Source organism: Kitasatospora sp. SolWspMP-SS2h (assembly GCF_003259315.1).
GTDB classification, from domain to species: domain Bacteria; phylum Actinomycetota; class Actinomycetes; order Streptomycetales; family Streptomycetaceae; genus Kitasatospora; species Kitasatospora fiedleri.
Window position 1 is genome coordinate 456,492 of sequence record NZ_QLLT01000001.1, and the last position, 55,139, is coordinate 511,630.

Annotated in this window: 57 protein-coding genes and 1 riboswitch (2 of these 58 cut by a window edge); of the genes, 27 read left to right on the forward strand and 30 right to left on the reverse strand. The window is 75.8% G+C overall.

All coding sequences use genetic code 11. The features are described 5' to 3' along the window. The 4 genes from K353_RS37105 to K353_RS01975 all read left to right on the forward strand — a co-directional run. Positions 1-1,064 carry the 3' portion of a hypothetical protein gene (locus K353_RS37105; RefSeq protein WP_146616365.1) on the forward strand. Its footprint begins 7 nt before the window's first position, so the window shows 1,064 of its 1,071 coding nt (coding positions 8-1,071); its start codon lies beyond the left edge, outside the window; it ends in the stop codon at positions 1,062-1,064. 89 nt (positions 1,065-1,153) lie between these two features. After that, on the forward strand, positions 1,154-1,669 hold the full coding sequence (locus tag K353_RS01965; protein ID WP_100839121.1) for a flavin reductase family protein: 516 nt from the start codon (positions 1,154-1,156) through the stop codon (positions 1,667-1,669). Further along, the gene (locus K353_RS01970; RefSeq protein ID WP_111551766.1) at positions 1,660-2,760 is read left to right on the forward strand and encodes an LLM class flavin-dependent oxidoreductase; all 1,101 of its coding nucleotides are present in this window, start codon (positions 1,660-1,662) and stop codon (positions 2,758-2,760) included. The genes K353_RS01965 and K353_RS01970 overlap by 10 nt, the downstream gene beginning before the upstream one ends. A gap of 183 nt (positions 2,761-2,943) precedes the next feature. Beyond that, positions 2,944-3,597, forward strand: coding sequence for a 1-acyl-sn-glycerol-3-phosphate acyltransferase (locus K353_RS01975; RefSeq protein WP_111551767.1), 654 nt, complete (start codon positions 2,944-2,946; stop codon positions 3,595-3,597). 108 nt (positions 3,598-3,705) lie between these two features. Here the strand turns inward: K353_RS01975 and K353_RS01980 are convergent, their stop codons facing one another. From K353_RS01980 to K353_RS02015, 8 genes are all read right to left on the reverse strand, one after another. Then, positions 3,706-4,698, reverse strand: coding sequence for a hypothetical protein (locus tag K353_RS01980; RefSeq protein ID WP_111551768.1), 993 nt, complete (start codon positions 4,696-4,698; stop codon positions 3,706-3,708). 151 nt (positions 4,699-4,849) lie between these two features. Beyond that, complete coding sequence (locus K353_RS01985) at positions 4,850-5,575, reverse strand: aspartate/glutamate racemase family protein (RefSeq protein ID WP_111551769.1); 726 nt, start codon at positions 5,573-5,575, stop codon at positions 4,850-4,852. 88 nt (positions 5,576-5,663) lie between these two features. Further along, complete coding sequence (locus K353_RS01990) at positions 5,664-6,329, reverse strand: DUF4232 domain-containing protein (protein WP_111551770.1); 666 nt, start codon at positions 6,327-6,329, stop codon at positions 5,664-5,666. 341 nt (positions 6,330-6,670) lie between these two features. Then, entirely contained in the window at positions 6,671-7,102 is a 432-nt protein-coding gene (locus K353_RS01995; RefSeq protein WP_111551867.1) for an ATP-binding protein, read from the reverse strand. 260 nt (positions 7,103-7,362) lie between these two features. Then, positions 7,363-7,533 carry a hydrophobic protein gene (locus tag K353_RS02000; RefSeq protein WP_111551771.1) on the reverse strand — a complete coding sequence of 57 codons (171 nt, stop codon included), beginning with the start codon at positions 7,531-7,533 and terminating at the stop codon, positions 7,363-7,365. 91 nt (positions 7,534-7,624) lie between these two features. After that, the gene (locus K353_RS02005; RefSeq protein ID WP_111551772.1) at positions 7,625-8,395 is read right to left on the reverse strand and encodes a polysaccharide deacetylase family protein; all 771 of its coding nucleotides are present in this window, start codon (positions 8,393-8,395) and stop codon (positions 7,625-7,627) included. Between the two features lie 136 nt (positions 8,396-8,531). Beyond that, positions 8,532-9,113, reverse strand: a complete 582-nt coding sequence (locus K353_RS02010; protein WP_146616366.1) for a hypothetical protein — start codon at positions 9,111-9,113, stop codon at positions 8,532-8,534. A gap of 228 nt (positions 9,114-9,341) precedes the next feature. After that, positions 9,342-10,304, reverse strand: coding sequence for an alpha/beta hydrolase (locus tag K353_RS02015; protein WP_199527951.1), 963 nt, complete (start codon positions 10,302-10,304; stop codon positions 9,342-9,344). Between the two features lie 102 nt (positions 10,305-10,406). On the opposite strand from K353_RS02015, the gene K353_RS02020 reads away from it, so the two are divergent. From K353_RS02020 to K353_RS02035, 4 genes are all read left to right on the forward strand, one after another. Beyond that, positions 10,407-11,435, forward strand: coding sequence for an Lrp/AsnC family transcriptional regulator (locus K353_RS02020; protein ID WP_111551774.1), 1,029 nt, complete (start codon positions 10,407-10,409; stop codon positions 11,433-11,435). Positions 11,436-11,587: 152 nt separating this feature from the next. Further along, positions 11,588-12,007: a phage holin family protein gene (locus tag K353_RS02025; protein ID WP_111551775.1), complete on the forward strand. Its 420-nt coding sequence runs from the start codon at positions 11,588-11,590 to the stop codon at positions 12,005-12,007. Continuing rightward, positions 12,004-12,465 carry a DUF3618 domain-containing protein gene (locus K353_RS02030; RefSeq protein WP_111551776.1) on the forward strand — a complete coding sequence of 154 codons (462 nt, stop codon included), beginning with the start codon at positions 12,004-12,006 and terminating at the stop codon, positions 12,463-12,465. Before K353_RS02025 ends, K353_RS02030 begins: the two co-directional genes overlap by 4 nt. Beyond that, the gene (locus tag K353_RS02035) at positions 12,462-12,728 is read left to right on the forward strand and encodes a DUF4235 domain-containing protein (RefSeq protein ID WP_100839135.1); all 267 of its coding nucleotides are present in this window, start codon (positions 12,462-12,464) and stop codon (positions 12,726-12,728) included. Before K353_RS02030 ends, K353_RS02035 begins: the two co-directional genes overlap by 4 nt. A gap of 78 nt (positions 12,729-12,806) precedes the next feature. Here the strand turns inward: K353_RS02035 and K353_RS36450 are convergent, their stop codons facing one another. Beyond that, on the reverse strand, positions 12,807-13,892 hold the full coding sequence (locus tag K353_RS36450; RefSeq protein ID WP_111551777.1) for a Fic family protein: 1,086 nt from the start codon (positions 13,890-13,892) through the stop codon (positions 12,807-12,809). A 16-nt stretch (positions 13,893-13,908) separates the two neighbouring features. Further along, positions 13,909-14,694 carry a DUF6426 family protein gene (locus K353_RS02045; RefSeq protein ID WP_146616367.1) on the reverse strand — a complete coding sequence of 262 codons (786 nt, stop codon included), beginning with the start codon at positions 14,692-14,694 and terminating at the stop codon, positions 13,909-13,911. A 254-nt stretch (positions 14,695-14,948) separates the two neighbouring features. Here K353_RS02045 and K353_RS35105 point away from each other — a divergent pair, with 254 nt between their 5' ends. Continuing rightward, positions 14,949-18,194, forward strand: coding sequence for a LuxR family transcriptional regulator (locus K353_RS35105; protein ID WP_111551779.1), 3,246 nt, complete (start codon positions 14,949-14,951; stop codon positions 18,192-18,194). 57 nt (positions 18,195-18,251) lie between these two features. Here the strand turns inward: K353_RS35105 and K353_RS02055 are convergent, their stop codons facing one another. Then, on the reverse strand, positions 18,252-18,506 hold the full coding sequence (locus K353_RS02055; protein WP_111551869.1) for a lipopolysaccharide assembly protein LapA domain-containing protein: 255 nt from the start codon (positions 18,504-18,506) through the stop codon (positions 18,252-18,254). Between the two features lie 144 nt (positions 18,507-18,650). Between K353_RS02055 and K353_RS02060 the strand changes: the two genes are divergently transcribed. Next, the gene (locus tag K353_RS02060) at positions 18,651-19,838 is read left to right on the forward strand and encodes an MFS transporter (RefSeq protein ID WP_370447540.1); all 1,188 of its coding nucleotides are present in this window, start codon (positions 18,651-18,653) and stop codon (positions 19,836-19,838) included. Positions 19,839-19,900: 62 nt separating this feature from the next. On the opposite strand, the gene K353_RS02065 is transcribed toward K353_RS02060, so the two are convergent. Continuing rightward, positions 19,901-21,460: an FAD-binding oxidoreductase gene (locus tag K353_RS02065; RefSeq protein ID WP_233533310.1), complete on the reverse strand. Its 1,560-nt coding sequence runs from the start codon at positions 21,458-21,460 to the stop codon at positions 19,901-19,903. Positions 21,461-21,686: 226 nt separating this feature from the next. Here K353_RS02065 and cobF point away from each other — a divergent pair, with 226 nt between their 5' ends. Both cobF and metE read left to right on the forward strand, forming a co-directional pair. Continuing rightward, positions 21,687-22,448 carry a precorrin-6A synthase (deacetylating) gene (gene cobF, locus K353_RS02070; RefSeq protein WP_111551782.1) on the forward strand — a complete coding sequence of 254 codons (762 nt, stop codon included), beginning with the start codon at positions 21,687-21,689 and terminating at the stop codon, positions 22,446-22,448. 135 nt (positions 22,449-22,583) lie between these two features. Continuing rightward, a riboswitch (cobalamin riboswitch) is annotated at positions 22,584-22,810 on the forward strand. A 148-nt stretch (positions 22,811-22,958) separates the two neighbouring features. Beyond that, the gene (gene metE / locus K353_RS02075) at positions 22,959-25,265 is read left to right on the forward strand and encodes a 5-methyltetrahydropteroyltriglutamate--homocysteine S-methyltransferase (protein ID WP_111551783.1); all 2,307 of its coding nucleotides are present in this window, start codon (positions 22,959-22,961) and stop codon (positions 25,263-25,265) included. A gap of 82 nt (positions 25,266-25,347) precedes the next feature. On the opposite strand, the gene K353_RS02080 is transcribed toward metE, so the two are convergent. Beyond that, a complete protein-coding gene (locus tag K353_RS02080; RefSeq protein WP_111551784.1) occupies positions 25,348-26,106 on the reverse strand; it encodes a CbtA family protein in 759 nt (252 codons plus the stop codon). Between the two features lie 33 nt (positions 26,107-26,139). Further along, the gene (locus K353_RS02085) at positions 26,140-26,352 is read right to left on the reverse strand and encodes a CbtB-domain containing protein (RefSeq protein ID WP_111551785.1); all 213 of its coding nucleotides are present in this window, start codon (positions 26,350-26,352) and stop codon (positions 26,140-26,142) included. A gap of 392 nt (positions 26,353-26,744) precedes the next feature. Between K353_RS02085 and K353_RS02090 the strand changes: the two genes are divergently transcribed. The 3 genes from K353_RS02090 to K353_RS02100 all read left to right on the forward strand — a co-directional run bounded on the left by K353_RS02090 (position 26,745) and on the right by K353_RS02100 (position 31,365). Then, the gene (locus tag K353_RS02090; protein ID WP_111551786.1) at positions 26,745-27,332 is read left to right on the forward strand and encodes a histidine phosphatase family protein; all 588 of its coding nucleotides are present in this window, start codon (positions 26,745-26,747) and stop codon (positions 27,330-27,332) included. Positions 27,333-27,759: 427 nt separating this feature from the next. Beyond that, positions 27,760-28,854: a two-component system response regulator gene (locus K353_RS02095; protein ID WP_146616368.1), complete on the forward strand. Its 1,095-nt coding sequence runs from the start codon at positions 27,760-27,762 to the stop codon at positions 28,852-28,854. 186 nt (positions 28,855-29,040) lie between these two features. Beyond that, positions 29,041-31,365, forward strand: coding sequence for an excinuclease ABC subunit UvrA (locus tag K353_RS02100; RefSeq protein ID WP_111551870.1), 2,325 nt, complete (start codon positions 29,041-29,043; stop codon positions 31,363-31,365). A 256-nt stretch (positions 31,366-31,621) separates the two neighbouring features. Here K353_RS02100 and K353_RS02105 read toward each other — a convergent pair whose 3' ends face one another. After that, on the reverse strand, positions 31,622-31,924 hold the full coding sequence (locus tag K353_RS02105) for a DUF2316 family protein (RefSeq protein WP_158585310.1): 303 nt from the start codon (positions 31,922-31,924) through the stop codon (positions 31,622-31,624). A gap of 144 nt (positions 31,925-32,068) precedes the next feature. Continuing rightward, a complete protein-coding gene (locus K353_RS02110; protein ID WP_111551789.1) occupies positions 32,069-32,437 on the reverse strand; it encodes a helix-turn-helix domain-containing protein in 369 nt (122 codons plus the stop codon). Positions 32,438-32,540: 103 nt separating this feature from the next. On the opposite strand from K353_RS02110, the gene K353_RS02115 reads away from it, so the two are divergent. Beyond that, the gene (locus K353_RS02115) at positions 32,541-33,200 is read left to right on the forward strand and encodes an NADPH-dependent F420 reductase (RefSeq protein ID WP_111551790.1); all 660 of its coding nucleotides are present in this window, start codon (positions 32,541-32,543) and stop codon (positions 33,198-33,200) included. A gap of 103 nt (positions 33,201-33,303) precedes the next feature. Here the strand turns inward: K353_RS02115 and K353_RS02120 are convergent, their stop codons facing one another. From K353_RS02120 to K353_RS02130, 3 genes are all read right to left on the reverse strand, one after another. Beyond that, entirely contained in the window at positions 33,304-33,537 is a 234-nt protein-coding gene (locus tag K353_RS02120; RefSeq protein WP_146616369.1) for a hypothetical protein, read from the reverse strand. A gap of 445 nt (positions 33,538-33,982) precedes the next feature. Then, positions 33,983-34,423, reverse strand: a complete 441-nt coding sequence (locus K353_RS02125; protein WP_111551792.1) for a hypothetical protein — start codon at positions 34,421-34,423, stop codon at positions 33,983-33,985. A 64-nt stretch (positions 34,424-34,487) separates the two neighbouring features. Continuing rightward, positions 34,488-35,426, reverse strand: coding sequence for a TIGR01777 family oxidoreductase (locus K353_RS02130; RefSeq protein ID WP_111551793.1), 939 nt, complete (start codon positions 35,424-35,426; stop codon positions 34,488-34,490). A 244-nt stretch (positions 35,427-35,670) separates the two neighbouring features. On the opposite strand from K353_RS02130, the gene K353_RS02135 reads away from it, so the two are divergent. Together K353_RS02135 and dmpI are read left to right on the forward strand one after the other, a co-directional pair. Beyond that, on the forward strand, positions 35,671-36,603 hold the full coding sequence (locus K353_RS02135; protein WP_111551794.1) for a LysR family transcriptional regulator: 933 nt from the start codon (positions 35,671-35,673) through the stop codon (positions 36,601-36,603). A 101-nt stretch (positions 36,604-36,704) separates the two neighbouring features. Next, a complete protein-coding gene (gene dmpI, locus K353_RS02140) occupies positions 36,705-36,854 on the forward strand; it encodes a 4-oxalocrotonate tautomerase DmpI (RefSeq protein ID WP_111551795.1) in 150 nt (49 codons plus the stop codon). Between the two features lie 113 nt (positions 36,855-36,967). Here the strand turns inward: dmpI and K353_RS02145 are convergent, their stop codons facing one another. Together K353_RS02145 and K353_RS02150 are read right to left on the reverse strand one after the other, a co-directional pair. Next, the gene (locus tag K353_RS02145) at positions 36,968-37,372 is read right to left on the reverse strand and encodes a hypothetical protein (RefSeq protein ID WP_146616370.1); all 405 of its coding nucleotides are present in this window, start codon (positions 37,370-37,372) and stop codon (positions 36,968-36,970) included. Positions 37,373-37,455: 83 nt separating this feature from the next. Continuing rightward, entirely contained in the window at positions 37,456-38,394 is a 939-nt protein-coding gene (locus tag K353_RS02150; protein WP_111551797.1) for a carbohydrate kinase, read from the reverse strand. Between the two features lie 404 nt (positions 38,395-38,798). On the opposite strand from K353_RS02150, the gene K353_RS02155 reads away from it, so the two are divergent. After that, positions 38,799-40,655, forward strand: coding sequence for a cellulase family glycosylhydrolase (locus K353_RS02155; RefSeq protein WP_111551798.1), 1,857 nt, complete (start codon positions 38,799-38,801; stop codon positions 40,653-40,655). A gap of 187 nt (positions 40,656-40,842) precedes the next feature. Here the strand turns inward: K353_RS02155 and K353_RS02160 are convergent, their stop codons facing one another. Beyond that, positions 40,843-41,715, reverse strand: coding sequence for an SAM-dependent methyltransferase (locus tag K353_RS02160; RefSeq protein WP_111551799.1), 873 nt, complete (start codon positions 41,713-41,715; stop codon positions 40,843-40,845). A 148-nt stretch (positions 41,716-41,863) separates the two neighbouring features. On the opposite strand from K353_RS02160, the gene K353_RS02165 reads away from it, so the two are divergent. Both K353_RS02165 and K353_RS02170 read left to right on the forward strand, forming a co-directional pair. Beyond that, the gene (locus K353_RS02165; protein ID WP_111551800.1) at positions 41,864-42,337 is read left to right on the forward strand and encodes a MarR family winged helix-turn-helix transcriptional regulator; all 474 of its coding nucleotides are present in this window, start codon (positions 41,864-41,866) and stop codon (positions 42,335-42,337) included. A gap of 96 nt (positions 42,338-42,433) precedes the next feature. Beyond that, entirely contained in the window at positions 42,434-42,790 is a 357-nt protein-coding gene (locus K353_RS02170) for a PRC-barrel domain-containing protein (RefSeq protein WP_111551801.1), read from the forward strand. Positions 42,791-42,875: 85 nt separating this feature from the next. On the opposite strand, the gene K353_RS02175 is transcribed toward K353_RS02170, so the two are convergent. Both K353_RS02175 and K353_RS02180 read right to left on the reverse strand, forming a co-directional pair. Beyond that, positions 42,876-43,271, reverse strand: coding sequence for an SsgA family sporulation/cell division regulator (locus K353_RS02175; RefSeq protein WP_158585311.1), 396 nt, complete (start codon positions 43,269-43,271; stop codon positions 42,876-42,878). Between the two features lie 334 nt (positions 43,272-43,605). Beyond that, positions 43,606-43,977: a hypothetical protein gene (locus K353_RS02180; protein WP_100839158.1), complete on the reverse strand. Its 372-nt coding sequence runs from the start codon at positions 43,975-43,977 to the stop codon at positions 43,606-43,608. Between the two features lie 341 nt (positions 43,978-44,318). Between K353_RS02180 and K353_RS02185 the strand changes: the two genes are divergently transcribed. The 3 genes from K353_RS02185 to K353_RS02195 all read left to right on the forward strand — a co-directional run bounded on the left by K353_RS02185 (position 44,319) and on the right by K353_RS02195 (position 46,252). Beyond that, a complete protein-coding gene (locus K353_RS02185; protein ID WP_199527952.1) occupies positions 44,319-45,146 on the forward strand; it encodes an RNA polymerase sigma factor SigF in 828 nt (275 codons plus the stop codon). Between the two features lie 133 nt (positions 45,147-45,279). Continuing rightward, positions 45,280-45,648, forward strand: a complete 369-nt coding sequence (locus K353_RS02190) for an STAS domain-containing protein (RefSeq protein WP_111551803.1) — start codon at positions 45,280-45,282, stop codon at positions 45,646-45,648. A 136-nt stretch (positions 45,649-45,784) separates the two neighbouring features. Further along, complete coding sequence (locus tag K353_RS02195) at positions 45,785-46,252, forward strand: ATP-binding protein (RefSeq protein ID WP_100839161.1); 468 nt, start codon at positions 45,785-45,787, stop codon at positions 46,250-46,252. A 235-nt stretch (positions 46,253-46,487) separates the two neighbouring features. On the opposite strand, the gene K353_RS02200 is transcribed toward K353_RS02195, so the two are convergent. Then, positions 46,488-46,784, reverse strand: coding sequence for a WhiB family transcriptional regulator (locus tag K353_RS02200; RefSeq protein ID WP_111551804.1), 297 nt, complete (start codon positions 46,782-46,784; stop codon positions 46,488-46,490). Positions 46,785-47,258: 474 nt separating this feature from the next. Further along, positions 47,259-48,167, reverse strand: a complete 909-nt coding sequence (locus K353_RS02205) for an oxygenase MpaB family protein (protein WP_233533293.1) — start codon at positions 48,165-48,167, stop codon at positions 47,259-47,261. A 290-nt stretch (positions 48,168-48,457) separates the two neighbouring features. Between K353_RS02205 and K353_RS02210 the strand changes: the two genes are divergently transcribed. The 3 genes from K353_RS02210 (at position 48,458) to K353_RS02220 (ending at position 52,437) form a co-directional block, all read left to right on the forward strand. Then, positions 48,458-49,798, forward strand: a complete 1,341-nt coding sequence (locus K353_RS02210; protein ID WP_111551872.1) for a hypothetical protein — start codon at positions 48,458-48,460, stop codon at positions 49,796-49,798. Positions 49,799-49,900: 102 nt separating this feature from the next. Beyond that, the gene (locus K353_RS02215; protein WP_111551806.1) at positions 49,901-51,130 is read left to right on the forward strand and encodes an AAA family ATPase; all 1,230 of its coding nucleotides are present in this window, start codon (positions 49,901-49,903) and stop codon (positions 51,128-51,130) included. Positions 51,131-51,150: 20 nt separating this feature from the next. Next, positions 51,151-52,437 (forward strand): VWA-like domain-containing protein, encoded by a 1,287-nt coding sequence (locus tag K353_RS02220; protein WP_233533294.1) that lies wholly within the window; start codon positions 51,151-51,153, stop codon positions 52,435-52,437. 92 nt (positions 52,438-52,529) lie between these two features. On the opposite strand, the gene K353_RS02225 is transcribed toward K353_RS02220, so the two are convergent. From K353_RS02225 to K353_RS02240, 4 genes are all read right to left on the reverse strand, one after another. Next, positions 52,530-53,375, reverse strand: coding sequence for a biotin-dependent carboxyltransferase family protein (locus K353_RS02225; protein WP_370447546.1), 846 nt, complete (start codon positions 53,373-53,375; stop codon positions 52,530-52,532). Positions 53,376-53,458: 83 nt separating this feature from the next. Next, on the reverse strand, positions 53,459-54,139 hold the full coding sequence (locus tag K353_RS02230) for an allophanate hydrolase subunit 1 (RefSeq protein WP_370447541.1): 681 nt from the start codon (positions 54,137-54,139) through the stop codon (positions 53,459-53,461). Between the two features lie 245 nt (positions 54,140-54,384). Then, positions 54,385-54,789: a DUF6114 domain-containing protein gene (locus tag K353_RS02235; RefSeq protein ID WP_111551874.1), complete on the reverse strand. Its 405-nt coding sequence runs from the start codon at positions 54,787-54,789 to the stop codon at positions 54,385-54,387. Between the two features lie 148 nt (positions 54,790-54,937). After that, positions 54,938-55,139: the end of a DUF6230 family protein gene (locus K353_RS02240; protein ID WP_100839169.1), read on the reverse strand. The gene runs 428 nt beyond the window's last position; only the last 202 of its 630 coding nucleotides appear in the window; the start codon falls outside the window, past its right edge; it ends in the stop codon at positions 54,938-54,940.

Consider the following 55,139-nt stretch of genomic DNA (forward strand, 5'->3'; position numbering starts at 1 on the left):
CGGCAACGGGACCGGCGGCAGGGCCGGACGGCCGCTGGGAGCCCGCACCCGGCACCGCCGTCCGGGGCACCGTGGTCCTGCTCCCCGGCCGGGGCGAACACCCCGGCGTGTACGCCCGGTTCGGGCGGCGGCTGGCCTCCGACGGCTACCGCCTGCTCGTCCCCGCCACGGACACCGCGGCCGACCGCCACCCCGACACGGATCCGCCCCGCCGCCGCCACGGCTCCGATGCCCTCCCGGCGCCGGACCCGCTCGACCGGCCCGGTCCGCGCACCCCGACCGGCCCGGCTGCCGCCACGTCCGGATCACCCGCCTCCGCCGCCGCCCCCACCACGGGCACGGCAACCGGCCCCGGCTCCGGCACTTCCCCGGCACCTGACCCGCTCGACCAGCTCGATCCCCTCGACGCGCTCGACCTGACCGGCCTGCTCGACCCGGCCGACCCGGCCGCTCCCTCCGATCCGTTCGCCCCGGGCGCCCCCTCCGGCCGTCCGGCCGCCCTGTTCGCGCAGGCGCGGGCCGAGCAGCCGGCCGGGGGGCCGGTGGTGCTGGCGGGTTCCGATCTCGGTGCGCTGCTCGCGCTGGGCCTCGCCGCCGAGGTGCGGCCGGACGGACTGCTGCTGGCCGGGTTGCCGGGGGGCGGGCGGCCCGTCCGGGCGGAGGACGAGCTGTCCGCGCGGACGGCCTGCCCGGTCCACCGCGGGCTGCTGGCCGGTGATCCCGGGTTCCGGCCGGGTGCGCTGTTCGAGCCGGTGCCCGCCGCCCTGGCCGGTGCCGCGGCGGCGGCCCGTCCGGCGGTGCCGGTGCTGGCGTTCCACGGCTCGGCCGATCCGGTCGCCCCGGTCGGGGCGCTGCGGGAGCTGGCGGGGCGGCTGCCCTCGGTCGAGGCGGTCACGGTGGCCGACGGGCGGCACGACGTGTTCAACGACGCGGTGCACCGCAGTGTCGCGGCCCGCACCGTGCTGTGGCTGGAGCAGCTGCGGGCCGGCCTCGACCTGCTGCCGTCCGCTCCGCCCCCGCTGCTCGTCCCGCTGGGCCCGCCCGTCCCCGGCACCACCGGCTGACCGCCCCCTCACCCCCCGGACGACGGCCGGTGACGTCCCGGCCGTCGTCCCCTCCCAGGCTTCCAGGCTTCCAGGAAAGGACCGTCCCCATGACGACTCTCGACGAGCGCCCTCCCACCGCGGCACCCGCCGAACTGCTGCGCAGCACCCTGCGGCGGCACGCGTCCGGGGTGGTGGTGATCACCGTGCCCGGACCGGCCGGGTTCACCGCCACCTCGTTCACTTCGGTGAGCCTGGAGCCCGCGCTGGTCTCCTTCTACCTCGCCTCGGGGGCGTCCACGGCCCCGGCGGTGCGCGCGGCCGAGGCGTTCACCGTGCACGTGCTGCGCCGCGAGCAGGAGGAGTTGGCCCGGGCGTTCGCCCGCAGCGGCGCGGACCGGTTCGCCGGGGTGCCGTGGCACGAGGGCCCGCACGGCACGCCGCTGCTGGAGGGTGCCGCCGCCCGGCTGACGGCCCGTCGGGTGGGGCTGCACCCGGTCGGCGACCACCTGCTGGTGGTGGGCGAGGTGGTCGCGGCGGACGTGCCGGGCGGTGAGCCGCTGGTGCACCACGACGGCGGGTTCGGCGGGTTCGCGCCGGGTGCCGGGGAGGGCCCGTGGCGCTGACCGTGCACTGGTTCCTGCCGACCACCGGGGACAGCCGCGAGGTGGTCGGCGGGGGCCACGGCTCCGCCCCGGGGGCGTCCGGCGCGGACCGGCCGCCGACCCTCGGCTACCTGGGGCAGATCGCCCGGGCCGCCGAACAGCTGGGTTTCACGGGGGTGTTGACCCCGACGGGCCCGTGGTGCGAGGACGCCTGGCTGACCACGGCGATGCTGTCCGGCCTGACCGAGCGGCTGGTCTTCCTGGTGGCGTTCCGGCCGGGCCTGGTCTCGCCGACCCTGGCGGCCCAGATGGCGACGACCTACCAGAACCTGTCCGGCGGCCGGCTGGCGCTGAACGTGGTGACCGGCGGCGAGTCCCGGGAGCAGCGGGCGTACGGGGACTTCCTCGACAAGGACGGCCGGTACGCGCGGGCCGGGGAGTTCCTGTCGGTGACCGGGCGGCTGTGGCGCGGCGAGCGGGTCGACCACGAGGGCGCGCACCTGCGGGTGGCGGGCGCGGAGCTGACCCGGCTGCCCGATCCGGTGCCCCCGGTGTACTTCGGCGGTTCGTCGGCGGCGGCGGAGCAGGTCGCCGCCCGGCACGCGGACGTGTACCTCACCTGGGGGGAGCCGCCGCCGCTGGTGGCGGCGAAGGTCGAGCGGATCCGGGCACTGGCCGCCGCGCACGGGCGCCGCCCGCGGTTCGGCGTCCGGCTGCACACCATCACCCGCGACACCTCCGCCGAAGCCTGGTCCGAGGCCGACCGGCTGCTGGCCGGGATGGACCCGGACCGCATCCGCGAGACCCAACTCGCCCTGGCCCGCAGCGAGTCGGAGGGGCAGCGGCGGATGCGGGAGCTGCACGACGGGGCGGTCGACCGGCTGGAGGTGTACCCGAACCTGTGGGCCGGTTTCGGCCTGGTGCGCGGCGGCGCGGGCACCGCGCTGGTGGGCAGCCACGCCGAGGTCGCCGACCGGATCGAGGAGTACCACCGGCTGGGCGTGGACGAGTTCATCCTGTCCGGGGTGCCCCACCTGGAGGAGGCGTACCGGGTGGGCGAGGGCCTGCTCCCGCTGCTCGCCGCCCGGGGCCTGCTCCGGCCCGACCGCTGAGCGGCCTCCGGCCCGGCCCGTGCCGACCCGCACCACTCCCGTACCGTGCGGGAGCGCGGGTGGGTGGCGGGGTTGAGTACCCGGACTCAGGCCCGGCGGGGCAGCCAGCCGCCACAATGGGCGGGCCACCCGAGGGCCGAGCCGATTCCGCTTCTCCCGATCACGATCCGAGGACCGCCCCCCATGCTGAGCGCCGTCGCCCGCACCGTCGTCCCGGTTCTCGGACGCTTCACCGTCACCGCGGACGAGGCGACGGTCCTGGCCCCCGGCAGCATCGTCGCGCCCAACCACTCCTCGCTGGTCGACCCGGGCGTGGTGCTCGCCGCCGTCCGCCGGCTGGGCGTCGAACCGGTGGTGCTCGCCACCGCCGGGCTGTGGCGCGTCCCACTGCTGGGCGGCGCGCTGGTCCGCGAGGGCCACATCCCCGTCCACCGCGGCACCGAACGGGCCGCCCGGGCGCTCGGGGCCGCGGCCGACGCGCTGGCGGCCGGGCGGGTCGTCGTCCTCTACCCCGAGGGCCGCCTCCCGCGCCGGGTGGACGCGGCCGACAGCGCGCCCGGCCCCTTCCGCACCGGCCTGGCCCGGCTCGCCGCCACCACCGGCGCCCCGGTCGTCCCGCTGGGGCAGGCGGGTGCCCGACGGATCAGCTCCGGGTCCACGGCCAAGCAGCTCGCGGGCCTGGCCACCGCCCCGCTGCGCCGCCCCGCCGTGCACGTCCACTTCGGGGCACCCCTGCTCCTGGACCCCGACGTGGACACCGCCACCGCCCAGGCCCGCGCGGCCGTGACCGCCGCCTGGCGAACCGCCGCCGCCCACCTGGCCACCCGCCGCGCCTGACCGGAGCCCGCGCCGCCCGGCCCCGGCCCCGTAGGCAGCGCCTCAGCCGGGCCGGGCCGGTACGCGGTCGGGCCGGTGGGCGGCCGGGCCGGTAGGCGGTCGGACGGCTCAGTCGCCGGGCCGGTCCCAGTAGCCGGGGTCGATCGGTCGGCGTTCCTGGAGGTCCCGGCGGACGGCGAGGGCCAGGCGGAAGGTGTCCGCGCGGTTGATCCGGGCTCCGATCACGGCACCCACCAGCAGCGGGGTGAGGGTCGGGAGCTTGCGCAGCCCCGCCCGGGTCAGCCGCTTGCTGACCTGCCGCCGCAGGCCCGCGCCCTTGCTCAGCACCACCAGCGTGCCCGGGCGGGTCAGGTCGAGGCCCCGGCCCTCGCTCCAGGCGGCCAGGTAGGACTGCGAGCGCTGCCGGATCGAGCCCGTCGGGGCCTGGCCGTAGATGGTGTACAGCTCGGCGATCAGCTTGAGTTCGATCGCGGCGATGGCGAGCAGTTCGGCGCCCATCTCCACCGCCAGGGCCGGTGGCACCGGCAGCATCGCCACCGCGCCGGTGCTCGCGCCGACCGCCGCCGACGCCTTCACCGCGCCGGAGACGATCAGGTCGGCCAGTTCGTCGGGGGTCCGGGCGCCGGGGTGCTGGTCGCGCAGCGTGGCCAGGTCGCGCACCGGGATGCGCGGGGCCGCGTCGAGCAGGCGGTCCGCCAGGACCCCGGCCCCGCTGCGGGCCCCCGTCCCGAGGCGGCGACCGCCGCGCAGCAGGCCGCCGCCCAGCCGGGTGGCCAGCCCGGTGCCGCCCGGTCGGGTGCTGTCCGGCCCGGCGATGTCCGGCTGGGCGCTGTCCGGGTCCGGCCGGTGGCCGCCCAGCCGGGCCACGAGTGCGGACATCCGGCGCTTCCGCTCGCCCGGAGGAACGGGGTCCTCCCGGACGGGACCCTCCCAGACCTCCGCCTCCGCGGCGATGCGGGCCAGCTCTTCCGCGGCCAGCTCCTCCGCGGTCGGGTGTCCCGTGGTCGGCTCCTCAGCGGCCGGGTCCTCCGTGGTCGGGTCGTTCGGCCGCACCTCGCCGTCGGGGTGCTCCGACGGATTCGGCTCACGGATCGGTTCCATGGGTTCCCTCTCCTCCCACCGCCCGGTCGGCGGACCGGTGCGCGTCCTGCGCGGACTGGGGCCGGGTGGCCCCGGCAGGGCGGATACCCGTTCTGCCGGTCCGCAAGAACCCCACCGGGCAGGAAGGACGAAAAAGGGGGGCGCGGTCCCGTCAGGGGGTGCGCGGCGGCGGCCCGGACGGCGCGTCCGGGCCGAGGGCGGCGTCGACCGCGGCCCGGGCGTGCAGGGCGGTGGTCGGGAAGAGCGGCACCGGGCTGTCGGCCGCCCCGACCAGCAGCTCGATCTCGGTGCAGCCCAGGACGACGCCCTGCGCGCCCCGGGAGACCAGCTCGGCGATCACCTCCCGGTAGGCGGCCCGGGACTCCTCCCGGACGACGCCCAGGCACAGCTCCTCATAGATCACCCGGTGCACGACGGCCCGGCCCGGCGCGTCCGGGACCAGCACCTCGAGTCCGTGCCCGGCCAGCCGGCCGCGGTAGAAGTCCTGCTCCATGGTGAACGCGGTGCCGAGCAGCCCGACCCGGTCCAGCCCGGCCGCCCGGACCGCCGCGGCGGTGGTGTCGGCGAGGTGCAGCAGCGGTATGTCGACCGCGGCGGCCACCTGGTCGGCGACCTTGTGCATGGTGTTGGTGCAGATCAGCAGCAGGTCGGCCCCGGCCGCCGCCAGCGATTTCGCCGCCCGGGCCAGCACCTCCCCGGCCTCGGTCCAGCGGCCCGCCGTCTGCAGCTCCTCGATCTCGGCGAAGTCCACCGAGTGCAGCACGCACTTCGCCGAGTGCAGCCCGCCGAGCCGCTCGCGCGTCAACTCGTTGAGCAGCCGGTAGTACTGGGCGGTGGACTCCCAGCTCATGCCGCCGATCAGGCCGATGGTCTTCATCGCGCCAGTCTGCCATCCCGCCCCGGCGGCCCGATCCCGGGCCCGATCTACACCCGGGGCCGACCGGCGCCCGGGGCGGGCCCCGGGGTCACTCGCCCTGGCCGGCGCTTCCCACCGGGCCGACCTTCACCGGGGTCCCGCTGCCGTCCGTGACGGGCAGCGAGGCGGCGCCCGGCCAGGGCAGGGTGACCGACTGGGTCTCGTCCGGCGGGGTCACCACCAGGCCGGTGATCCGGATGCCGGAGCCGCCCGAGGTGTTGGCCGGGTAACCGATGCCGAAGTAGGTCGACTTGCCGCTCTTCAGGACGCCCGCGACGACCGGTTCGCCGGACCGCTCGGCGGACAGCGGGCCCGCCGAGGTCTGGAGGTCGACGCCCGCGTACCCGGAGATCGCGCAGTCCTTGCCGCTGCGGTTCTTCAGCTCGACCACGACGGTGCGGGTGGCGTCGCCGGTGACGGTGCGGTCGGCGGCGGTGACGGTCAGGTCCGCCGTCCGGCACTTGGCCGCCTTCCCGGCCGCGTCGGAGCCGGTCGGTGCCGCGCTGGTCGGCGTGGCGCTCTTCCCCGCGCCGCCCGGAGTCTGGCCGCCGCCGGTGGAGGCCGTAGGAGACCCGGTGGACGCGGCGGACCCGGTCGGCGTCGCGGCCCCGGTCGGGGCGCCCTGCGCCGTGTCGGTCCCGTCGTCCTGGCAGGCGGTGAGCGAGAGGGCGGCGGCGACGGCCAGGGCGGCGAAGACGGACGTGCGGGCGCGCATGGTGTTCTCCTCGAGTGCGGGAAGTACGGGACGTACGGGACGTACGGGACGGTGGTGCCGCCCGTTCGGTGCGAGCGTGTTTCCGAAGAGCAGGACTGCCGGACCGGCCGAACCGTTGCGTCCGGTCCGCCCCCAGGACAGTGCTGTGACAGTGCGGCCGGGAGCGGCCCGCCCCTGCGCACCGGCCGCTGCCCCCGACCAGCCCTGACACCGTCTCACCCGGCTCCGGAACAGCACCGCCGCCGTGGCTGCCCGCCGGGACACACCCGTGACCCGGACGGCCTTGACCACGGCCGCGGTCCTTCCTCCGCGGTCCTGCCCTCCCGCCGGCCGGCCTCGGATCAATCGCCTTGGTGTTCGGTGCAGTTGGTCGGGTGGAAGGAGGCGATGACGGTCTTCCCCCGCCCGTCGGGCCGGGCCTGCCAGTCGTCGGCGAGGCTGTCCACCAGCGCCATCCCGCGGCCGGAGGTGGCCTCGGACCCGGCCTCGCGCGGGCGCGGCATCCTCGGCGAGTCGTCGTGCACGCTGACGTACAGGCAGGAACCGTCCCAGGTGAGGACGAGGTTGGCGTCGCTGCGGGCGTGCAGGTGGGCGTTGGTGATGAGTTCGGAGATGGTGAGGATGACCGCGTCGGCGGTCTCGGGTGCGCGGGCCGTCCAGCCGAGTTCTTCGAGGTGTCGGCGGGCCCAGGAGCGCCCGGTCCGTACACCGCTGGACACGGGCAGCGTCCGCGCCCAGCCCACGGCCCGCAGTGCGGGGTCGTGTCCTTCCATGGTCTCCATCCCTTTCGTCTACGGGCTCGTTCCGGGCACGGCTCGGACGCGGTACGAGGAGGGCGGGTTCGCACCGGGCCGGGCCGTCTCCGCGCTGTTCTCCGCGCCGGCCCGTCCGACGGCTGCTGGAGGTCTGCCCCGTGAGCGGTGACGCACACCCCGCCGCGCCGAACCGGGTGGCGGACACGGACGAGCGGGGCCCGCGCCTGCGCGCGGACCCCGCTCGATGCCGGTTCCCGGGCGTGCCCGGACCGGAGCGCTTACCAGCGGTACCAGCGGCGACGGCCGCCGGAGGGGTGGGCGCCGCGGGCGACGAAGCCGACCAGCCAGACCACCAGGACGATGATGGCCACCCACCAGAGGGCCTTGAGTGCGAATCCGGCACCGAACAGGAGTAGGGCCAGCAGCAGGACGAGAAGAAGGGGAACCACGTGCAACCTCCGTAGTCGGTGTCGAACCGCCGTCTGCCCGTGGCCGGGGCGAACATGCATCCGGGAGAACGGGGTCGGGGCCGACGGCCCGTCACCGGTAGACGGTGCCGGGCCGCGCCGTGCCGGGAGCGAGCAACTGGTCGACGGTGACGAAGGTGTAGCCCTGGTCGCTGAGCGACTTGAGCACGGCGGGCAGGGCGGGGACGGTGCCCGCGTGCAGCGGGTGCAGCAGGACGATCCCGTCGCGGGCGGCGCCGTCCAGGACCCGCCGGGTGATCAGCGCGGTGTCGTCGGTCGCGTAGTCCTGCGCAGTCACCGTCCAGAGCACCTGGGCCATGCCGAGTTCCCGCGAGATCGCCGAGACCCGGTCGTCGGTGCGGCCCTCCGGCGGGCGCATCAGGGTGGGCCGCCGGCCGGTGAGTTCCTCGATGGCGTCCGCGGTGCGGCCGAGTTCGTCCCGGACCTGCGCGTCGGAGACCTCGGTCAGCCGGGGGTGCGTCCAGGTGTGGTCGCCGATCTCGTGCCCCTCCGCCGCGATGCGCCGCACCACGTCGGGGTGGCTGTGGAGGTCCCGCCCCTCCAGGAAGAACGTGGCCGGGGCGCGGTACTCCGCCAGCAGGTCCATGACCTTCCCGGTGGGCTCCCCGGGGCTGCCGTCGAAGGTGAGCGCGATGCACTTCTCCCGCGCGCAGTCCGCCTGCCCCGCGACCGGCGCGCCCTTCGCCTGCTTCCGCGCCTGCCCGGGACTGACCGTGACCATGGCGAAGCTGCGGATGACCGCCACCGTGACCAGGGCCGCGACCGCCAGCACCGCCACGCCCAGCAGCAGGTGGAACCGGGGCCGCCTCTTGACCAGTTTCATGCCGCGAACCCTACATTTGTCCCTCTGTCCGATGGATCCGACGTAACGGCCGCACGCCGCAGCCGGGGCGGGGCACCGGACCGGCGGCGGACCCTCGTCCCTCGACCGTCACCCCTCCCCCCTCACCCCTCGACCGTCAGTCGAAGTACACGACGAGCCGGACGCCGTGGTCGCCGAACCGGCCGGCCAGTGCGGCCATGACGGCGAACACGTGCTCCCAGCCGGTGCCCGGCCCGACGGCGTCCCCGAGGGTGAACGGGCGGTACGTGACCCGCGTGGCGCCCACCGACCGTTCACCGAACGGCAGTTCGGCGGGGATCCAGCCGCCGACCCCGGGGCCCATCCGCCGCACCAGCACCGCCGAGCCCCACCGCTCGCCGACCCAGAACCGCCGCTGCGCGTACCCGCCCCGCACCTGCCCGCCCTCACCGGTCGGCTCGCGCAGCAGGACCACGCCGCGCAGACCCGCGGGCGAGGCCGCCAGGTCGGCCCGCGCCAGCTCCGCCCAGCTCACCGACGTCGGGCTGGGCACCGCCGCGTCCAGGCGGCGCGCCTCCTCGAACTCCGTCCGCACCGCCGCCGAGGCGTCCCCCGGCAGTCCGCGGCGCGCGGCGAGCGGCTCCCGCCCCAGGTCGTTGCGCACCCCGAACAGCGGGGCGAACACCGGGTAGTCGCCGAACTCCCCGTACAGCGGGCACAGTCCATGCAGCGCTGCCACGGTTCCCACTCGCACCAGTCCTCGTCGGCGTGCGGATCCCGGATCTCGATGCAGCCGTACACGTCGGTGCCCACGCACGTCGGTGCCCGCGACCGCGAGGCTAGGCCGCGCCCCGACGCGACGGCCGGCCCATTCCGCCGCGCCGTCCCACGGGCGGACGCGCTGTGCCGCGCACCCGCCTGGCGCACGCCGACGAGGACATCGACGCGCAGCGGTCCCGGGCACCGCTCACCCGGCGGTCCGCCGCGCACGGTCGCGTCGGCCCGGGTCTTTGGCCGCGTCCGATTGGTCGGCGAGCAAGTGCTTTCGCAGGAAGGCGAGTTGGGCGGTGACGGCCGGTTCGTGGGCTTCCAGGAACGGGGCGTAGTGGCGGCCGGGCAGGCGGAGTGTCTCGGCGCGCGGGGCGGTCGCGGCGGCGCGCAGGGCGGGTCCGGGCAGGGCGCTGCGGTCGTCGTCGCAGACGACCACCAGGAACGGGCAGTGGATGCGGGCGGCGTGGCGGCCGGGGCGGTAGGTGCCGAACTGGAGGGCGATCCGGGCCGCGACGGTCCGGTCCCAGTCGGTGTGGCGGCGGTCGGGGTCGAGGGCGCGGTCGCCGTCCGTCGCGTCGGCGGTGGTGAGCGAGGCGACGGTGCCGCGCGGTCCGGCGGTCGGGACCAGCAGCGGCGGGCGGCCGGCGAGGCCGCCGAGCAGGTCGGCGGCGGCCCGGCCGAACAGGCGCAGCGCCGCGCGGGGGGTCATCGAGCGCAGCGCGTGCGGGGTGATGGCGGGGGCGTCGGCGAGCGGGGTCTGGGCGATGGCGGCGGCCAGCCGCGGGTGGTCGGCGGCGACCCGCAGGACGTGGCCGCCGGCGAGCGAGAAGCCCCAGACGGCGATCCGGACGGGGTCGACCTCGGGCAGGCCGGCCGCGAAGTCGACGGCGGCGCGGTAGTCGGCGATCTGCTCGTCGAAGCGGACGACCTGGCGCGGGGTGCCCCCGCTGCCGCCGAAGTGCCGGAAGTCGAGGGCGAGGACGCTGAACCCGGCCCGGTGGAAGCGGGCGGCGAACCGGTCGGTGGCCGGTCCCCTGGTCACCGAGGTCCCGCCGGCCATGACCACGCAGCCGCCGTTGGACCCCGGGTAGTGCCAGGCGGCGCACGTGGTGGTGCCGCTGGCGAAGCGTACTTCGGTGCGTGGCCGGATCTCGGGCACGGGAGCCTCCTCGGTGGGGATCGGTCGGGGTGCTTCCCATCCTCGGCCCGCAGGTGCCGGAACGGTCGCCGCGGGGCGGTGCGATGAGCGAAACTCGCTGTCATGGTCCGTGCATCGGCGCATTCCGTTCTGAGTCCCCTCGACCAGCGGCTGGTCGCCGCGCTGCAGTGGGACGGCCGGCTCGGCGCCGAACGGGCGGCCGAGGTGCTGGGGGTGGGGGCGGCGACGGTCCGCCGCCGGCTGCGGGCGCTGACCGCGGACGGCACGGTGCGGGTGGTGGTCTCCCCGGTGGCCCGGCCGCGTCACGGGGGCTCGGCCGGGGCGCTGTTCCTGCGGATCAGGGTGCTGCGCGGCAAGCTCGACGCCATCGTGGCCGCGCTGGCGGCGCGCGAGGACGTCCCGTTCGTCGACGTCACCACGGCGGGGGACGAGATCTTCGCGGTCGCCCGGACCGAGCCCGGTTCGCGCGACCGGCTGGTGTTCCGTCAACTGCCCTCCACCCAGGCGGTGACGTCCGTGGAGAGCGCCACTATCCTGCACGTCTTCCGGCTCACCTCCGAGTGGCGCCACCAGGTGCTGACGGCGGCCGAACGCACGGCCCTGGCCCCGGCCTCCCCGCTCCCGCCCGCTCCGGTCCCGCCCGCCCCGACACCGCCCGCTCCGGTCCCGCCCGCACCGACACCGCCCGCCCCCGGCCCGTACGGTGTGGAGGCCGACCCGCTGGAACAGGCCCTGCTGGACGCCCTCGCCCCGGACGCCCGGCTGAGCGCGACGGCCCTGGCGGCCCGGACCGGCCACCCGGAGAGCACGGTCCGCCGCCGGTTGGCCCGGATGGCCGCGGAGGGCCGACTGGTCACCCAGGTGCTGGTCGACCCCCGCCGGCTCGGGCTGCCCATCGAGGCGAAGTTCCTCCTCCGGGTGACCCCGGACCACCTGGCCGCCACCGGCCGCGCCCTGGCCGCCCACCCGGCCGTCCACGGCGCGTTCGCCACCTCCGGCCCCTCCAACCTGCACGCGGCCGGCTACTTCCCCGATCTGGACTCCCTCTACGGCTTCCTCTCCCGGGACCTGACCGGCCTGGGCATCACCCACGTCGAAACGGCCGTCGTCACCCCCGCCACCGGCCGCTGAACCCCTCCCGCTCCCCCGGGCCGCAGAGCACCCGCCGACCACGCCGGCACCTGCAGTGGATGACCCGCGGGTTCAGGGGTAGGCGCGGGCGGGCGGGGAGAGATCCCGGCCCGACGCACGGGAGCAGGACGGCAGCAGGAAGGAGCACGGCCATGAGCAGCGGCATCGGGGACGGCGCCCGGTACGGCGGCGAGGAGCCGGTGGGCGCCCTCGTCACGCGGGCGTCGCAGCAACTCTCGGAACTGGTCCGGGAGGAGATGCAGTTGGCCCGGGCGGAGCTGACCGAGAAGGGCAAGCGCTACGGCCTGGGCGGCGGCCTGGTCGGCGGGGCCGGACTGGTCGGCATCCTGGCGGCCCAGGCCGTGGTCGCCGCGGCGATCGCCGCCCTCGCACTGGCCCTGCCGGTGTGGGCGTCGGCGCTGATCGTCGCGGCCCTGCTCGCACTGGTCGCCGCGGTCCTGGTCCAGGCCGGCCGCAAGCAGGTGGCCAGGGCCGGCGCTCCCGCGCCCGAGCAGACCATCGACAGCGTGAAGGCCGACGTGGCCGAGATCAAGGAGAGGGCACACCGATGAACGAGCAGCCCCAGGGCGACGGTTCGGCGGAGACCGACCGGCTCCGCGAGCAGGTCGAGCACACCCGCGAGGACCTCGGCCGCACGGTCGAGGCGCTGGCGGCCAAGGCGGACGTCAAGGAGCAGGTCGTGGAGAAGACCGCCGAACTCAAGGAACAGGCCGCCGAGAAGGCCGCGCAACTGACCGGCAAGCTCCGGGAGAAGGCGGGGCAGGCCGCCGACCTGGTCAAGGAGAAGACCCCGGACCAGGTGCTGGAGAAGGCCGACCAGGCCGCCACCCAGATCCGCGACACCGCGGTCCACGCCGGTCAGCTGGCCGCCGAGAAGACCCCGGAGCAACTGCGGCAGAAGGCCGCGTCCGCCGTCGCGGCGGCCCGGGCCAACCGCACCCCGCTGCTGGTCGGCGGCGCGGTCCTGGTGGTCACCCTGCTCCTGCTGCGCGGCCGGAAGCAGAAGTGAACGCGGTCAAGATCCTGTACAAGCCGGTCGGGCTGACGCTCGGCGTGGTCGGCGGCCTGCTCGCGGGCGTCGCCTTCAAGCAGACCTGGAAGCTGATCGGCCACGACGACGACACCCCGGACGCCACCGACGAGGACCGCACCTGGCGCGAGGTCCTGCTCGCCGCCACCCTCCAGGGCGCGATCTTCGCCCTCGTCAAAGCCGCCATCGACCGCAGCGGAGCCACCGCCACCCGCCGCCTCACCGGCACCTGGCCCGGCTGACCCACCCCCAGGCGCCGGTCCCCCACCTCAGGGGGGACCGGCGCCTCGGCACGTCCGGACGGCGCCCAGGAGCGGGCCTCAGGGCGGGGGGTCCTCGTACGGGGTGTCCAGGACGGCGAGGGCCTGGGGGTGGATCAGGGCGCCCGGGAGGCAGGGGTGGGGGGTGAGGATTCCGGCGGTGCGGAGGCGGTCGAGGGGTGGGGCCGGGTCGTGCGGGATGCGGTCGTGGAGCCAGGGCGCGGAGAGGGCGGGGGCGGTGCGGAGGCAGTTAAGGACGGCCGTCTCGGCGGCGTCGCCGTCGGTGCGGGCGATCGCGGCGTCGATCAGGGCGCCGTAGGTCTCGACGGTCGCGGTCCGGTGGCGGGCGGTGTCGGTGACGGTGCGGGCGAACAGTTCGCCCCAGGGGGCGAGTCGGCCTTGGGCGGCGGCGACCACCGCCCGGTCGTGCTCGGCCCGGTGGCGTTCGGTCCAGCCTTCGAGGTCGAGCAGGAGGCCGGGCAGGAGGCCGGCGGCCACCAGGTCGCACTCCGCGAGGAGCCGGGCGGTGCGGCCGTTGGCGTCGGGGAAGGGGTGGACGGTGAGCAGCCGCACCATGCCGAGCGCCGCGGCGTCCAGCGGCGGCGAGGTGGTCCGGGTGCCCCACGCGTACCAGCGCCGGACGTGGTCGCGCAGGTCGCGGCCGGGGCGGACGGTCATCACGAAGCGCCGCCCGTCCGGCCAGTTCACCCTGGCGGTGGCGTTCCGGAAGCCGCCGGTGCCGGGGATGTTGGGGTCGGCGGCGACGAGCAGCCCGTGCAGTTCGGCGAGGGCGTCCGGGGTGAAGCAGGGGCGGCGGTCGGGCCGTTCGGCGCGTTCGGCGCGGACCGAGTGCACGGCCAGCAGTCCGGCCGCGGCCCGGGCCTCGGCGGCCTCGGCGATCCGGGCGGTCGCCTGTTCGCCGGTCAGTCCGGCGAGGTGGCGGTGGTGCGCCTTCGTCCGGTAGCGGGGGCGGTGGAACAGGTCGGGGTCGCCGAGGTGGCGCCGGACGGCCGCGGTGAGCGCGGCGAGGGCGGCCAGCGCCGCGGCCCGGGCCGGTCCGGGGATCACCTCCGCGTCGAGCAGCGGCACGACCGGCACGACGGGCGTGGCCGGCCGTGCCGCCAGTTCGGAGGGGTGGCGGGGCATCAGGACGGGACCGGCCTCAGCAGGGGCGCGGGGTCACGACGCCGGTCGGGGCCGTGACGTTCACGAACTCGGTCTTGTACGAGAGGCTCCAGTAGTCGAAGGTCGTGATCCGGTAGACGTTGGTCTGGTACTCGACGAACAGCGACCAGCTCTCGCCCGGGTTGAGGGTGAAGTCGACGGTCTGGCTGCGGCTGATCGTGGTGTTGAGCTGGGTGCCGATCGTGGCGGTGAGCACGTCGACCGCCTTCGCCGAGATGTTGGTGCTGACCTGGTAGGTGACGTCGTACTTGACGGTCTCCGCCACCTTGTACGGCATGGAGTTGCCGTTGCGGTAGCAGTTCTCGTGCTTCTCCCAGAGCTTCCCGAGCCGGTACAGCACCGCGCCCGGGGTGCTGTCCTCGCCGCCCCCGCCGACGGCTCCGGTGTTGCCGGGGATGGCCGGGTCGGCCGGTGCGGGGGCCGGTGTGGCGGTGCCGGTGACCACGACGGTGGGCAGGGTGGCGTCCGCCACGGGCACGGGCGCCTCGCTGACGTTGGACCCGTTGGTGATGACGGTCGGCAGGCTGCCCGTCGCCGGCCCCGGGTCGTCGCCCGGGTAGTCGGGGTAGCCGGGGTCGGGGAGGTCGATGATCGGCGGGTCCTCGTCGTCCGGGTCGTCCGGCGGCGGCGGGTCCTCGTTGCCGCAGGTGGAGTGGTCGTCCACGCAGGACGCGTAGGCGGTGAACGGGGCGGTGACCGCCGGCACCGTGGTGAGGACGGTGGCGCCGAGTGCGGCGGCCACCGCCATGCTCCTGAGTTTCACGTTGTCCTCCGGATCGGAAGGTCGGGAGAGGCCAGCTTGATCGAGCACGCCCGCGGAAGCGTCAGGGGGAGCACGTAATCTCCGTACGTATCTCCGGGCCGCCCGTGTCAGGGCGCACCCGGTCGACGCCGCCGAGTCGTCAGGACCGCCCGGCCCCGCCGGGGAGGTCAGCCGGGGAGTGCGGTGGCGCCGGGGCGTCCGGAGGGCGGGCCGGGTGGGGCACCTCGCGTCGACAACGGAAGTGGGCAAGCGCCTTGCAGCACAACAGTTCTCCGGCCGGGCACCTCGCCGCGGAGCAGCTCGCCGGAGAGCAACGGCCCGCCGGGGGCCGGCTCGTGGGGCGGGAGGCCGAACTCTCCGCGCTCACCCGGGCCGTGCTCGCGCTGGAACGCGGCCGGGGCTCGGTCGTCGAGCTGCCCGGGGAACCGGGGATCGGCAAGACCCGCCTGGCCGGGGCGCTCCTGGAGCTGGCCGCACGGCGCGGGGTCCCGGTGGCCCGGGCCCACGCCCGGCGCGGCGGCACCGGCCCGTGGCAGGTCTTCCGCGACGCCCGGGAGTCGGCGGGCGGCGACGGTGCGGCGGAGCAGCGGTTCGACGGTCCCGAGCAGCAACTCGACCGCCCGGAGCAGTGGTTCGACGGTCCCGAGCAGCAACTCGACCGGCCGGAGCAGTGGTTCGACGGTCCCGAGCAGCAACTCGACCGGCCGGAGCAGTGGTTCGACGGTTTGGAGCAGCAACTCGACTGGCCTGAGCAGCGGTTCGGCGGCCCGAAGCAGCAACTCGACGGTCCGGGGCAGCGGTTCGACGGCCCGGCCGACCGGCCGCTCGCCTGGGCGGCGGGGCACCTCGTGGTGCTGGACGACGTCCACCTGTGCGATCCGGCGTCGACGGCGCTGCTGGTCCGGCTGGTGCGGTCGGTGACGCCCGCCCCGTTCCTGCTCGCGGTCGCCCACCGGCCGGGGCAGACCGCGCCCGCGCTCCGGGCCGCGCTGCAGGACGGGGTGCGGGCCGGGACGGTGACCCGGGTCGAGCCCCGTGCCCTCACCCCGGAGGAGGTGGCCGTCCTGCTGGCCGACCGGCCCGCAGACGGGGAGCCCGGAGCCCACACCCCGGCCGAACTCCGGGCGTTCGCCGCCCGGTTGTGTGCCGCGGCCGAGGGCAATCCGCGCTACCTGCGCCTGCTCGTCGCGGCGCGCTGGCAGCCCGAGCACTGGCCCGAGCGGGCGGGCACCGACCCGGCCGGGCTGCTGCGCGCGGCGAAGCCGCTGGTCGCCGAACTCGACGCGCTGACGCCGCCCGCGGCGCTCACCGCGTCCGCGGCGGCCGTGGCCGGCAGCCCGTTCCGGCCGGAGGACGTCGCCCGGCTCTCCGGCCTGGGGGCGGACCGCACCCTCGACGCGCTCGCCGAACTGGAGGAGGCCGGCCTGCTGCGGCAGGCCGACTGGCAGGGCCGGCTCGCCTTCCGCCACCCGGTGGTCGGCCACGTCGCGCACGAGCGGGCCGGGCTGTCCTTCCGGCTGCGGGCCCACCGCCGCGCCCTGGAACTCATCACCGGCCGGGACGGGCGGGCCCGCGACCGGGCCCGGCACGCCGAGCACCTGCTGGGCAGCGACGCGGCACTGGCCGCGCGCACCCTGGCGGAGGGGGCGGCGGAGATCGCGGCGCTGGAACCTGCCACCGCCGCCCGCTGGCTCGGCCTGGCCCTGGAGGCCCTGCCCGACGGAGGGGGCGGCGGCGCGGACGCCGCCGCCCGGAACGCGATGGAACTCGCCCGCTGCCGCGCCCTGATCGCCTCGGGCCACCCGGGCGAGGCCCGCACCCGGGCGCACGAACTGCTCGGCCGCCGGGCCGCGACGCTCGACGAGCGGCAGCTGTGCCAGGCGTACGCGGTCTGCGTCGGCGCCGAGCGGCAGCTCGGCCGCTACGCGGAGGCGGCGGCCCTGGCCGACGCGGCCCTCCGCCTGCTGCCCCGGCCGCTGCCGTCGCCGCTGCCGGCCGAGGCCGCCGAACTGGTCATCGAGCACGGGCTGGTCCACGTCCTGCGCGGCACCCACGACCAGGCCCGGGCCCTGCTCCGGGAAGCCGTCCGGGTGCCGACCGGGGCCGACGGACACGGCGGCGGCCCCGACCCCGGCCCCGCCTCCAGCCACGGAGACGGAGACGCGGACGCGGACGGCGTCACCGAGCCGGACCGCACCGTGTTACGGGTGCTCGACGCGCTCTGCGTCACCCACGCGGGCGACCTGGCCGAGGCCCTGGACGAGGTCACCCACTGCGCCCGGCTGGTCGACGCCCTGCCGGACCCGATGGCCGGCCGCACCCCGGAGACCCTGGCCCTGCTCGGCAGCGCCGAGCTCTACCTGGAGCGGTTCGCCGACGCGGCCCGCCACCTGAGCCGCGGGCTGACGGCCGACCGGCGGGAGCTGACCGCCGACCGCCACGGACCGGCCACCGATCATCGCGGACCGGCCGCCGACCACCGCGGACCGACGGCCGACCGCCGGAGGCCCCAGCGGCCCGTCCTGCTCCACCGCCTGCTCGGGCTCGCGGTGGCCGAGCAGTGGACCGGCCGCCTGGAGTCCTCCCGGCAGCACGCCACGGAGGCCGAGGACCTCGCCCACTGCCTGGGGGTGCGGCCCGCGCTGGCCCTGGCACGAGCGATCCGCGCGACGGCGCTCGTCTGGGCCGGTGACCCGGAGGGCGCCGCCGAGGCCGTGGCGCTGGTCGAGGAGGCGACGGAGGCGGCCCCGTCCGGCCACAGCTGGTGGGCGGCCTCGGCGACCGGCCTGCTCGCCCAGGCCCGGCTGCTCGGGGGCGATCCGGCCGGGTGCCGGCGGACCCTGCTGGACGGCGGGACCGACGAGCGGCTGCCCCTGGTCCGGCCCTTCTCCCGGCCGTTCCTGCTGGCGGTGCTGGCGACCGCCACCCTGGAGTGCGGGGACCGGGCGGAGGCGGAGCGGCTGGTCCGGACCGCCGAGGCGGAGGCCCGGCGGCTCGGGCTGCCCGTCCAGGAGGCCCACGCGCGGTGCGCCCGGGCCCGGCTCCAGCTGGCCGACGGCGACCACGGCGCGGCGGCCGGGCACTTCGCCCGGGCGGCGGAGGCGTTCCGGGCCGCCGGGATGCCGGTGCAGTACGCCTGGACCCTGGCGACCGGCGCCCGTGCCTTCCACGAGGCGTACGGCCCGGCCGCGGCCCTCGACCGCCTGGGCACGGCCGAGGCGGTCGTCCGGACGCACCCGGCCCTGCTCGTGACGGAGCAGGTGACCCGCGCCCGCGCCGAACTGTCGACGGACTGCCGCACCGCGCACCCGCGCGGCCTGCTCAGCGACCGCGAGCTGGAGATCGCCGAGCTGGCCGCGACGGGGCTGCGCACCCGCGAGATCGCCGAGCGGCTCTTCCTCAGCCCGCGCACGGTGGAGACCCACCTGTCCCGCGTCTACCGCAAACTCGACGTCCCGTCCCGGCTCGCGCTGTCCGACCTCCTGCGCCGAACCAGGTGACCGATCGGTCACCGGCCGACCGGTCGTTCGGCGGCCGACCGGTCGTTCGGCGGATGGCTAGCGCCTGGAGCGGCGGCGGGCCAGCAGTTCGCCGAGGGCGGCGCCGACCAGCAGGGTGACCAGGAGGACCAGCCACAGCGGGAGGGTGACGGTGGGGATCCACAGCCGGATGCGCACCGAGGCGGTGTTCACCGCGATGAACCAGATCGCCAGTACGCCGAGCACCAGGAAGGCGATCGTCCTGATGCGCACGTCGCGGCCACCGACCGTCATCGAGGACGGCCGGTCCGCACTGTTCCTGTTGTCAGCCATGTGGCCCATTATGTGAGGGATGTCGCGATTCGGCCCGTCGGCGGCGGGTGCCCGGGGCTCCGGCGCGCACCCGCCCCCGTCCGCGCCCGTCCGCCCCCGGCGCGCCGGTTCCGGCCGGTCCGGCGCGCTGCCTACGGTGGGGTGGTGACAGATCGTCGACGCAGCGGGTACCTGGGGGCGGCGGGCGCGTTCGCCGTCTGCATGGCCGGCACCACGCTGCCCACCCCGCTGTACGGGCTGTACCAGGAGCGGATCGGCTTCTCCGAGCTGATGGTGACGGTGGTGTTCGCCGTCTACGCGCTCGGGGTGATCGGCGTGCTGCTGCTGTTCGGGAACGTCTCGGACGCGGTGGGCCGCCGCCCGGTGCTGCTGTGCGGGCTGGCCTGCGCGGGTGCCAGCGCGGTGGCCTTCCTGGCCGAACAGGGCCTGGCCTGGCTGTTCGCGGGCCGTCTGCTGTCGGGCTTCGCGGCGGGCCTGTTCACCGGCACCGCCACCGCGTACGTCCTGGAGCTGGCCCCGCCCGAACGCCGGGCCCGGGCCGGTTTCGTGGCGACCGCCGCCAACATGGGCGGCCTGGGCTGCGGACCGCTGCTGGCCGGGCTGCTCGCCCAGTACGCGCCGGGGCCGCTGGTCCTGCCGTTCGCCGCCCACCTGGCCCTGCTGGCGCTCTCCTGGGCGGTCGCCTGGGCGCTGCCGGAGACCGTCGCCGGGGCCCGCCCGCTGCGCACCGCCCGGCCCCGGCGGCCCGCGCTGCCGGCCGAGGTGCGCGGGGTGTTCGTGCCCGCCGCGATCGCCGCGTTCGCCGGGTTCTCGCTGCTGGGCGTGTTCACCTCGGTCAGCCCGGCCTTCCTCGCCGAGGACCTGGGGGTGCGCAACCACGCCGCGGTCGGCCTGATCGTCGCCGCCGCGTTCTTCGCCTCCACCGTCGGCCAGCTGCTGGTGCCCCGGCTCGGGGCCCGGCGGGCGATCCCGCTGGGCTGCCTGGTGCTGATCGGCGGCCTCGGCCTGCTCGCCCTCTCGCTCGCCACCGCCACCCTCGCCCCGCTGGTGCTGGCCGCCCTGGTCGGCGGCGCCGGGCAGGGCATGGCGCTGCGCGGCGCGGTCGGCGAGGTGGCGGACGCCGCCCCCGCCCGGCACCGGGGCGGCGTGCTCTCGGCCCTGTTCGTGGTCGCCTACCTGGGCATCTCCATCCCGGTGATCGGCGTCGGCCTGCTGTCCGGCCCGCTCGGCCTGGCCGACGCCGGACTGGTCTTCACCGCCTGCATGGCGGCCCTCGCCGCCGCCTCCGGCGCCTTCCTGCTGCGCCGCGCCCGCTCCTCCCCCGCCACCTGACCGGACGCCATGTCCCGCTGATACCAACCTGGTTGGCTCCCGGATGTGACGCGCCCGACCCGTCAGGCCGCCGTGACCGACTGCGGGAAGGCGAAGACCCCGTCGGGGTCGTAGCGGCGGGCGGTCCGCTGGAGCCGCGGCAGGTTCGCGCCGTAGTAGGCGCGGCCCCAGTCGGGCAGGGTGGCGTCGATGTAGTTGACGTACGCGCCGGGGGCGCCGAGCCGGGCGAGGCCGTCGCGGATCTCGTCGACGGTGGCGCGGGCCCGGTCCTCGGTGGCGGGGGTGGCGCCCGCGTAGACCTGGGCACTGGCGAGCGAGCCGCGGTGCGGGAAGGCCGTCGCGTCGGGGGCGGGTTCGGCGACCGCGCCGCCGAGCGAGTCGAGCAGCAGGTCGACGCCGGTGCGGCCGGTCATCAGCTCGGTGAGCCGGGCCGGGGCCACCGGGCCGGGGCCGAGCATCCGGGAGGCCGCGACGAAGCCGGTGCGGGTCAACCGTCCGCCCTCCCAGGTGGGGTGGCACTGGGCGACGGTGTCGTCGGCGCAGCCCGCCATGAACTTCATCGCGCCCAGGTAGTCCTTGGCGGCGACGGTGCGGCCGGTCGGCCGGGTGCCCGCCGCCCGCACCAGGCGGTCGATCTGCCGGTTCGCGCCGTCCGGGTCGCCGACCCAGCAGCCGACGACCTTGCCGGTGGGCGGGTTGCCGCCGGAGACCTGGCAGCCGGCCCAGAGTTCGGGCGGCGCGTCGGCGACCCACTGCTGCCAGGCGCCGAGTACCTGCGGGACGGAGCCGGCCGGGAAGGGCAGGACGAAGACGGTCAGGCCGGGCGCGGGCGGGGTGTCGAAGGTGAACCGGGTGACCACGCCGAAGTTCCCGCCCCCGCCGCCGCGCAGCGCCCAGTGCAGGTCGGGTTCGTGCTCGGCGTCGGCGGTCAGCACGCAGGAGTCGGCGGTGACGACCTCGGCGGCGGTGAGCCGGTCGCAGGTCAGGCCGTACGTGCGGGCCAGCACGCCGATGCCGCCGCCCAGGGTGAGGCCGCCGATGCCCACGGTGGGGCAGGACCCGCCGGGCAGCAGCCGGCCGGCGGCGGCCAGGCCCGCGTAGACCTCGATCAGCCGGGCGCCCGCGCCGACCTCGGCGCTGCCGTCGGGGTCGACCCGGACGGTGTTCAGCGCGCGCAGGTCGATCACCAGGCCCCGGTCGGGGACGCTGTAGCCGAGGTAGCCGTGGCCGCCGCTGCGGGCGGCGATCGGGAGGCCGTGGCCGCGCGCCACGTCCAGGCAGGCCCGGACGTCGTCGGCGGAGGCGCACCTGGCGACCGCGCCGGGCAGTTGGCCGTCGTTCAGCTCGTTGAAGCCGAGCCGCGCCGTCCCGTACCCGGGGTCGGCGGGCAGCACCAGCCGGTCGCCGAGCCGTTGCCGCAGCGCCTGCCAGTCCGGCGGCGCGGCCCGCCACCCGCGCCGGCGGGGCGGGAACGCCCGTACCGAGCCCGCGTCCGCGCCGGAGGCCGGACCCGTCCCCGGGCCCGCACCCGTACCCCGGTCCTGCGCGCGGGCCGGGGAGACTCCCGCCGCGAGCCCCGCCCCCAGCGCTCCGCCCGCGGTCAGAAAACGACGACGGTCCATTGTCACGACGCACCTTCCTCCCCCGCGCCGGGCGCACGGGGGCTCTGCGCCGATCGTCACGCCCCGCCCCGCCGTCGCCCGGCCGCGGCCCGCCGGAGTGCGTCCGATGGCCCAGCGCGTGTCCGCGCGCGCACGACGCCCCGCCGGGCTCCGCGCGCCGGGGGCTGCCGGTCGGGGCGCCGCCCCGGGCCGGTGAACGCGCCGGGCAGCGGGCACAATCGCCGGTATGCGTACTCTTCTCGTCATCGGCATCGGCGCGGGCGACCCCGACCACCTCACCCTGGAGGCGGTCAAGGCGATCGGCCGCACCGACGTGTTCCTGCTGCTCGACAAGCCGGAGGAGCGGCAGGACCTGATGCGGCTGCGGCGGGACATGATCGCCGAGCACGGCCGGGCCGGGCACCGGGTGGTCGAGCTGGTGGACCCGGCGCGGGACCGGTCGGCGGCCGGGTACGCGGAGGCGGTCGAGGAGTGGCGGGAGCGGCGGGCCGACCTGGTGGAGCGGGCCGTGGCCGAGGAGCTGCCGGACGGCGGGACGGGCGCGCTGCTGGTGTGGGGCGACCCGTCGCTGTACGACAGCGTGACCGCCGTGCTGGACCGGGTCCTGGCGCGCGGGCGGACCGGGTTCGGGTACACGGTGGTGCCCGGCGTCAGCAGCGTCTCGGTGCTGGCGGCCCGCCACCGCACCACGCTGACCCGCACCGCGCGGCCGGTGCGGATCACCACCGGGCGGCGGCTGGCCGCCGAGGGGTTCGGGCCGGGCGCCGAGGACGCGGTGGTGATGCTGGACGGGCAGGCCGCGTTCACCGCCATCGACCCGGCGGGCGTGCACATCCACTACGGGGCGTACCTGGGCACCGAGGACGAGATCCTGGTCTCCGGCCCGCTGGCCGAACAGGCCGACCGGATCGCCGGGTTGCGGGCCGAGGCCCGGGCCCGCAAGGGCTGGATCATGGACAGCTACCTGCTGCGCCGCACCGACGGCTGAACACCGCCCGGCCACCGCCCGTCTGCCCGCATCCGGCCCGCAGCCGGTCCGCAGCCCGCCCGTCCGCCGCCCGCCCGCGCGTCCCACGGACCGGACAGCTGCCGGACTTCGCACCGGAGAACGCCCGGTCCGTTCTACACTGGCCGCGCAACTGGTTCGCCCTGTCCGCCAGGCAGGGCGTCGCAAGAGGGAACCCGGTGGGAATCCGGGACTGCCCCGCAGCGGTGAGTGGGAACGACCGCCGTCATACGCACTGGGTCCGGACGGGCCTGGGAAGCGACGGCCAGTAGGTGCCCGGGAGCGTCGAGCCTCCCCGGGCGGGCCCGCGAGTCCGAAGACCTGCCCGTTGCCCGGGTGCGACCGTTCGCACCCGGTGACCGGTGACCTCGAGGGCGGGTCGGTACGGACACCAGGCGGGCAGGCGCGGTCGAGCGCGGCACCGCCCGGTCTCGGCACCCCCGCGCCTCCTGTGCACCGGACCCAGGATCAAGGCTCGCGAGGAGAGTCCCCTTGACTGCGAAGTCCGTAGCCGCGGCAACCGTCCACGGATACCCCCGCCAGGGCGGGAACCGGGAACTGAAGAAGGCGATCGAGGGCTACTGGCGGGGCACCGTCACCGCCGACGCGCTGCGCGCCACCGCCGCCGAACTGCGCTGCGCCAACTGGCGGCAGCTGGCCGGCGCCGGCATCACCGAAGTCCCCACCGGCGACTTCTCGCTGTACGACCACGTGCTGGACACCACGGTCGCCGTCGGTGCGGTCCCGCCCCGGCACCGGGCGGCGTACCAGGCCGACCCGTTGGAGGGCTACTTCGCGATGGCGCGCGGCACCCAGCAGGTGGCGCCGCTGGAGATGACCAAGTGGTTCGACACCAACTACCACTACCTGGTGCCGGAGTTGGGCCCGGACACCGTCTTCGCCGCGCACTCCGCCAAGCAGGTCGGCGAACTGCGCGAGGCGCTCGGCCAGGGCTACCGGGCCCGCCCGGTGCTGCTCGGCCCGGTCACCTACCTGCTGCTGGCCAAGCCCGCGCCCGGCGTGGCCGCCGACTTCGAGCCGCTCACCCTGCTGGACCGGCTGCTGCCGGTGTACGCGGAGCTGCTGGCCGACCTGCGGGCGGCCGGCGCCGAGTGGGTGCAGCTCGACGAGCCCGCGCTGGTGCAGGACCGCACCCCGGCCGAGCTGAACGCCGCCGCCCGCGCCTACCGGGAGCTGGGCGCGCTCACCGACCGCCCCAGGCTGCTGGTCGCCTCCTACTTCGACCGGCTCGGCGAGGCGCTGATCACCCTGGCGAAGGCCCCCGTCGAGGGCCTGGCGCTGGACTTCACCGGCCCGGCGGCGGGCAACCTGACCGACCTGGCGGCCGTCGGCGGCCTGCCCGGCAAGCGGCTGGTCGCGGGTGTGGTCGACGGCCGCAACGTGTGGATCAACGACCTGGGCAAGTCCCTGGCCACCCTGGGCACCCTGCTCGGCCTGGCCGACACGGTGGACGTCGCCGCCTCCTGCTCGCTGCTGCACGTCCCGCTGGACACCGCCGCCGAACGCGACCTCGACCCGCAGATCGGCCGCTGGCTGGCCTTCGCCCGGCAGAAGGCCGCCGAGACCGCCCTGCTGGCCCGCGCCCTGCGCGAGGGCACCGCCGCCGTCACCGCCCAACTCGCCGCCAACCGGGCCGACCTGGCCTCCCGCGCCGCCTCCCCGATCACCCGCGACCCGGCCGTGCGGGCCCGGGCCGCCGCCGTCACCGAGGCCGACACCCGCCGCGACGCCCCGTACGCCGTCCGCGCCGCGGCGCAGAAGGCCCGGCTCGGCCTGCCGCTGCTGCCCACCACCACCATCGGCTCCTTCCCGCAGACCGCCGAACTGCGCTCCGCCCGAGCCGAGTTGAACGCCGGACGGATCGACGCGGCGGACTACCGCAAGCGGATGGAGGCCGAGGTCCGCGAGGTGGTCGCCTACCAGGAGAAGGCCGGGCTGGACGTGCTGGTGCACGGCGAGCCCGAACGCAACGACATGGTGCAGTACTTCGCCGAGCAGCTCACCGGCTACCTCGCCACCCGGCACGGCTGGGTGCAGTCCTACGGCACCCGCTACGTGCGCCCGCCGGTCCTGGCCGGTGACATCTCCCGCCCGCACCCGATGACCGTCGACTGGTACCGCTTCGCCCAGGACCTCACCGACCGCCCGGTCAAGGGCATGCTCACCGGCCCGGTCACCATGCTGGCCTGGTCGTTCGTCCGCGACGACCAGCCGCTGGCCGACACCGCCCGGCAGGTCGCCCTCGCCCTGCGCGACGAGGTGGCGGACCTGGAGGCGGCGGGCGCCGCCGTCATCCAGGTCGACGAGCCCGCGCTGCGCGAGACGCTGCCGCTGCGGCGCTCCGGCTGGCCCGCGCACCTGGACTGGGCCACCGACGCGTTCCGGCTCACCACCTCCGGGGTCCGCGCCGACACCCAGGTCCACACCCACATGTGCTACGCCGAGTTCGGCGACATCCTGCGCGCCATCGAGGAGTTGGACGCGGACGTGATCTCGCTGGAGGCCGCCCGCTCGCACATGCAGGTGGCGCACGAACTCGCCGAGGCGGGCTACCTCGCCGAGGTCGGCCCGGGCGTGTGGGACATCCACTCCCCGCGCGTCCCCTCCCCCGAGGAGGCGCTGGAACTGCTGCGGGCCGGACTGGCCGCGATCCCCGCCGAACGCCTCTGGGTCAACCCCGACTGCGGCCTGAAGACCCGCGGCTGGACCGAGACCCGCGCCTCCGTCGACAGCCTGGTCACCGCCGCCCGCACCCTGCGCGCGGAACTGACCGGCTGAACCACCGGGGGCGGACCGGCCCGGAACGCCGACGGGCCGGCCCGCACCTGACGTGGTGCGGGCCGGCCCGTCGGGGGCGCCGCTAGCGGGCGGCGGGGGCCGCCGTGGCGGCCGGCTCGGCGGTGCGGGCCGGCTTGGGCAGCAGGAGCCGCTCGGCGAGGTGGCCGAAGAGCAGGCCGAAGGACAGCCAGAGGGTGAGCTGGATGGCCAGGGCCGCGACCCGGAACTGCCAGAGCAGGGTGGCGGAGAAGTCCTCAGGGACCTCGTTGATCGCGGGCAGCAGGACGTACCCGATGCCGATCAGCACGGCGTAGCCGAGCCCGGCCACGATCGTGGCGTTCCAGTTGCCCAGCCGCGGGGCGAGCTGCTTGCCGGCCACCACGGCGGCGACGGCGAGCAGCACGCTCAGCAGCATCATCAGGAAGTACAGGGTGGTGCGCTTGCCGATGGTGTCCGGGTCGCCCACCGACGGCGGGTTGGCCGGGTACTTGAGGAACGGGACGAGGTAGACGGAGGCCAGCGCCGCGCCGGAGAGCAGCAGGGCGGCGGCCCGGGGGCCGAAGCGGCCGGTGCGGCCGAGGGCGAAGCAGTACGCGAGGGCGGCGATGCCGCCGAGCGCGATGCCGTAGACCAGGATGCCGGTGGCCAGGCCCGCGGTGGACTGGAGGGTGCGGCTGACCAGTTCCTCGCCGTGCTCGTGGCTGTGGGAGTCCTCGAAGGCGATCGCGGCGTCCACCCGGGGTTCGCCGAGCAGGTAGGCCACGATCAGGGCGAGGACGCCCGCGCCGAGCCCGGCGAGCATGCCGCGGACCAGCAGGTTTCTGACGATGTGGGAGTTCATGTGCGCAGGTGCTCGCTTCTTCTGCCGGGCGGGTCAGTGGCAGGGGAAGCCGAGCAGGTGCCGGCCGTCGTGCACCCACTCGTGCACGCTCTCGCCGGAGACCAGCGAGGTGGCGCCCTGCTCGGCGCCGACGAAGTAGAGCAGGGTGAGCAGCAGGATGCCGAAGAAGACCGCCCAGGGCGCGATCGCCTTGACGGAGAGGGGGGTGATGGCCGGCGTGGCGGCGGGCGCTATGGGGTGAGCCATGGCGGTGTGACCTCCTTGCGGGAACTCGCGTCCCGTGTCGTGTGGAGCAGGGTCGACGGAGGCGGGTCTGACTTCCCGTCGGCCGCCTGGGCGGCTCCGGGTTCACAGTGGCGCGACCGTGCCGGGCTCTCACCGGACTTCCACGCACCGTCGTTGATGTGGACTTGTTCGCCGAGAAGGTACCGTTCCCGGGCGGGCCCCGCCAGGGGCGCGGCACGCCGTGCTACCAATGCGTGCACGAATGGTCCCCGGGAGGGAGGCGCTGTGGAGCTCCGGGTGATGTTGGTCGCCCCGGCCCCCGCCGGTTCGCCGGCGGGCCGCCCCCCTGCGCCCGGACGGTGCACGTCCGACCGGCGCACGTACGGCCGGTGGGTGTCCGGCCGGTGGGCGGCATGACCACGGGAGTCCGAACGGTCCGGGTGGCCCTGATCGCCCCGGCGCTCGGCGCGGAGCTGCACGGGGCGCGGTTCGGGGACGACCGCCCGCTGACGGAGGCCGAGCTGGCCCCGGCCCGCGTCCTCGCCGCGCCCCGGGCCGACCGCGTGCTGTCCGCGCCCTCCCCGCGCTGCCGGCAGACCGCCGGGGCGCTGGGTCTGGTTCCGGACGCCGTCGAGCCCGCGCTGGCGGACCTGGACGCGGGCGCCTGGCGCGGCCGTCCGCTGGCCGAACTCGCCGCCGCCGAGCCGCGGGCGCTCGCCGCCTGGCTGTCCGACCCGGACTTCGCCCCGCCCGGCGGGGAGTCCGTCACCGCCCTGCTGGCCCGGGTCGGCCGCTGGCTGGACGCCCTGCCCGCCGACACCGGCCGCCTGCTGGCCGTCGCCGAACCGGCCGTCGTCCGGGCCGCCGTGGTGCACGCCTTGGCCCTGCCGCCCGCCGCGTTCTGGCGCCTGGACGTGGCCCCCCTCACCGCCACCCACCTCAGCGGACGCGCCGCCCGCTGGAACCTGCGCTGCGGCACGGCCCTGTCCGCAGCGAACTGACGTCTCGTCAACTCTTCGACCCGCCAAGGCAGTGGAGGCACCTGTCCACCGCACCGCGCATCCGGCCGTGCGCCCCTTCCCACCGACCCGCACGGCCCGACCGCCCGCCCGGCGGCTCCGCCACCCCCGCGCCACCCGGCGCGGCAGGTCAGGCGGTGCGCCCGGCGGTCGGCCCCGCGGAGGCACCGGATCGGCCGGATCGGGCCGGTGCACCTCCGAACGCCCCCGAACCGTGACCTGACCGTACGTCAATTCCCGCTCCGGTGCCGTATTGTCGCCGTCCTCAGCCGTCCTCGGTCGGACGCGGCCGCATCCGCCGTTCCGGGCGGGGGGACGTCCGGCCGCACGGGTCGGCGGGAACGACGGGAGGGGCACGGGTGCGGACGCGGACACGGTCGACGGCGGCGCTTCCGACGGGGTGCGGCTGGTGACGGCCGTGGACGGCCTCCCGTCGGCGGGTGCCCAACCGGTTGCGGAGCAGCGGGAGTTCGCCGAGGAGCTGCGGGCGCTCTGCCGTGGCCTGGACGCCCCGGCGGTGGACGGCGTGGCCGCCCGCTGCGGACTGGGACCGGATGCGCTCGCCGACTTCCTCGCTGCCGTGCGGATTCCGCCGTGGGAGTTCGTCGAGGCGCTGCTCGACACCCGGGTCGCCGCCCGCGCCGACGTCCCCGCGCCGGAGTGCGCCCGGGCGCGGCTGCGCCGGTCGCGGATGGCCGCGCTGCGGGTCGCCCGGCCGATCGGCCGGGCCGTCTGCCAGCTCGAAGGTCAACTGCACGCCGCCGAACGGGAGATGCAGGAGGCGGACGAGGAGGCCGAGCAGGCCGAACGCGCGCTGTCCCGCGACCGTCGGACCCTCGCCGGGTCACCGCCCGCGTCCACCGGACACTCCGACGACCCCGAGCACCCCGAGGACCCCGGACGTGCCGCCCTCGCCGAACGCGTCGCGCTGCTCGCCGAGCGGTCCGAGCGGGCGCGCGAACAGTCCGCCCGGGCCGCGGCCCGCCACGCCCTGCTGCGCCGCCAACTCACCCTGGTGGAAAGCCAGCAGGGCACCACGGCCGCCCCGCCCGGGCCCACCGGCGGCTCCCCGACGGACGGCGACAGCCACGGGAACGGGGAAGGGCCGCCGCCGAAGATCCTGCTGGTGGACGACCGCCGCGAGAACCTGGTCGTCCTGGAGGCCCTGCTCGGCCCGCACGGCCACCAGCTGGTCTCCACGACCTCCGGCCCCGACGCGCTGCGCGCGCTGATGGAGCCGGACGGGTACGCCGCGATCCTGCTGGACGTGCAGATGCCCGGCATGGACGGCTACGAGACCGCCGCGCACATCCGGAGCCGGGCCCGCACCCGCGACATCCCGATCGTCTTCGTCACCGCCATCGGCAGCGGCCCCGACCACGCGATGCGCGCCTACGCCGCGGGCGGCGCCGACTTCCTCCCCAAGCCGGTCGACCCCTGGGCGGTGCGGGCGAAGGTCGCCTCCTTCGTCGAACTGCACCACGCCCGCCGCACCGACAGCTGACCCCGCCGACGGCTGACCCCGCCGCCACCGGCCCCGTCCGGGAGGTTTCACCCGGTGCCGTTCCCCGCCCCGCGCCCCGCCCCGGGTTAGCGTGGCGCGGTGAACGACACCCAGACCGACCGCGGCGGCGCCCGACCCGACGGCGACGGCCCGTACGACAGCGCCGACCGCTACGACGACGACGGCATGGTGCGGGTGCGCGGCGCCCGGGTGCACAACCTGCGGGACGTGTCGGTGGCCGTCCCGCGCGGCGCGGTGGTCGCGTTCACCGGCGTGTCCGGCTCGGGCAAGTCCTCGCTGGCCTTCGGCACGCTGTTCGCCCAGGCCCAGCACCGCTACCTGGAGTCCGTCTCGCCCTACGCCCGCCGCCTGCTGCGCCAGGTCGAGGCCCCGCAGGTGGACGCGGTGACGGGCATGCCCCCGGCCGTCGCCCTGGAGCAGCGCCGCTCCGTGCCGTCCTCCCGCTCCTCGGTCGGCACCATCAGCACCATGTCCAACCTGCTGCGGATGCTGCTCTCCCGCTGCGGCGACTACCCGCCGGGCGCGCCCCGGCTGGACTCCGACGCGTTCTCGGCGAACACCCCGGCGGGCGCCTGCCCGGAGTGCCACGGGCAGGGCGTACTGCACCGGGTGACGGAGCGTTCGCTGGTGCCCGACGACTCGCTGTCGATCCGGCAGGGCGCCGTCGCGTCCTGGCCCGGCGCCTGGCAGGGCAAGAACCTGCGCGACATCCTGGGCGCGCTCGGCCACGACCTGGACCGGCCGTGGCGCGAACTGCCGGCCGCCGAACGGGAGTGGATCCTGTTCACCGACGAGCAGCCGGTGGTCACCGTCCACCCCGAGCGCGAGCCCGGCCGCGTCCAGCGCCCCTACCGGGGCAAGTACAGCAGCGCCCGCCGCCTGGTCCTGAAGTCCTTCGCCGAGTCCCGCAGCGAGGCCGCCCGCACCCGGGCCGCCGCCTTCCTGGAGCAGTCCACCTGCCCGAACTGCCACGGCCACCGGCTGCGCCCCGAGGCGCTGGCCGTCACCTTCGCGGGCCTGCCGATCACCGGCCTGGCCGCCCTCCCGGCCGCCCGCCTCGCCGACCTGCTGCGCCCGTACACCGCCGGGGACGGCCCCGCCGGGCTGATCACCGCCGACCTCGCCGACCGCCTCACCGCCCTGTCCCGGCTCGGCCTCGGCTACCTCTCGCTCGACCGCGCCGCCCCCACCCTGTCCACCGGCGAACTCCAACGCCTGCGTCTGGCCACCCAGTTGCGCTCCGGACTGTTCGGCGTGGTGTACGTCCTGGACGAGCCCTCGGCGGGCCTGCACCCGGCCGACACCGAGGCGCTGCGGCGCGTCCTGGCCGAGCTGCGGGCCGCGGGCAACTCGGTGTTCGTGGTCGAGCACGACATGGCGGTGGTGCGCGGCGCGGACTGGCTGGTGGACGTCGGCCCGGCCGCGGGCTCCGGCGGCGGACGCGTCCTGTACAGCGGGCCGGTGGACGGCCTGCGCGCGGTGGACGACTCCGCCACCCGCCGTTTCCTGTTCGACCCGCCGCCCCCGCCGCCCTCCCGCGACCGCACCCCCTCCGGGGTGCTGCGCCTGCGCGGCGTCACCCGGCACAACCTGCGCGGCGTCGACGTGGACGTGCCGCTGGGCGTGCTGACCGCCGTCACCGGCGTCTCGGGCGCGGGCAAGTCGACGCTGCTCGCCGCGGCGGCAGCCGAAGCCGCCGGCACCCACCGCGTGGTGACCTTCGACCAGACCCCGCTGGGCCGCACCCCGCGCTCCAACCTGGCCACGTACACCGGCCTGCTGGACACCGTCCGCAAGCTGTTCGCCGCCACCGAGGAGGCGAGGGCGCGCGGCTACGGCGCGGGCCGGTTCTCCTTCAACGTGGCCGCCGGACGCTGCCCGACCTGCGAGGGCGCGGGCGCGATCGAGGTCGAGCTGCTGTTCCTGCCCACCGCGTGGAGCCCCTGCCCGGACTGCCACGGCAGCCGCTACAACCCGCGGACCCTGGAGATCGGCTACCGCGGCGCCACCATCGCCGACGTCCTCGCCCGCACCGTCGACGAGGCCGCCGCCTTCCTCGCCGACGTCCCGCCCGCCCACCGCGTCCTGACCACCCTCCAGCAGGTCGGCCTCGGCTACCTGCGGCTGGGCCAGCCCGCCCCCGAACTCTCCGGCGGCGAGGCCCAGCGCGTCAAACTCGCCGCCGAACTCCAGCACGCCCGGCGCACCCACACCCTCTACCTGCTGGACGAACCCACCACCGGCCTGCACCCCGCCGACAGCGAGCGGCTCACCACCCAGCTCCACCACCTGGTCGACGCGGGCGCCACCGTCCTGGTCGCCGAACACGACCTCGACCTGATCGCCGGCGCCGACCACGTCATCGACCTCGGCCCCGGCGGCGGCGACACCGGCGGCCACGTCCTCGCCACCGGCACCCCCACCGCCCTCGCCGCCTCCCCCGACAGCCGCACCGCCCCGTACCTCGCGGCCCGCCTCGGCCTGCACTGACCCACCGCCGCGACGGCCGACGGCAGGAGCCCGCGCGGTCGCCGCGCGGGCCCCACCACGGATGCGCTCCGCACTCGTCGACGCCCCCGTACCGAACCGTCCGAGCGGACCCCGGGCCCGTGGACGCCTCCCTCGGCCCGTCCTCCGCGAGCTTCGGATCGCGGGCGGACGGTCGTCGCCGCGGGTGCGCCAGCGGGTGCGCCATTCGATGGGCCGTCACCCGGTAGGACGTCGGCATCCGTCCGGAGCGGGCGGTTCAGCCCCGCCGCGGGGCCCGCTTCACCGGCGGGAACCAGCGCTCGGCCGCCGCCCGGGCCTGCTCGGTGAGCACGCTGTAGGGCACCGGCTCGCGGCCCGCCGCCACCACCAGGTCCTCCAGGTGGTCGCGCACCCGCCACACGCTCGCCGGATCGGCCCCGGCCACCCCCATGATCTTCTCGAACTCCCGCTCTCCGTAACCGAGTTCCTCCCGAATCGCGTCCGTCGGGACGCCGGTCAGCTCCAGGTTGGCCCGCAACTCGGCGGCGGTACGGACACGTTCCTCGTCGTTCAACGACATCGCGGACTCTCCGAACGGTGGACGGACGGCGGACGGCGGACGGCGGACGGACGGCGGCGGACCGCCGTCCGACCCCGCCCTTCGCATGCTACGGCGCACCCCGCCGCTCGGCCCGCCGTCACGCCCGTGCCCCGCACCACCGCGTCACACCCCCGGGCCGCCCGACCGCTCGGCGGCCTCCTGCGCGGCCATCACCTCGTCGCCGTGCTCGAAGGCCCACGCGCCGAAGGCGTCGATGGCGGGCAGCAGGCTGCGTCCCAGCGCGGTGAGTTCGTAGGCCACGCCGGGACGGTCGGGGCGCGGCGGGTGGCGGTCGACCAGGCCGTTGTACTGGAGGCGGCGCAGCGTCTCGGTGAGCACCTTGGAGCTGATCCCGCCGATCCGTTCGCGCAGCTCGACGGGCCGGTACGGGCCCTCGCGCAACGCCCAGAGCAGGACGGCGTTCCAGGTGTGGGAGAGCAGGTCGAAGGCGAGGCGGGCCCGGCAGTCGGCGAGCAGCGGATCGGTGGTCACGTACCGAATGGTGCCCGACCGCCTCCCTAGGCTCGCATCCGAGGCCGCCGCCTTCACGCGGCCGTCACCCACGGGATCACACGGAACGGACGGGAGTCAGTCGATGCGGATCGGCATTCTGGGCACGGGCAACATGGCGGACGCGCTGGGCACCCGCTGGGCACGGGCCGGGCACCGGCTCACCGTCGGCGGGCGCGACCTGGCCCGGGCCCGGCGCGCCGCCGACCGGATCGGGGCGGGTGCCCGCGCCGGCGACCTGCGCGGGGCGGTGGCGGACGCCGAAGTCGTGCTGGTCGCGCTGCCGTTCGGCGTGGGCACGGAGGTCGTCCGGGCACTGGCCGAACCGCTCGCGGGGCGGACCCTGGTCGACTGCACCAACCCGGTCGGCCCCGGCTTCCGCCTGCTGACCGGCCACGGTCCTTCCGCCGCCGAGCAGTTGGCGTCCGCCGCGCCCCGCGCACAGGTGGTGAAGGCGTTCAACCTGTGCCACGAGGACGTCTGGCGGATGCGTCCGCCGGTCTTCGACGGCCGCCCGCTGACCGTCCCGCTGTGCGGCGACGACCCCGAGTCCCTGGCCCGGGTCTCCGCCCTGGTCGCCGACCTGGGCTGCACCCCGGCCCTCGCCGGCGGTCTCGACCGGGCCGGGCTGCTGGAGGCCACCGCCGCCCTCTTCATCGGCCTGTGGGTCGGCACGGGCGCGGACGTCCAGGCGATCGCGCCCCCGCTCGCCTACGCCTCCGGGCCCGCCCGCGAGTCCGACTGACCGACCGGCACTCGGCGCCCGCCACCCGGCGCCCGTCATCCGCCACCCCGGCGCCCCGTCACCCGCCCTTGTCGCCGCCTCCGTCGCGGTCAGAGGTCAGAGGTCAGAGCAGCAGGACGGCCGCCACGACCAGCCCGGCCAGCACGATCGCGCCGAGCACCGATCCGGCCACGGTCAGGCCGATCCGGGTGGAGCGGTCCATCCGGCGGGTCCAGCCGGTGCCGTCCATCACTTCGGCGACCAGGTCGGTCAACTCGCCGGAGTCGAAGCGGTATTCGGCGGCGGTCACCCCGTCCGGGCCGACCGTGCGGAACCGCCGGACCTCCTTGTGGATCACGGTGCCCCGCACGCTGCTGCGCGACGCCGACACCTCCGGCCCGCCGGGGCCGGGGCCCGCCCGCCAGCTCAGCTCGGTGAGCTGGCGGGCGGGTGTAGGTGCGGGCCACCGGGTCGAAGCGCAGGGCGATCCGGTAGTCGGTGGAGATCCGGTGCTCGTACAGGAAGCCGCGCCAGTGCCGGTCCGCGAGGTCGAGTTGGAGCAGCAGCCCGTCCTCGCTGCGGGTCACGGTGTAGGGCGTGCCCCGGGTGCGGGCCGCGAACGCCTCGTAGAGGCCGTCCGGCTCCCGGTCCCGGTCACCGCCGCCCTCGGCACTCGGCCCGGCCCCGGACCCGGATTCGGACACTCCGGTCATCTGTCACTCCTCTCCCAACCCGTCGGCAGGGTGCCGCAATCTACCAGGGCACTCCTCGGAGCCCCGGCCCGCCTCCAGCCCCCGGCACTCTCACCCGGCACGCAGCAGGTGGTCCACCGGGGCGTAGTCGATCTTCCAGTCGACGTGGACCCCGGGCGTACCGTCCCGCTGGCAGCGCGGCCCCACCGCCACCCAGCGGACCGCGCCGTCGGCCGTCAGCGAGAACGCCACCGCCGCCTCGAACTCGTCTCCCCCACACGGGCATTCGGCCACCGCCGGGTCAGCCTCCCACCACACCTCCGCGCTGTCCGCGAGGAAGTCCCGCCCCTTGCAGCGCACGCACTCGCGCCCGGCGCAGCCCTCGACGCCGTCCACCCGGACGGTGAACACCCGCCCGCCGCAGTCCTCGCACGCGCACCCGAGCAGCACCGTCGGGCCGTCCGCGACGGCTTTGCGCAGGAACGTCCTCAGCTCCACGGAGACGCCCCCGCCGTCGCCCGTCCGCTGCTGTTGCCGCGCATCCGTGTCCACCGCCCCATCCTGGCGGGGCCCTCCGACACCCCGGGGACCGCGGCAGCGCCGGCCCTCCCCGACGTTACGACCTGCGGCGGGCGACCAACTCGCGGGCGGCGTCGGCGCAGTGCGGGAAGTCGAAGGCGAAGCCCGCCTCCAGCAGCCGTCCCGGCACCACCCGGCGGCTCTTCAGCAGCAGTTCGGTGTCGGTCCGGAGGGCGAACGCGCCGAGCTCGGCCATCCGGCGGGTGGCCGGCAGGCCCACCGGCATGCCGTTCGCGCGCCGCAGCTCCCGCATCAACTCCCGTTGCGGGAGCGGGTTCGGGGCGGCCAGGTTGACCGGGCCGGCCAGTTCCCCGTGCTCGGCCAGGAACCGCACGGCCCGGACGAAGTCGTGCTCGTGGATCCAGGAGACGTACTGCCGCCCGCCCGCGACCGGTCCGCCCAGGCCGAGCCGGGTCAGCCAGGACAGCACGTCGAAGACACCGCCCCGGTCCGGGCTGAAGACCATGGCGCTGCGCAGCGCGACCTTCCGGGTGGCGGGCGTCGCGGCGGCGTCCTGCGCGGCCTCCCAGTTCCGGGCGATCCGGACGCTGTACTCCCAGTAGTCCGGGACGTCCGGCTCGGTGCCGCCGATGATGCCGGTCGCCTCGTCGTTCGGGGCGTCGAAACGGTGCGCGTACACCGTCGCCGTGCTCATCTGGAGCCAGACCCGGGGCGGGCGGGCCGCGGCGGCGATCGCCTCGCCGACCACCCGCGTCGAGTCGACCCGGGAGTCCATCATCTGCCGTAGGTTCTCCGGCGTGTAGCGGCAGCTGACCGTCCGCCCGGCCAGGTTGACCACGACGTCGGCGCCGTCCAGCTGCTCGGCCCAGGGGCCGAGGGTCCGGCCGTCCCAGGCCGCGTGGTGCGGGGCGGTGGGCGTCCGGCTGAGGAGCACCACCTCGTGGCCGTCGGCGCGCAGGGCGCGCTCCAGCAGTGTGCCGACCTGCCCGGTCCCGCCGGGTATCACGTACTTCACGGAGAAGAACGTACCCCGACTCTTGAACGCGTTCAATTACGCCTCGCGGCCCCTCGACGGCCCCCTCCGCCGCTCCCTCCCGCAGCTTCCTCCCGCCCGGCTGCGAACATGGTCCCCGTCGACCACGGGACCGGAGTGCCGGAACGCCGGAGTGCCGGAACGCCGGAGTGCCGGAACGCCGGGATACCGGAATGTCGAGATAGCGAGATACCGAGATGTCGAGCCGTGGACCGGGGGGGACCGCGTGGAGCTACGGCAGTTGCGCTGCTTCGTCGCCGTCGCGGAGGAGTTGCACTTCGGGCGGGCCGCCGAGCGGCTGCTGCTCGGCCAGCCCGCCGTGAGCCAGCAGGTGCGGAGGCTGGAGCGGGAGTTGAAGGTCGAGCTGTTCGACCGTTCGCCGCGCCACGTGCGCCTGACCCCGGCGGGCGAGCGCTTCCTGCCCGCGGCCCGGAACGTGCTGGCGGCCGAGGACGCGGCCCGGGCCCTCGCCGCCGACCTGGCCGCACCCACCGTGCTCCGGCTCGGCACCGTCACCGGGCTCGGGGAGCGGCTCGACGACATCCTGGACGCCTACCGTCGCCAGGCCCCGACCGTGCACGTCGAACTGCACTCCGCCCCCGTCCGGGAACGGCTGGCCCGCCTCGCGGACGGCCGGCTGGACGCCGCCTTCGTCCGCGGCGCCGTCCCGGAGCGGGACCAGGACCTGCGCTACCTCCCGCTCTGGCAGGACGAGTTGGTGATCGCCCTGCCCGCCGGGCACCCCCTCGCCGACCGGCCCGAGATCGACCTCGCCACCCTCGCCGACCTGCCCCTGCTGCTGGCCGAGCGCCGCCACCACCCCACCCTGGTCGACCTGGTGACGGACGCCTGCGCCCGGGCCGGGTTCCGGCCGCTGCTCGGCCCGGCGCACAGCACCCTGCAGAACACCCTCGCCGCGATCGGCACCGGCGCCCCGCTGTGGACGGTGGTGTACGCCGCCAACGCCCTGATGACCAACACCCGCCGGATCGCCTTCCGCCCCTGCCGCACCCCGCTGGCCCTGCCGGTGTCCCTCGCCGTCCGGCGCTCCGCCCCGCCGCCCCGGCTGCTCCTGACCGCCTGCCGCCGACCGCCCGCACCTGTCGCGTCCGTGCCCGCTCCCGCTCCCGCTTCCGCCAGTGACGATCAGGGTTCGTGATCGCTGCGAGAGCGAACCGGGTCTGGGTGCGGGCGGGCCGATCCGGTGAACTGGTGTCGGCCGGAAGGACCGGCCCGCAGGACGGACCGCAGGAGCCGAAGATGCCGATCGTCACCATTCAGCAGGGCCCGCGCCAGGTCGAGCAGAAGCGCGAACTAGTCGAGCGGATCACCGCGGCCTTCGTGGAGACCCTGGAGTGCCCGGCCGAGAGCGTGCTGGTGTGGATCCAGGAGTACCCGGCCGAGAACTAGGGCAAGGCCGGCAAGCTCACCGCCGACCAGTAGCCCCCGTCCCGGGCGGGCGCCGGACCCCACCACCCGCGCCCGCCCGGGACGCCCGCCCGAGGGGGTTGGCGCCTGCCGCGTCACTCCCCCGGCGGCCGTACCCAGGGCGCCCGCCGCTGACCCGGCTCCAGGTGTGCGCGCCAGTACCGGAAGACCACCCCGGCGACGACCTCCAGCCGCCGGGCGGCCACCAGCCCGGCCGCCGGGGCGGCCTCGCCCACGTTGCAGTCGAACGCGACCACCACCTCCGGCCACCCGCCGACCGCCCCGACCGCCCCGGCTACCCGCTCCGCTTCCGCCGCCGTCGCCGCCCGGAACACCGGGTCCAGGAAATACTCCGGGCACTGGACGAACACCGGCCGGTGGAAGCGCAGCTCCAACCCGTGGTGGTACGACAGGTCGAAGTCCGCGCCCAGGACGAACAGCTCCGGCGCCGAGGACACCACGTCCCACTCCCACCACGAGCCCGCTGGCAGTTCCGGCACCACTCCCCTCCCTCCCCCTCCCCCGCCACCGCTTCCGGCGCCCCCGCCCAGCCCCTTCCCGAGGGGATTCTTCCGGCAACTCGTCAGAGGGCGTCCGCCCACGGCGGGTCGGCGCCCGGAACGGCGACCGTCCGGGCGGCGACGCGGGCGGCGAAGGCGCAGGCGCGTTCCAGGTCGGCGGGGGTGAGGGAGTCGAGCCGGCCGCCGAGGTGGCCCTGGGCGGCGAGGGAGTGCAGCAGGCCGGCGGTGAAGGCGTCGCCCGCGCCGACGGTGTCGACCACCTTCGTCGCGGGTGCGGGGACCCGGACCCGCTCGCCGTCCAGCGAGGCGAGTGCGCCGCGTTCGGCGAGCGTCACCACGACCAGGCGGGCGCCCGCCGCGTGCCAGCGGTCGCAGGCCTCCTCGGGGGCGGTGCCGGGGAACAGGACGTGCAGGTCGTCCTCGCTGAGGCGCAGCAGGTCGGCCAGTTCGCACCAGCGGTCGAGCCGCCGCCGGTAGGTGTCGGGGGCGACCAGCAGCGGGCGGACGTTGGGGTCGACGGAGACGGTGGTGTGCGGGCGGGCGGCGGCGAGCAGGTCCTCGATCCGTCGGCCGCCGGGGTCGCGGACCAGGGCGAGCGAGCCGGTGTGCAGGCACACCGAGCCGTCCTGGCGGGCGGGGGCGAGTTCCTCGTCGGTCCACTGCCAGTCGGCGGTGCCCTCGGCGTGGAAGGAGTACTCGGCGCGGCCGTCGCCGTCGAGCGCGGCCACGGCCAGGGTGCTGGCTTCGGCGGCGGCGACGGTGTCGGCCAGGTCGACGCCGGAGCCGGTCAGGTGGGTGCGGAAGAGGGTGCCGAACGGGTCGGCGGAGATCCGGCCGACGAACCGGGTCGGTGTGCCGAGCCGGGCCAGGGCGACGGCGGTGTTCGCCGGGCCGCCGCCGGGCAGCACCCGCAGCGCGAGTTCGCCCGGCCGGGCCCCCTCGCGTTCGACGAAGGCGTCGGCGACGCACTCCCCGACCACGGTGATCTGCCGATCCGCCATCGAAACCAGTCTCCTCGTAGGGTGGACGCACATCCGGCGGTCCAGACTCCATCACCGCAGCCCACCGGTGGTCAACGCGCTGACCGCCGCCCGGTCACTCCGCCGGCCCGCACCGACCCCGCGCCTCTCCCGTCCGCCCCCTCCGCCCCGCCTGCCCCGGCCCCCCGTCCCGGCCTCGCCGGCCTCCCGCCGCGATGTACGTTTCATCGCGGCGGGGCGGACCACCACCCTCAAGTGGGAGCGCTCCCAAGACTCTTGACGATGACCTGTCCGGTCTGGCTTCATATGGCAAGCCCGCGAGGGCGATAGGTGGGAGCGCTCCCGATCTTCCCCCACCACGAACGTCTCGGACCACCCCACCCCCACCGGACGTCCCCACCCGCGTCCAGAGAGGAACGAGACCCATGCGCCTCCAGCTGCACCGGCGCCTGTCGCGCCGCCTGGCGGGCTGCGCGGCGGCCCTGGCCGCCGCGCTCGCCGCCACGCTCTCCGCCCCGGCGGCCCCCATGGCCCACGCCGCCACGACCGACTCCACGACCGCCGTCACGACCACCGCAGCAGCCGCCGCCGGGGCCGGCTACTGGCACACCAGCGGCCGGCAGATCCTGGACGAGGCCGGGAACCCGGTGCGGATCGCGGGCATCAACTGGTTCGGCTTCGAAACCGGCAACTACGTGGTCCACGGCCTGTGGAGCCGCGACTACAAGTCGATGATCGACCAGATGAAGTCGCTCGGCTACAACACCATCCGACTGCCGTACAGCGACGACATCTTCAAGGGCACCACCCCGGCCAGCATCAACACCGCGAGCGGGATGAACGCCGACCTGGTCGGCCTCAACTCGCTCGGCGTGATGGACAAGCTGGTCAACTACGCGGGCAACGTCGGCATGAAGGTCATCCTGGACCGCCACCGCCCGGACTCCGGCGGGCAGTCGGCGCTCTGGTACACCTCCGCGGTGCCGGAGTCCATCTGGCTGGCGAACCTCAAGTCGATCGCCGCCCGGTACGCGAACAACTCCGCCGTGATCGGCATCGACCTGCACAACGAGCCGCACGACCCGGCCTGCTGGGGCTGCGGCGACCTCGCCACCGACTGGCGGCTGGCCGCCCAGCGCGGCGGCGAGGCGGTGCTGTCGGCCAACCCGAAGCTGCTGGTCTTCGTCGAGGGCGTGCAGAGCTTCAACGGCAGCTCGTACTGGTGGGGCGGCAACCTCCAGGGCGCGGGGCAGTACCCCGTCCAACTGAGCGTCCCCAACCGGGTGGTGTACTCGGCGCACGACTACGCGACCAGCGTGGCGCAGCAGACCTGGTTCTCCGACCCGAGCTTCCCGTCGAACATGCCGGGCATCTGGGACAAGAACTGGGGCTACCTGTTCAACCAGAACATCGCCCCGGTGTGGGTCGGCGAGTTCGGCACCACGCTCCAGTCCACCGTCGACCAGGCGTGGTTGAAGGCGCTGGTGCAGTACCTGCGTCCGACCGCGACGTCCGGCGCGGACTCCTTCCAGTGGACGTTCTGGTCGTGGAACCCCAACTCCGGTGACACCGGCGGCATCCTGAACGACGACTGGACGACGGTCAACACGGTCAAGGACGGCTACCTGGCCTCGGTCAAGGCCCCGGGCTTCGGCTCCTCCACCGGCGGCAACCCGGGCGGCGACACCCAAGCCCCCACCGTCCCGGGCGGGTTGAAGGTCACCGGCACCACCGCGAACAGCGTGTCGCTGTCCTGGACGGCATCCACCGACAACACCGCGGTCACCGGCTACGACGTGTACCGCAACGGTGCGAAGGTCGCCTCGACGGCCTCGACCTCCTACACGGACAGCGGGTTGAGCGCGGCGACGGCGTACAGCTACACCGTCCGGGCGAAGGACGCGGCGGGCAACGTCTCGGCGGCCTCGGCCGCGGTGACGGCGACCACCGCGACCGGCGGCGGCGGGACGAACGCCGGGTGCGCGGCGGCGATCAGCCTGAACGACTGGGGCAGCGGCCTGACCGCGACGGTCACCGTCACCAACACCGGCAGCGCGCCCGTCAAGGGCTGGCAGGTCTCCTGGGCGTGGCCCACCAGCCTCCAGATCAGCAGCAGTTGGAGCGCGAACGTGACCCGCAGCGGGCAGACCGTCACCGCGACGAACCTTTCCTACAACGGGGCGCTGGCCCCGGCGGCCTCCACCTCCTTCGGCGTCCAGGCGACCCGGACCGACGCGTCGGCCGCGGCGACCGCGACGCCGGTGTGCACCGCCACCTCCTGACCCGCCGATCTGCTTACCCGCTCCCCTCAACGCGCGTTCACCGTCGGCCGGTTCGCCCGGTCGGCGGTGAACGCGCTGGCGCGCGTCCGGGCCCGGGTCCGGGCCCGGGTCGGAGTGGGAGCGGGATCGGGGCGGGATCGGGGCGGGATCGGGGAATTTGCCGAACGGGCCTACCCGGCAGGGTGGTTCAGCCCCCGCGACGGGCCTCCAGGAACCCGGAGCCGTCGAAGCTCCCGGTGGACGGGAGTCCGCGTCCGAGCGCGACGGCGAGATCGGCGATCGCGGTGTACTCGGTCCGCCAGCCGTGCGCGTCCAGCCAGTCGGCGGTACCGGCTCCGAGGCCGCCGCGCCACAGGGCGGTCATCTCGCCGAGGGCGCCCTCGGCGGTGACCCGGGAGACGTCGCGGCCCTGCTCGGTCAGCAGCCGGCTGCCGGGGGCCGACAACTCGCCCACGGCGGTGAGGAGTCGGGCGGCCTGGTCGGCCTCCAGGTAGACCAGCAGCCCTTCGGCCAGCCAACTGGTGGGCCGCCCCGGGTCGAATCCGGCCGCCAGCAGCCGGTCCGCCCAGGCGGGGTCGGCCAGGTCGGCGGGCAGCGCGGTACGGACACAGCTCGCCTCGGCCCCCTGCCCGTCGAGGACCTCCTGCTTGAAGTCGAGGACGGCCGGCAGGTCGATCTCGAACAGCCGGGTGCCGGGCGGCCAGGCCAGCCGGTACGCCCGGGTGTCGAGCCCGGCCGCCAGCACCACCACCTGGCCGCCGCCGCCGTCGTCGGCGGCGGTGGTGGCGGCGGCGAGCAGCCGGTCATCGTAGAAGCGGGTGCGCATGATCCCCCGGGCCACCAGCCACTGGGCGAGCGGCCCGGCCGGTGCGGCGGTGGGCATCGGGGTCCCGGAGGCCGCGATGAACGCCAGCGCGTACGGGTCGGTGAACAGCGGCTCCGGCCGGCTGCTCTCGTAGGCGCGGACCCGGGCCACCGCGAGCGCGGTGCGCGAGACGGGGCTCAACTGGGCGGCGCGGGGCGTGCCGGGGCCGGAGCCCACGGGCTCGTTCGTCGTCATGCCCGCAAACTACATCGCCACAGATGCATCTGTGAAGATGGATCTCTCGGGGCGCATCCGCACAGCCGCATCCCCGTCACCGCATCCCCGCCGATACATCCGGGCAGATGCATCGGCGGGGATGCAGTGGAGCAGTAGCCTGTCCGCCATGGACGGCGTACGGCTTCTGCGACTGGGCAAGCGGCTCACCGAACTGGGCCGGGCGATGGTCGCCGACCACGCCTCGGCGACGCTCACCCCGGGCGAGATCGCGGTGATCTCCGACGTGTACCAGCACCCCGGCAGCTCGGTGCAGGACATCCGGGTCCGCACCGGCTTCGCCCAGAGCCACGTCTCCACCTCCGTCGCCCGCCTGCGCGAACGCGGCCTGCTGGACGCCGCCCCCGACCCCGCCGACGGACGCCGCACCCTGCTGTCCGTCTCCACCCTCGCCCGCGGCTACGTCCGCGCCCGGGCCACCCGCCCCGCCGAGCCGCTCCTCGCCGAAGCACTCGCCGACCCCGCCCAGGCCCGGCGGGCCGCCGAACTGCTCGACGAACTCGCCGCCCTGCTGCTCCCCGGCGGCCCGCCCGCACCCGCCCGACCGGACGCGGCAGTACCGCCGCCCGCCGATCAGGGCTAACGGCAGGCGCCCGGACGGGCGGCGCCCGCCCCCGTCGGTGAGCATGGAACGGACCGATGCCCATCGGGGTCCGAGCCCAGCCCACGGAGGCCGTGAATGATCCAGATCGCCGACATCCGGGAGTGGCGCAACCACGACGTGGTCGACCAGGACGACAAGAAGATCGGCAGCCTGGAGAACGTCTACGTCGACACCGCCACCGACGCACCCTCCTTCGCCACCGTGACGGTCGGCCTCCCGGGCCGGCACCGGCTGGTGTTCGTCCCGATCACGGACGCGGTGGCGGGCCCCGACTACCTCCGGGTGCCGTTCGGTCGCGGCGACGTGAAGAACGCGCCGTCCATTGGCACGGACGACGTGCTCACCGCCGAACAGGAGCCCGAGGTCTTCGCGCACTACCACCTCGACTACGCCACCGGCGCGGGCGGCGAACGGCGTCTCGCCCGCCGCTGAACCGCGAACCGCGGACCCCGACGGGCGGACAGCACGACGACAGGCTCGGCGGCGGGCCCCGGCGTGCCAGTGCCAGGCCGGCGCGTCAGGCCGACAGCAGCCCGGCCAGCCCGCCGTCCCAGTCGATCCGCTCGGACTCCTCGCCCAGCGGCACCGACTCGGTGGTGGCGGTGAGGAACGCGGCCAGCTCGGCACGGTCGACGGTGAGGATCACCGAGTCGCCCGCACGGCCGAGCACCAGGCGGAGCAGCCCGCCGTCGATCGGCGTGAAGCGGATGTCGCCCTCCCCGACCGGCCCGCACAGCGAGGCCAGCAGCATCTCCCGGGACAGCACCCAGCTGGCCCCGGCGGCCCGCTCCCCGAAGTCGAGACGCACCGCGTACGGGTCGTCGGGCCGGTAGCGCCAGTCGGTGTCGAGGGCGACGGTGGAGCCGTCGGGGATGAGCAGGTGCAGGGTGATCTGCTCGGTCACAGGACCCATGGCGGTGCTCCCTTCCGTTTCTCGCAGACGGGCGGACAGTCGAGCGGGGTGAGCAAGCGGGGTGAGGGAGCGAGCGCAATGCCTCTCACAGTCACGAGTGGGCATCACGGCCGTGAGACCCTATCGCACACACACCGACCCATCGCGCTCGCTAGTACTTGTTGCAAACACAACGGCCTCTCACAGTGCAAATGTCGAGCACGTCAGCAAGAGGCTCTAACGGTCATGAGCGCCCATCGCGATCACGACTACCCATTGCGGCGCGAACCCCCGCCTCCAGCGGGGCGGTACGCGCCAGCCGGGCACCCGGAGGGCGCCGGCAGACACCGGGCGCTCAGGCCGCCATGTGCTGCCGGTGGCCTTCGACGTGGGCCTTGAAGGCGGCGAGTTCGTCTATGACCCGGCGGTCGGTGAAGCCGAGGCCCTCGACCAGGTGGTCCCACAGCCCGTGGGGTTCGGTGTCGAGCTGGAGCATCAGCCGGGTGGCCTGGTCGGCGGCGCGGTGGAAGGTGACCACGCCGGAGTGTCCGGGCAGGTCGGGGCCGCCGCTCCAGGCGATCCGGTCGGGCGGCAGCACCTCGGTCGCGGTGGCGCCGCGCCCGGCCCCGCCGCGCATGCACTCCGGCAGCGGCGAGTAGTCGGTCCACTCGCGGTAGACGTCGCCGATCGGCGCGTCGATCTCGATGGATTCCTCGATCCGGCCCATGGATGTTCCCTCCTCCGCCGAGCTGCGGCCGCCGGGTGCGGTCCGCCTCCGAGGGCCGCCTGCCCCACCCGTCGCCACCCATGCGCGTTCGGTGGCCATTTCGGTGTGCAATGCTCTGAAGCCACCCCGGAAATCACCCCGGCACACCCTTCACCAAACCTTCACACATGCGGTAGGCATGGTCGACGATGGGCCGGGTAACCGGGGACGGACCGGCCGGAGACGAGGAAAGGACTGGCATCCCCGTGCCCACTGATGAGCTTCTCCTGACTGCCCCTGTAGAGGCCCCCTCCGACCACGCCAGGTCGGACGATCACACCGGATCCTTCGCCCCGGCCTCCATGCCCACCCCCGTCCGCCTCCCCGGGCTCGACCCGGCGCTGCTCGCCGACCCGGCGAACACCACCCCGGCCGACGCCCGCGAGCTGACCAGGGTGCTGCTGCGCCGGCTGGCCCGCCTGGAGGAGGGCACCCGGGAGTTCAGCTACGTCCGGAACACCCTGATCGAATTGAACCTGACCCTGGTCCGGTTCGCGATCCGGCGCTTCGGCCACAGCAAGGAGCCCTACGACGACCTGATGCAGGTCGGCTCGGTCGGCCTGATCAAGGCGATCGACCGGTTCGACCCCGAGCTGGGCGTCGAGTTCACCACGTACGCGGTCCCCACCATCGTCGGTGAGATACGCCGCCACTTCCGGGACACCACCTGGTCCGTGCACGTGCCGCGCCGCCTCCAGGAGCTGCGCCTGGACCTGGCGAAGGCACAGGACGCGCTGGCCCAGACCCTGGACCGGGAGCCGACCGTCGCCGACCTCGCCGAGTACCTCTCGATCTCCGAGGAAGACGTGATCGAGGGTCTGGCCGCCGCGAACGCGCACACCGCCGGATCGCTCGACCTGACCTCCCCGGGCGAGGGCGACGGGCAGCAGCCCGCCGAGCGCCTCGGCCAGGTGGACGGCCGGTTCGCGCTGGTGGAGAACCTGGTCGCGCTGAAGCCGCTGATCGCCCAGCTCCCCGAGCGGGACCGGCAGATCCTGGCCATGCGGTTCAGCGAGGACCTCACCCAGTCGCAGATCGGCGCCCGCCTCGGGCTGTCCCAGATGCACGTGTCCCGTCTGCTGTCCCGCACCCTGGCCCGGCTCCGCACCGGCCTCGACGCGACCAACTGACAGGCACGTCAAACTCTCGTTGTTGCGGCGGCCCCCGCCGTCCGCACCGACCACACCGGGCACCCCGTCTCGACCGACACGCCCGACAGTGCGTAAGGTCGAGGCAGATCGGTCGAGAGGGAACAGGACGAGGATGCCAGCCGAGAACATGCCCGTGGCCCCCCTGGCGGTCGATGTGTGGCGTACGCCCTCCAGAGCAGCCGTGTGCGTGCTCTCCGGCGACCTGGACATCGAAACCCTGACCCCCGCTCGGGAGGCGCTCGACCTACTGGTCGCCGAGCGCCCCCCGGCGCTGGTCGTCGACCTGGGGCGGGTCGATTTCTGTGACTCGTCCGGATTGAACCTGCTGCTCCAGACCCGGATGGCGGCCGCCGACAGTGGGCTGTCCTTCCACCTGGCAGCACTCTCCGGATCGGTCCGACACCTGCTCGAACTAACCGGCGCGAAGGCGGTGTTCACTATCCATGAAAGCGTGGACGCCGCCCTCGCGGCAGACAGCTGACCGGCCCCTCCCGGGCCGTCGGCCACCTGCTGTATCCGTACCGTCGGCCGCACCGGGCATAATCCGGACGCGGCCGGGAAACCGACCCGTGAGAGCAAGCTGTGAGAGCGCCGTCGAGAACGAAGGGAACCCGCACGTGACACCGAGCCGGGGCACCCTGGACGGCGACCGTCCGGACGCGGGGGCGGCGCTGCCCCCCGGCGGGCAGCGCCGACGCCTGCGACTGGCGGGCGTTCCGCGCCCGGTGGCCCGGGCCCGGGGGTTCACCGCCGAGGCGCTGGGCGACTGGTCGTGGTCCACGCCGCCCGACCCGGACCTCGCCGAGGACGTCGTCCTGCTGGTCGCCGAACTGGTCGGCAACGCGATGCTGCACGCCGGCGGCCCGCTGGAGCTGGTCCTCCACGCGACGCCCGACCGGCTGCGGATCGAGGTCAGCGACGCGTCCGAGGTCCTGCCCGAGCTGCGCACCCCGCACCGCCCCGGCCTGCCGGGCGGGCACGGGCTGTACATCGTGGAGCGCACCGCCGACCGCTGGGGCGCGGACCGGCACGCCCAGGGCAAGTCCATCTGGGCGGAGATCGACGCCACCCGGCTGCTCGCGTAGCCCCACCCCGGGCCCGCCCGCCCGGGTCCGCACCACCCGCACCTCGTGCGGCGCGCGCGTCCGGTCGTGACGCCGCGCGCAGAACGGAGGCGGTCCCCGTTCGTTCCGGGGACCGCCTCCGTTCTGCGTCTGCGTGTCTCCGTGGTCTCTGTGTCTACGCCGGCTGAGCGCCCGGACGTCGCAGCGCCCGCACCCCGGGACGTTCGGGGGTGCGGGCGCTGCGACGTCCGGGCGCTCAGCCGGCGTGGGCGCGGTTGCGCCGCCTGCGGCGCAGCATGCCGCGCCGTTCCTCCTCGGTGCGGCCGCCCCACACGCCGTAGCGTTCGCGGGCGGCCAGCGCGTGCCGCAGGCAGCGTTCGCGGACGGGGCAGCGGGCGCAGACGGCCTTGGCCGCGCGGTCGCGGTCGTCGTGGGCCTGGCCGCGTTCCCCGGCGGGGTGGAAGAACAGCTGGGAGTCGCCGCGGCAGGCCCCGGCGAGCTGCCAGTCCCACTCCTCCTCGAGGGCACCGGGCAGGCGCGAGATCACGGTCATCGGATGCTCCTTCCGTCGGACGGTCGGATCAACGGTTGGACAGATGGACGGATGAACGGATGTCCTGTCCGTCTAACCGCGATCCGCCGACCGAAGCCCCCCGGCCAGAAGGACCGAACCACCGCTCCCCGACCGCAGCCCCAGGGGGCGGGAGCGGGCCGGGCCAGGCCAGGCCGGTGCCGGCTGGCGGGTTCGGCGGGGACGGGGCACGGTGGATGGGGGGACGTTGTGCACCGTCGCGAGAGGAGAGGCCATGTCGTCGAAGCGCCGCCGCAAGAAGAAGGCCCGCGCGAGGCGCGGAGCGAACCACGGCCGTCGGCCCCAGTGCTGACCGCCCCACGCCCCGCACCGACCGCCGCCGCCGACCACTGACGACGCCGAAGCGGCCGCCGCACCGGAACCCCAGCCCCGGTACGGCGGCCGCTTCGGCGCGTTCTCCCGCCCTACGCCGCCGACAGCCGTCGGCAGCGGCCGTCAGCCGCGGGCCGCGTCCGTCCGGACGGCGGGGGTCCCGGCGGCCCGGGCCGTGGCGGCGGCGCGGATCGGCGACAGCCCGCAGGCCCAGACCATGACCGCGCCGAGCAGGCGGGCCGACGGGCGGTCCCAGAGCCGGCGGACGGCCCAGGGGCGGTGGATGCCGAGCGTGCGGCGGGCCCGGGCGGACAGCAGGCCGACGGCCGCGTTGGTGAGGACCCGGACGGCCAGGCGTTCGCGCCGGGTCCGGCCGAAGGCGCGCAGCAGGGCGACGGCCTCCAGCGCCTCCGGGGTGGCCCGCAGCGCGCCGCGCACCCCGGCCAGGTAGCGGGCGAGTCCGGCGCGTGAGACGGGTACGCCGTCCGCGCCCAGGAGTTGGCCGATCTGCGCGACCTCGGCGAGGTAGTCGTCGCACTCCGGTCCGCTCAACTTCGCTCCCCCGGCGAAGACTTGGTACCCGGCCAGGAAGCAGGAGGTCTCGGCGGTGTGCACCCAGCACAGCAGGTCGGGGTCGTCGGCCCGGTACGGGCGGCCCTCGGCGTCGCGACCGCGGACGTAGCCGTGGACGCGGCGGACCGCCGCGATCGCGGCTTCGGCGGCGGCGGAGGAGCCGAGCGTGGTGGTGGAGACGAAGCGGGCGGTGCGGTGCAGCCGTCCGACGGGATCGGTGCGGTAGTCGGAGTGCTCGGCGACGGCGCGCATCGCCACGGGGTGCAGCGACTGGAGCATCAGCGCGGCGAACCCGCCGACCAGCATCCCGGCCGGGTGCCCGTGCACCCGCCACACCACGCTGTCGGGCCCGAACAGCCCGGGGTCGCCGGGCGGCCGGTCGTAGCGTTCCAGGTTCAGGTCGGCGCCGTGCACCGTGGAGTTGATCTCGCGCAGCAGCCTGTACCGCAGCGCCTCCACCGGCCGTCGCCATCCGCCGCCCGGGGCGATCCGCCCGGCTGTCACCCGTCCGTCCGCGACCCGCCCGTCCGTCATGCCGCACCGCCGTTCCCGGTCCGCCCGGGCCGCTCTCCGGCCCCTCGCCGCCACCCTACGTCGGGGTGGTGCGCGGGCGGGACGGTCGGGGAGGAAGCGGGTGCGGCGCATGGGACGGGAGGAGAAGGGAGCTGACAGGCCGCCGGATCGCGGCTACCATCGGCGGCGATGACTACTCATGGATTGGAGGTCCCGTCCTTCCGAAGTGAGTGCTGATGCACGACACTTCCCTCCTGGACGAGGACACTCGCCACAGTTTCTGGTCGCGCGTCCGGCGTTTCGCCGTTCCCCCGGCCATGATCGAGACCGCCACCGCCCGCCGTGCGCTGGGCGATTGGGGCGGAGCCTGCGCGGCGGCCGGATGCGATCCGGGCTTCGAGCTGCGCGCCGTCTCCCGGGCATACGGGTCCGAGCTGGCCGGTCGGCTCCGGGCCGATCTGCGGCACCTGGCCCCCGACCTGCTGCGCTGGCACCTGCCGCGGGTCGCCCCGGACGGGCTGCTGCGGCCCGGGCTGACGCTGACCCTGGCCCGCTACCCGCGCGACGGGGACGCGGCGCCACTGCACCTGGTGGCCCGGACGGCGCCCGGCCACGCGGCGGCGGCCCAACGCGTCACCCTGACGCTGTGGGACGCCGCCGCCCGCCCGGCCGCACGGGCCCGGCCGCGCCCCGACCCGCGCTTCCGCCTCGACCTGCACCGGCACCTCTGGGACGCCCGCCGCGCCCCCGAACTCGCCTCCCGGACAGCAGAACTGACAGAGCATCAGTTTGCCCATCCGGCATGGGAGTTCGAGGCCGGACTGGTGCGTGCGGCGGACGGCCTGCCCGACGGCGCACCCGTGGCGGTACGGCTCGGCCATCGGCGGCACCTGCTGCTAAGCACGTCCACGCCGCTGGACGCGCCCGCGGAGGTGCTCCGCGTCCCGCGCGGCCACCCCGTGCTGCCGGACGCCGCCACCTGGACGCCGCCCGACCTGCTACTGCTCCGCGCGGGGCTGATCGAACCGGACGCGCTGCACCCGCTGGTGGCCGCCGCGCTCGCACCCGGGCACCGGCCCGACCGGTCCGAACCGGTGCGCGAGGGCGGGACGTTGACGGTGGAGTGCCGGGGCGTGCCGCACCGGATCACGGTGGTCGACGGGGTGCTCGTGCCGCTCGACCACGCCCCGGAGCAACTGCGGCGCGAGGAGGCACTGGTGGCGTTCGGCGGGCCGCCGCTGCCCTGCCTGCGGGCGATCGACCGCGCGCACCGGCAGCCGGAGAACCTGGACGGCATCCGGCAGCGGCTGCTGCACGGCGACCGCGCCGGGGCACTCACCGCCGTGCGCCGGCTGCTGGGCGCGGAGGCCGTCCTGCGCGAGGGCCCGCTCGCCGAGGCGCTGGACGGCGACGTCCACCGGCGGCTGGCGGGCAGCCTGTACGCGGCCGGGCTCGAACGCGGGCACGGCCGCTTCGGCGCCGTCCCCGCCCCCGCACCCGTCGCCCCGCGCCCGCACGGCCGCCCGCACCGCCAGCATCCCCGCGTCCCGCCGAAGCCGCCCCTGCGGCCCTGGTAGGGCCGTCCGCTCCAGCACCGCACGCCCGTCAGGTACCCCGTAGCCACCGCTCCGCGCCCCGGGCCCCCTCCTCCCGCCCCTCGACCCCCAGGTGAATCACCCATGCCTTCTTCCGCTGCTGCCACTTCGCCCCGACTCGCCCTCGCCGACCGGCTGCTGGGCCTCCTGAAGGAGTCCGTCACCGAGCCCCGCCAGGACCTCCAGGTCGAGGCGCTGACCCTCGCCGTCGCCGCCGACCTCCCGGTTCTGCTGTGGGGGGAGCCAGGCATCGGCAAGACCGCCGCGCTGACCCAGCTCGCCACCGAACTCGACCTGCCGCTCACCACGGTGATCGCCAGCGTCCACGAGCCGTCCGACTTCTCCGGGTTGCCGGTGATCGGCGACGACCCCGCCGCACAGGGCGTGCCGCTGGCGCCGCCGGACTGGGCGGTGCGGCTGGTCCGGCAGGGCCGCGGACTGCTGTTCCTCGACGAGCTGTCGACCGCCCCGCCGGCCGTGCAGGCCGCGCTGCTGCGCCTGGTCCTGGAGCGTCGCATCGGCGCGCTGCAACTCCCGCCGGGGGTGAGGATCGTGGCGGCGGCCAACCCGCGCGCCTCGGCCGCCGACGGCTGGGAGCTGAGCGCCCCGCTGGCCAACCGCTTCGTCCACCTGGACTGGGTGCACGACGCCGAGGTGGTGGTGCGCGGCCTCGGCGGCGTGTGGCCGCGCGCCGAGCTGCCCCGGCTCGACCCCGAACGGCTGTCCGCCGCCGTCGAGTTCGCCCGGCGCGCGGTGTGCGGGCTGCTCACCGTCCGGCCCGAGCTGACCCACCGGCTGCCGAGCGCCGAGACCAGGCGCGGCCGGGCCTGGCCGTCGCCCCGCAGCTGGGAGATGACCATGCGGCTGCTGGCGTTCGGCTCGGCGGCCGGGTCCTCCCGCGAGGTGCTGTCGCTGCTGGTGCGCGGCACCGTCGGCGACGGGCCCGGGCTCGAACTCCTGGCCGCCGTGGACCGGATGGACCTGCCCGCGCCCGAGGACCTGCTCGCCGACCCGGACGCCGCCGTGCTGCCCCGGCGCGGCGACCTGCGGCAGGCCGCCCTGGACGGCGTGGTGGCCGCCGTCCGCTCCCGACCGACCCGTGAACGCTGGGACGCCGCCTGGGCGTTGATGGCCCGGGCGCTGGAGAGCAGCCCGCCGGACGTGCTGGTGGTGCCGGTGACCACGCTCGCCGCGCTGCGCCAGGACGCCTGGGAGGTACCGGAGTTGATCAACCGCTTCGCGGGCGCGCTCCAGGTCTCCCGCCGGGCCGACCGCTCGGCCGCCCGGGTCCCCACCCGCACGGGCCGCCGATGAGCACGCCGAAGAAGCCGCCGATGAGCACAGCGCGTAACACGCCACGGAACGCGCCGCGGAACGCACTGGGGAGCGCGCCCCTGCGGCTGGACACCGAGAAGCTGTTCGCGGCCCGGCTGCACGCCGTCCGGGCCCGCCCGTACCTGGCGACGGCGCTGTTCGCCCTGCACGTGGTGGAGTCGGCCCGGGTGCCGACCATGGCGGTGGACCGGCACTGGCGGTGCTACGTCTCGCCGCGCTTCGTCGAACGCACCCCGGAGGAGGAACTGGCCTCGGTCTGGGTGCACGAGGTCTCGCACCTGCTGCGCGACCACGCCCGGCGCGGCGACCGGCTGCTGCGGGCGATCGACCGCGAGGGGCCCGCCGCCCGGTTGCAGGTCAACCTGGCCGCGGACTGCGAGATCAACGACGACGCGTTCGGCGACGGCCTGGTCCGGATCGCCGACGCGGTCTACCCGGACGTCCTCCGCCTGCCCGAGGGCCGGCTGATGGAGGACTACGCGCGGCAGTTCTCCGTCAGCACCCAGTACCAGCACCTGGTGTGGCTGGAGTGCGGCAGCGGCGCGGACGGCTGGGAACGGGAGTGGGACCTCGGTCCGGACGGCGCGCACGGCCTGAGCGAGCAGGAGCGCGACCTGGTCCGCTTCCGGGTCGCCCAGGGCATCACGGCCCACCCCGGCCGGGCCCCGGCGGGCTGGCGGCGCTGGGCCGAGGAGGTGTTCCACCCGCCGCAGCCGTGGCGGCAGTTGCTCGGCGCGGCGATCCGCTCCACGATGGCCTCGGCGGGCGCCGGCGAGGACTACAGCTACGGCCGTCCGGCCCGCCGCTCGACCGGCCTGCCCAAGGTGGTGCTGCCCTCGCTGCGCCGCCGCCCGCCCCGGGTCGCGGTGGTCGTCGACACCTCCGGCTCGGTCAGCGACAGCGAGTTGGGCTCCGCGCTGCTGGAGACCGCGGCGATCCTGCGGGCGCTGGGCGGACGGCGCGACCTGGTCTCGGTGATCTCCTGCGACGCCGCCGCCCGAGTCGCCCGGCAGGCCGCCGCCGACAGCGGCTGGACCCTGATCGGCGGCGGCGGCACCGACCTGCGCAGCGGGTTCACCACCGCGCTGGGCCGGCGCCCCGCCCCCGACGTGGTGGTCGCCCTGACCGACGGCCAGACCCCCTGGCCCAGCGCCCCGCCGCCCTGCCGCACCGTCGTCGGCCTGTTCCCCCGTGCCCGCCCCCGCCGCACCACCGACGACGAGGACGACCCCGACTACACCCCGGACACCCCGCCGCACTGGGCGAAGGTGGTCACCCTCGGCTGACCCGCCCGGCGCGCTCCCCCGCTCCCCCGCTTTCCCGCGAAGCCCGGTGCCCGGTGCCGGGTGCCGGGTGCCGGGTGCCCGGTGCTCAGTGCTCAGGCCGGGCGGAAGCGCAGCGTGTCGCCGGGGCGGGCCTGCCCGGCCGCGTCGAGGTCGGCGCGGCGGACCACTCCGACGACCGGGTACCCGCCGGTGACGGGGTGGTCGGCGAGGAACAGGATCGGCCGCCCGGACGGCGGCACCTGCAGCGCGCCGGCCACCATGCCCTCGGAGGGCAGTTCCCCGGCCCGGGCCCGTTCCAGCGCGGGGCCGTCCAGGCGCATGCCGACCCGGTCGCTGTCGCCGGTCACGGTGTACGGCTCGCCGTACAGGGTGCGCAGCGCGGCGGCGGTGAACCAGTCGTCGCGCGGCCCGGGAATCACGTGCAGCAGGACGGGGCCGGGCGGTTCGCGGCGCGGGGCGTGCTCGGCGGCGGGCCAGCCGGTGGCGGCGGTGCCGACGGGCAGCAGCCGGCCGGCCGCCAGGCGGGCGGGGCCGAGGCCCGCGAGGGTGTCGGTGGAGCGGGAACCGAGGACGGCGGGGACGTCCAGCCCGCCGCGGACGGCGAGGTAGACGCGCAGGCCGCGCCCGGGCGTACCGAGCCGCAGCCGGGTTCCGGCGGGCACCGTGAACGGGGTGTTCCCGGCGACCGGCCGGTCGGCCGCCCAGGCCGGGCAGTCGGCCCCGGCGAGGGCGCAGGTGGCGGTCCGGCCGAACTCCAACTCGACGCCGCCCAGCGGCATTTCGAGCCCGGCCGCGCCTTCGGGGTTGCCGACCAGCCGGTTGGCGAGCCGCAGCGCGCCCCGGTCGGCGGCCCCGGACCGCCCCACCCCGAGCGCCGCCAGCCCGGGACGCCCCAGGTCCTGCACGGTCGCCCCGTACCCGGCCCGCACCACCAGCAGCCCGGCCCGGCCGCCGACGGCGTCCTGCGCCGATCCGGCGTCCTGTCCCGATACAGCGCCCCGTCCTGGTACGGCGTCCCCGTTCACGGGCGGCTCCCCTCGTTCCCGGTCCCCTCGACCGCGACGAAGCGCACGGAGGTGCCGGGGAGCAGCCGGGTGGGCGGGTCGGCGGCGGTGTCCCAGAGCGGGAGGTCGGTGGTGCCGAGCAGGTGCCAACCGCCGGGCGAGGTGCGGGGGTAGACGCCGGTGTACTCGTCGGCGACGGCGACCGCGCCGGCGGGGACCCGGGTGCGGGGCTCGGCGCGGCGGGGCAGCCGCAGCCGCGGGTCGAGGCCGGTGAGGTACGCGAAGCCGGGGGCGAAGCCGCAGAACGCGACGCGGTACTGCCCGGCGGTGTGGCGCTCGACGACCTGCTCCTCCGTCAGGCCGGCCAGCCGGGCGACTTCGGCCAGGTCGGGGCCCTCGTAGCGGACGGGGATCAGCACGGCCCCGGCGGCCCCGGCCGGTGGCGCGTCGCGCAGCGGCAGCGCGGTGACGGCGGCGCGCAGGCGCTGCCAGTCGGTCGCGGCCGGGTCGTAGCGGACCAGGACGGTGCGGGCGGCGGGGACGAGTTCGCCGACGCCGGTGGGCGGGGCGTCGCGCAGGGCGGCGTGCAGCCGCTGGACCTGTTCGGCGTCCTCGACCTCGACCAGGACGGCGTCGCTGCCGCACCGCAGTACCCGCACCGCACCCGTCCCGTCCGCCGCGTCGTTCCGCCTGTTCACCGGCCGTCCGTCGCTCAAGGTACCAAGCCGCGGGCCGCCGTCGGCACGTATCCGGACACCCGGCACGCCCCCTCACGCCCGACGCGCGGGCGGTGCGGGCGACGCGCGGGCGGTGCGGGCGACGCGCGGGCGGTGCGGGCGACGCGTGGGAAAGGCCCGGCCGCGGCCCCCGCCCGCTCGGTGTGCGGGGGCCGCGGCCGGGGCGCCCGACGGCGGCCACGCTCCGCCGCCGGGCGCCTCCCCGGTCAGGCCGGGGTGGCTTCGCGTTTCGCTTCCCGGCGCAGCGCCCGGCGGCGCCGGGGCTGGTCGGGCAGCCAACCGAAGGCGAGGCTGCTGCCGATCAGGCCGAGCAGCAGTCCGATGAAGAAGCCGCCGAGGTTGGAGGTGACCCAACTGCCGAGGGTGGCGAGGACGGCAAGCACGGAGTAGAAGACCCGTTGGACGGGGTGGAAGATGAGGAGCAGTCCGCAGAGCACCATGAGGGTGGGGATGACGTAACCGGCCAGACCGAGCATGCCGATGTGGATGACCATGCGCATCGGAGCCTTCTCGGTGAACAGGATCTCGGCACCGGCGAGCACGATCAGCAGGCCGCCCCAGAACGGGCGGCGTCCGCGCCAGCCCGCGAAGCCGCGCGGGGCGGGTGGCACCGCGGCGGCCTCGGTGGGGGGCGTGCCGTGGGTGGCGGCCGCTTCGGCGGAGACATGGGCCGGGGTCAGGGCCGGGGCCGGAACAGGGGCGGTGTCGGCGGGCCGGGCGGCCGTGGTGTCGGCCGCCCGGTCCGGTGCCGGTCCGGGCTCAGCAGCCATCGCCGCTGAAGCTGAGGTGCATGTTGGGCAGGCGGAAGGTGCCGGCGGTGGTGGCGTAGTTCTGCTGCCGGAAGTGGTCGACGGCCACGGTGTCGCCCTGCTGGCCGAACATGCCGGGCGGGCCGGCCACGCCGCCCTTGTCGAAGGTGCTGGCGTCGCGGCCGACTTCGAGGTTCTTGAACTCGGCGTCA

What these genes read in the sequence shown, in the direction of transcription:
- K353_RS01965 (WP_100839121.1), top strand. Translation starts at nt 1,154, where the DNA reads ATGACGACTCTCGACGAGCGCCCTCCCACCGCGGCACCCGCCGAACTG.
- K353_RS01975 (WP_111551767.1), top strand. Translation starts at nt 2,944, where the DNA reads ATGCTGAGCGCCGTCGCCCGCACCGTCGTCCCGGTTCTCGGACGCTTC.
- K353_RS01980 (WP_111551768.1), bottom strand. Translation starts at nt 4,698, where the DNA reads ATGGAACCGATCCGTGAGCCGAATCCGTCGGAGCACCCCGACGGCGAG.
- K353_RS01985 (WP_111551769.1), bottom strand. Translation starts at nt 5,575, where the DNA reads ATGAAGACCATCGGCCTGATCGGCGGCATGAGCTGGGAGTCCACCGCC.
- K353_RS01990 (WP_111551770.1), bottom strand. Translation starts at nt 6,329, where the DNA reads ATGCGCGCCCGCACGTCCGTCTTCGCCGCCCTGGCCGTCGCCGCCGCC.
- K353_RS01995 (WP_111551867.1), bottom strand. Translation starts at nt 7,102, where the DNA reads ATGGAAGGACACGACCCCGCACTGCGGGCCGTGGGCTGGGCGCGGACG.
- K353_RS02005 (WP_111551772.1), bottom strand. Translation starts at nt 8,395, where the DNA reads ATGAAACTGGTCAAGAGGCGGCCCCGGTTCCACCTGCTGCTGGGCGTG.
- K353_RS02020 (WP_111551774.1), top strand. Translation starts at nt 10,407, where the DNA reads ATGGTCCGTGCATCGGCGCATTCCGTTCTGAGTCCCCTCGACCAGCGG.
- K353_RS02025 (WP_111551775.1), top strand. Translation starts at nt 11,588, where the DNA reads ATGAGCAGCGGCATCGGGGACGGCGCCCGGTACGGCGGCGAGGAGCCG.
- K353_RS02030 (WP_111551776.1), top strand. Translation starts at nt 12,004, where the DNA reads ATGAACGAGCAGCCCCAGGGCGACGGTTCGGCGGAGACCGACCGGCTC.
- K353_RS36450 (WP_111551777.1), bottom strand. Translation starts at nt 13,892, where the DNA reads ATGCCCCGCCACCCCTCCGAACTGGCGGCACGGCCGGCCACGCCCGTC.
- K353_RS02055 (WP_111551869.1), bottom strand. Translation starts at nt 18,506, where the DNA reads ATGGCTGACAACAGGAACAGTGCGGACCGGCCGTCCTCGATGACGGTC.
- K353_RS02065 (WP_233533310.1), bottom strand. Translation starts at nt 21,460, where the DNA reads ATGGACCGTCGTCGTTTTCTGACCGCGGGCGGAGCGCTGGGGGCGGGG.
- cobF (WP_111551782.1), top strand. Translation starts at nt 21,687, where the DNA reads ATGCGTACTCTTCTCGTCATCGGCATCGGCGCGGGCGACCCCGACCAC.
- K353_RS02080 (WP_111551784.1), bottom strand. Translation starts at nt 26,106, where the DNA reads ATGAACTCCCACATCGTCAGAAACCTGCTGGTCCGCGGCATGCTCGCC.
- K353_RS02085 (WP_111551785.1), bottom strand. Translation starts at nt 26,352, where the DNA reads ATGGCTCACCCCATAGCGCCCGCCGCCACGCCGGCCATCACCCCCCTC.
- K353_RS02090 (WP_111551786.1), top strand. Translation starts at nt 26,745, where the DNA reads ATGACCACGGGAGTCCGAACGGTCCGGGTGGCCCTGATCGCCCCGGCG.
- K353_RS02100 (WP_111551870.1), top strand. Translation starts at nt 29,041, where the DNA reads ATGGTGCGGGTGCGCGGCGCCCGGGTGCACAACCTGCGGGACGTGTCG.
- K353_RS02105 (WP_158585310.1), bottom strand. Translation starts at nt 31,924, where the DNA reads ATGTCGTTGAACGACGAGGAACGTGTCCGTACCGCCGCCGAGTTGCGG.
- K353_RS02115 (WP_111551790.1), top strand. Translation starts at nt 32,541, where the DNA reads ATGCGGATCGGCATTCTGGGCACGGGCAACATGGCGGACGCGCTGGGC.
- dmpI (WP_111551795.1), top strand. Translation starts at nt 36,705, where the DNA reads ATGCCGATCGTCACCATTCAGCAGGGCCCGCGCCAGGTCGAGCAGAAG.
- K353_RS02150 (WP_111551797.1), bottom strand. Translation starts at nt 38,394, where the DNA reads ATGGCGGATCGGCAGATCACCGTGGTCGGGGAGTGCGTCGCCGACGCC.
- K353_RS02155 (WP_111551798.1), top strand. Translation starts at nt 38,799, where the DNA reads ATGCGCCTCCAGCTGCACCGGCGCCTGTCGCGCCGCCTGGCGGGCTGC.
- K353_RS02160 (WP_111551799.1), bottom strand. Translation starts at nt 41,715, where the DNA reads ATGACGACGAACGAGCCCGTGGGCTCCGGCCCCGGCACGCCCCGCGCC.
- K353_RS02165 (WP_111551800.1), top strand. Translation starts at nt 41,864, where the DNA reads ATGGACGGCGTACGGCTTCTGCGACTGGGCAAGCGGCTCACCGAACTG.
- K353_RS02170 (WP_111551801.1), top strand. Translation starts at nt 42,434, where the DNA reads ATGATCCAGATCGCCGACATCCGGGAGTGGCGCAACCACGACGTGGTC.
- K353_RS02175 (WP_158585311.1), bottom strand. Translation starts at nt 43,271, where the DNA reads ATGGGTCCTGTGACCGAGCAGATCACCCTGCACCTGCTCATCCCCGAC.
- K353_RS02180 (WP_100839158.1), bottom strand. Translation starts at nt 43,977, where the DNA reads ATGGGCCGGATCGAGGAATCCATCGAGATCGACGCGCCGATCGGCGAC.
- K353_RS02185 (WP_199527952.1), top strand. Translation starts at nt 44,319, where the DNA reads ATGCCCACCCCCGTCCGCCTCCCCGGGCTCGACCCGGCGCTGCTCGCC.
- K353_RS02190 (WP_111551803.1), top strand. Translation starts at nt 45,280, where the DNA reads ATGCCAGCCGAGAACATGCCCGTGGCCCCCCTGGCGGTCGATGTGTGG.
- K353_RS02200 (WP_111551804.1), bottom strand. Translation starts at nt 46,784, where the DNA reads ATGACCGTGATCTCGCGCCTGCCCGGTGCCCTCGAGGAGGAGTGGGAC.
- K353_RS02210 (WP_111551872.1), top strand. Translation starts at nt 48,458, where the DNA reads ATGCACGACACTTCCCTCCTGGACGAGGACACTCGCCACAGTTTCTGG.
- K353_RS02215 (WP_111551806.1), top strand. Translation starts at nt 49,901, where the DNA reads ATGCCTTCTTCCGCTGCTGCCACTTCGCCCCGACTCGCCCTCGCCGAC.
- K353_RS02220 (WP_233533294.1), top strand. Translation starts at nt 51,151, where the DNA reads ATGAGCACAGCGCGTAACACGCCACGGAACGCGCCGCGGAACGCACTG.